A 56,350-nucleotide genomic window follows, 5' to 3' on the forward strand; every position below is an offset into this window, starting at 1 on the left:
ATTTCCTCCTGGCGCGCGATCGACACGCCATGAAGATAAGCTCGCAGGGAGACGGCAAAGGATCAATAAGGCAGTCCCGTCACTCGATAGAAATTTTCTATCGGTTCCCGTTCTCTTCTGCGAGTAATCTCGCCTCATGCAACAAGGCAGAGACGAGTGGCGTAAAGGGTTCGCGGTGGGTAGCGACCAGGCCGACAAGATGCTCGGCATCAGGTTCCGTGATCGGGATCTTATGAATATCCGCCGGAAAACCGAAGGAATCGGCAATATTCTTCGGCATAATGCTCGCCCAGCGACCGGTCTGCACATGCGAAAACAGCACGATCATCGAATTGGATTCCAGCGTCGGCTTGGCGGTCGCGCCCGCCTCGGCAAGATGCCGATTGATGATGCGCCGGTTCTGCATATCGGCAGTCAATAGACAAAGCCGAAGATCGCCGACTTCCTTCCAGGTCACCGTCTCGCGCTCGGAAAACGGGCTGCCTGCCGCGGTGATGAGGTGATAGCGCTCGGCATAGAGCGGCACGCTGGTAACACGGCCGAGCGGCTCGTTTTCCAGATAGGTGATACCGGCATCGATCTCGAGATTTTCCAGCAGGCTCAGAACCTGGAGCGAATTGCGCGATAAAATGGAGAAGGTAACGTCCGGGTGTCTTTCCTGGAAAGGCGTGGTGATTTTCTGCACCATGGCAAGTGCTGTCGGAATGGCAGCAATGCGGATATGGCCGGCAAGGCCCTTGCGCGCAGCCCGCATCTCCTCGCGCATCGTACGGCTGTCGCCGACGATGCGGCGTGCCCATTCCAGCACGCGCTGCCCCTCGGGCGTCAGACCTTGAAAGCGAGAACCACGGCTGACAAGCATCACGCCGAGCTGGTCCTCCAATTGCCGGATCGCCGCCGACAAGGTCGGCTGCGTCACCCCGCATTCCTCGGCCGCGCGCCCGAAATGCTTCTGATTCGCCAGCGCGATGAAGAATTCCAGCTTGTCGATCATCCCGCTCTCCCGAAGTGAAAGGGTTAGACCGACAGCCCAGTGAACGCAACATGCAAGGCTGCTTCGGACCTCAACATTCGCCCGGACAGAATGCTTTATGCAGGGAATCGACAACAGCGCAGATTTCCGACTTAGCGACAGCATAGTGGATGAGCCGCCCCTCGCGGCGCGTATCGACGAGTTTGTCCAGACGAAGGCGCGCCAAATGCTGCGAAACGACAGCCTGCGGCAGGTCAAGAAGAGCCTCGAGCTCCATCACCGTTTTCTCGTGCTTGGCAAGCATAAAGAGAATTGCGAGGCGTGTCTCATGCGATAGTGCTTTCAGCAGGGCGCTCGACTTTCGCGCCCTGTCGGTCATTTCCTCAACCTCACGTTCCGCTGCACCGCCCTGCGGTAGAGACGACGACATATAACAGCCTCTAGTAAGAAATCCCCGGATGTATGCTTATAATATTATCAAATCAGAAGCTGATTGAGAAAAGTCATGGAAAACCAAAAAAGGTCCGTTTTATCAGCAGATAAGCTGCCCGCCGTTGATCTCGATCACCTGCCCGGTGATGTAGCCGGAAAGCAGCGGGGCTGCGAGAAAGAGATAGGCGGGCGCGCAATCTTCGGGCGTGCCCAGGCGCTGAAGCGGGATCGATTTGCGCGTCTGCTCCAGCTTTTCTCTCGATGAATAACGCTCATGAAAATCGGTCGCTATCGTGCCGGGGGAGACGCAATTCACCCGGATGCCGTCAGGCGCCAATTCGCGCGCCAACCCTTTCGAGTAGGTCGCGACAAAGGCCTTCGAAGCGGAATAAATCGCCGATCCTGGGCTGCCGCCGGTCAGCGCCGAAATCGAAACAGTGTTGACGATTGCCGCCTGCCCGGCTCCCCGCAGCAGCGGCAACAGCCCTCTCGTCACTTCCACGACGGAAGTTTGATTGAGATGAACGATCTGCTCGTATTGCTCGTCGGTCAGTTCGCCGGCGGGAAATCGCCCGACCATGGTGCCGGCATTGTTGACCAGCACGTCGATACGGTCGAAGCGCTCCCCGGCTGCGCTGACGAAATCGCGCGTGCCGTTGCTGGCTGCGAAATCACCGGCAATCAGGAAGGCGCGACGGTCGGCCTCCGCTTCCATCAGGAAGTCAGGCAAATCGCGCCTAGTATCACGGCCGATATGGACAAGGACATGGGCGCCGCAATCGAGAAACTGCCGCGCGACCTCCAGCCCGATGCCGCGGCCGGCGCCGGTGACCACGACATTGCGATTTTCGAATAGCTTCGGATGAAACACGAAATCCTCCCAAATCGCACAATTCGCGCGTCAGTAATTGCGGAATTTTCACTTTACCATATGATGACGAAAAAACGAAAGAAAGGGAGCGAAAACCATGTTCCTATCCGGACGTCAGACCGAGATTCTCGACATCGCCAAGGCGGAAGGACGAGTACTCGTAGAGGAGCTGGCGTTGCGCTTCTCGGTCACGCCGCAAACCATCCGCAAGGATCTGAACGATCTCTGCGACGGCCGCGTTTTATCGCGCGTGCATGGCGGCGCAATCTTTCCCGGCGGAACCGAGAACGTGAAATATGAGGCGCGACGGTCTATTGCCGCACCCGAAAAGCAGGCGATCGGCCGTGCCGCAGCAAGCCTGATCCCCAACAATAGCTCGCTTTTCATCAATATTGGCACGACGACGGAAGCCGTCGGCGAAGCGCTTCTTGGCCATCACGAATTGATGGTCATTACCAATAACATCAACGTTGCCAATAAGTTGCGTATTTTCCCCTCCATCGAAGTCGTCATTTCCGGCGGCGTCGTTCGCGGTTCGGATGGTGGCATCGTCGGCGAGGCCGCCGTCGATTTCATCAAGCAGTTCAAGGTGGATTATGCCGTCATCGGCGCCTCGGCGATCGATCCCGACGGCGCACTCCTGGATTTCGACTTTCGCGAAGTGAAAGTGGCACAGGCCATCATCGCCAATGCCCGGCACGTCATTCTCGTTGCCGACAGCACCAAGTTCGAACGAACCGCCCCGGTTCGCATTGGTCATCTCTCGCAAGTCCACACCTTCGTCACCGACCAATGCAGTATCGAATCCGTGCGCTCCATCGCAGCGGAACATGACGTCCATCTCGTTGAAACCGCTCGCAGATCGGCCTGACCCGCGCACTTTCCGTCAAGAAACGTTCGTTTGACATTCGTATCTGTTTCGCTTTAGATGGATTAGTTTCGATTTTCCATCTTCAGGGGATGGCTGACCTTTGCGGAGGGGCGGGTGAGCGAGCAGGTCTACGATATTTTCGTTATCGGCGGCGGCATCAATGGCTGCGGCATCGCCCGCGACGCCACCGGGCGCGGCTACAAGGTCGCGCTTGCCGAGATGAACGACTTCGCCTCCGGCACGTCGTCAGGCGCCACAAAGCTCATTCATGGCGGCCTGCGCTACCTCGAACATTATGAATTCCGTCTCGTGCGCGAATCGCTGATGGAGCGCGAAGTGCTCTGGGCCATGGCGCCGCACATCATCTGGCCGATGCGTTTCGTCCTGCCTTACCATAAGGGCGGCATCCGCCCGGCCTGGCTGATCCGCCTCGGCCTTTTCCTCTACGATCACCTCGGCGGACGAAAGCTGCTCCCCCCGACCGCGACGCTGGACATGAAGAAGGATCCCGCGGGCAAGCCGCTGAAGGCGCTCTTCACCAAAGCCTTCGAATATTCCGACGGCTGGGTCGACGATGCCCGCATGGTCGTATTGAATGCCCGCGACGCAGCCGACCGCGGCGCGACGATCATGCCGCGGACGAAGGTGGTCTCCGCCCGGCGCGAAGGCGCAGTCTGGGCGATCGAAACGGAAAATACGATCAGCGGCGAGAAGCGTCAGTTTCGCGCCCGCATGCTGGTCAATGCAGCAGGCCCCTGGGTCGATCAGGTACTGTCCGGTACGTTCGGCAAAAACCAGGTGCACAATGTCCGTCTCGTTCAGGGCAGCCATATCGTCGTGCGCAAGAAGTTCGATGACCCGCGCGCCTATTTCTTCCAGAACCCGGACAACCGCATCATCTTCGCCATTCCCTACGAGCAGGATTTCACGCTGATCGGCACCACGGATCGCGACTACAAGGACGATCCGAAAGATGTGAAAATCACCGAGGGGGAAACCACCTATCTCTGCAATGCCGCCAGCGAATATTTCAAAGAGCCTGTCCGGCCCGAGGATATCGTCTGGACCTACTCGGCCGTGCGCCCGCTCTATGACGATGGCGCATCGAAAGCGCAGGAAGCCACGCGCGACTACGTTCTCAAGGTCGAGGGAGAAGAAGGCCAGGCGCCGCTGCTCAACGTCTTTGGCGGCAAGCTTACCACTTATCGACGCCTTGGCGAACATGCGCTGGAAAAGATCGGCGAAGCCATCGGCCTCAAGGGTAAACCCTGGACTGCCGGCAGCTCGCTCCCCGGCGGCGATTTTCCGGTTCGCGGCTATGAGGCCGAAGTCACTAAGCTCAAGTCGCGTTACCCCTTCCTTGCCGATCCGCATGCCCGCCGGCTCATCCGCCGCTACGGCACGCGCGCTGCCATGATCCTGGGCAACGCCAAGACGATCGCCGATCTCGGCCGGTGTTTCGGAAGCGATCTCTATGAGGCGGAAGTACGATATCTGATCGAACAGGAATGGGCCTATAGCGCAACAGATATCCTATGGCGCCGTTCCAAGAAGGGCCTCTACCTCTCGAAGGAAGAAGCCGCAGCGCTCGACAGCTATATGGCAGAGAACCACGTCCACGCCTGAGCGGTTCAGTTTTTCACGGAATCTCTAAGCCGCTCTATCTCTTTGTTTTCACGCAATTCCGGACGGAAAACCGCTGCGCACTTTTCCTGGAATTGCTCTAAGCGGCCAATTCACTCTCCGGGATCGAGCAGCCGCGGGCCTGCGCCTTCCTCGGAAAGCTGATCCCAGGGATTGCGCAAGGGACAGCTATCGAGCGAAAGGCAGCCGCAGCCGATACAGCTGTCCAGCTGATCGCGAAGTCCCTGCAGGCGCTTGATGCGGGCGTCGAGATCATCCTTCCATAGCTCCGAAAGCGCCTTCCAGTCCGATGCTGTTGGCGTGCGACCCTGCGGCAGCGATTGAAGAGCCGCCTGAACCTCGGCAAGCGGAATACCAACGCGTTGGGCTACCTTGATGACGGAGACTCGCCGCAGCACTTCGCGAGGATAGCGCCGCTGATTGCCGCTGCTGCGATGGCTCTCGATCAGGCCTTTCGCTTCATAGAAATGCAACGCCGATACAGCCACGCCGCTGCGTGCAGCCACCTCGCCGACCGTCAGCAGCTTCGGAAATTGAGCCGGATCGATTTTTCCCATTTTCGCTATTGACCTCAACTTTACTTGAGGTTTTATAACCCTGGCTCCGAACCGCGTAAAGCAGGAGCAAGACATGACAGAAAGAACCCGGCTGGCGATCATCTACGGCAGCACGCGTCCGGGTCGGCTATGCGACCGGGTGGTCAAATGGGTCGCCCGCGAATTGGCGCATTATCCGCTTATAGACATCGATCTGATCGATCCTCTCGAATTCGATCTGCCTTTCGCGCACAATCGCGAGCATCCCGGCGTCGGAGCTTTATCGGAGCGGCTTTCGGATGCCGATGCCTTCATTATCGTCACGCCCGAATACAATCACAGTTTCACCGCCTCACTGAAATTGGTGCTCGATCTCGTCTATGAGCCCTGGCATGGCAAACCCGTCGCCTTCGTCTCCTATGGCGGCATCTCCGGCGGCCTGCGCGCGGTGGAACAGTTGCGGCTCGTCTTTGCCGAACTGCACACGGTCACGGTGCGCGATACGGTAAGCTTCGCCAATCCCTGGGGCAGATTTGCCGAGGATGGCGCGCTTGAAAACCCGCTCGATGCCAGAAAATCCCTTGTTCTCATGATTGCGCGGCTGACATGGTGGAGCAACGCCTTAAAGCCAGCTCGCGTCACGCGCCCCTACCGCTCCGTTGCCGCCTGATCCCTATCCCAACACAGGAATCCGATCTCTCGTTTCTGGCAGGTGCGGGAGATCGGTCCGACGCTCGGACCCGGCAACGATGGGTCCGGGCGTCCTGCCTTCAAGGATCACGCTTGCCGAAACCGCCGCAATGACCTAACGCAATAGAGCGAGATTTCGGGCGGATACGGGAATGGAGAACGCCAAGCGGCTGGGAGGAGCGGATTTCATGCGCGCCGTCGCATGTCTAATGGTGCTTGTTCACCATCTCGTGCTCCGAATGAATTTCTACAAGATCCCACCAGCCCTGGATGTAACCTTCATATTGGCGCGCTTCGGCAATCACGGCGTCTCGGTCTTCTTCGTCCTCAGCGGCTTCCTTCTTGCGCGCCCCTTCTGGTTGGCGCTGGATAGAGCCCAACCCCTACCTTCGCTGAAAATCTATGCCATGCGCCGGGCAGCGCGTATTCTGCCGGGCTTCTGGTTTGCCCTGACGGTCGGCTTCCTGATCAGCTTCACCATCTATAACTTTCCGCTAGACGCGGAACTGGTCGGCCGCTACATCGCCGGTTTCTTCCTGATGAGCCAATGGCATTGGCGCACCTTTTTCCCGGTGCAGGGCGATGGGCCTTTATGGTCGATCCCCTTCGAGACGACCTGCTATGTTCTCCTGCCGATCGGCTTCCTGCTGTTGTTTCATCCAAAAATGAGATCACGCTCCATACTGGTCAGCCGCCTGCTCTGGATCGGCATCATCGCTATATCCCTGATTGGCCATTGGCTCGTAGTGACCTATCTGCCGACCGACAATGTCGGGCAAGGATGGCGATATGGCTTCCAGGGCGGCGCCAAGGAATGGATGCCGCGCTACAACCCGATCGGCTTCTTTGCCATATTCGCGATCGGCGCGCTCGCCGCCGGCATCCAGATACTCCTCCCAGCCCGCCGCTCGGCGATCTATGACATCATCGGCGCGCTCGCGATCGTCATGGGTGCGTGGCAGCTGCCGCAGTCGATCGGCGGTGCGGCGGAAGGCTATGCCTGGCTCGACATTCCCTATCAATTTCCGCTGCTGCCCCTCGCGGCCGCGATCGCGCTTTGCGCGCTTACGCAATCGCTGCTGCTGGCAAAGCTGCTCGACAATCCCGTGAGCCGTTATGTCGCCACCGTCTCCTTCGGCGTCTATATCTGGCAGGATATCGTGCTGACCTTGATGCCGCAGCTGTTCCCCTCATCCTTCGGCGCGGGTTCGGACGATGTGCTGGGCGGCTGGATCGTCTCAAGTCTCATCGCAACCGCCATCATCTTCGCCATCGGCACGTTGAGCTATGTGCTACTCGAACGGCCTGTCATTCAGTGGGCGCGAACGCGGGAAAGCAAAGTCATGCGACCCGCCACTGCGTAGTATTGGGCCGTCGCCTGTGAGACACATCGGCGCCGCGCTCCCCTTCTCCCCTCGGGGAGAAGGTGCCGTCAGGCGGATGAGGGGGCTGCCAAGAGCACGAAAATCCCCGCATTCAAATCGATTACCCCCTCATCCGACCCTTCGGGCCACCTTTTCCCCGAGGGGAGAAGGAACTTGCGGCACCTCAGCACCCCATATGCCACGGCCTTGCTGCCCAATCCCGCAGGCGCCTTTAGATGCGCGTTGCCTTCAGTCGCTCCTCATCAAGAACGATGCCGAGTCCCGGTGCGACGCCGAGATCCAGCCAGCCGGCATCGTGCTTGAGCGGCGAGGCCATCGGATAATCGCGGCGAGCTTCGCTCCACTCCGGATTGTCGTAGGGATATTCGAGCCAGGCGCTATCGGCGACACCGGCGGTCAAATGCGCGTTGGCGAGAACCCCGATACCGTTCGTCCAGGAATGCGGCGTGAACTGCACGCCCGCCTCGCGCGCCTGATAGGCCAGCCGCCGGCAACCGGTGATGCCGCCGACAAGGGCGACATCGGGTTGGATGACATCGAAGGCACGCTCTTCGATGATATCGCGAAATTCATAGAGCTCACGCGTCATCTCGCCGCCGACGATGCGGACCGACGTTGCCTCCTTCAATTCCTTCATGCCCTTGCGATCCGAGCGGTGAAGCGGCTCCTCCATCCAGTAGACGCCAAGCCGTTCCAGTTCCTTGGCAACAGCAAGCGCGTCCTTGAAGGTCCAGGGCAAGGTCGTATCCCAGGGCATGCGCCAGCCCTGATTGCAGTCGACCATCAGTTCCAGCCGGTCGCTGACGCGGGCGCGGATCGCTTCCAGCGCCTTGACGTCCTCGCGCCAGCCGCCGCGGCCGCCCGAAGAGGAGGAGAAGCGCACCTTCATGGCCGGAAAGCCTTCGTCGATATAACGCTCGGCCTGATCGGCCATCGCGGAGGGTTCGCGCAGCACGCCGGAGGATGCATAGAGCCGAACCCTGCTGGCGCGGCCACCGAGCATCCGCCAGACCGGCTCGCCAGTGATCTTGCCGGAGAGATCCCACAAAGCCAGGTCCATCGGCCAGCAGCGGCCGTAATGGAAGTTGATGTGCGAGAGGACTTCATAATGCCGTTCGACATGCCGAGGGTCCTGCCCGATGAACAGATCCTCGTGCCCTTCGAAGCCCTTCATCAGGTCGCCGGAGCCGATGCCTTCGCGGCCTTCATCGTCTCGGACGCGCACGATGGTCGCATCGAAATGCCGACGCGGACGGCCATCCCAGCTCGCCTTGAATGCCGGATCGAGCGGCAGGCGATGATGGGTGATCTCGATGGAAACGATCTTGCTCATTATGGCTCCCCTTTATCCTCCGGGCATGACCCTTAGAAAAGGATCATGCCGATATCGATCCCTCAGCCGAACTGCTGCCAGATCGTCTTGTAATCGCAGTATTTATCGATCGCATGCACCGAGCGGTCGCGTCCGAAACCGGACTGCTTGAAGCCGCCGAACGGTGTCGCGAAGTTCGACATGTCGTAGGTGTTGATCCACACCGTACCCGCATGGATAGCCTCGGAGAAACGATGAGCGCGATCCATGTCCTTGGTAAAGACGGCTCCGGCAAGCCCGTAGATCGTATCGTTGGCGATCTTCAGCGCCTCCTCTTCGGTATCGAAGGGAATGGCGGCCAGCACCGGACCAAAGATTTCCTGCCGCGCCAGGCTCATATCGTTGGTCATGTCGACGAAGACACCCGGCGAGACATAATAGCCGCCGGTTTCGCTCAAGACGCGCTCGGCGCCGAAGGCACGGCGCGCGCCTTCCTTTTCGCCGGCCGCGATCATCGCCAGCACCTTGTTCATGTGCTCTTCCTCGATCAGCGCGCCGATCTGCGCTGCGGGGTCGAGCGGATGCTTGAGCGCGATGTCGGAGCGGGTGACAGCCTCGATCTTCTCGATCAGTCTGTCCTGCACCGAACGCTGCACGATCAGACGTGTCGAGGCATGGCAGGTTTCGCCGGAATTGTAGAAACAGCCCCAGGCGGCAGCGACGGCCGCCGCATCGAGATCGGCGTCTTCAAACACGACCAGCGGCGACTTGCCGCCAAGCTCCAGCGCCACGCGCTTGACGTTCGATTGCGCCGCATAGCCCATGATCAGCTTGCCGACCTCGGTCGAGCCGGTAAAGGCGATCATGTCGACATCCATGTGCAGCGCCAACGGCTTCCCGGTCTCCTCGCCATAACCCGTGACGACGTTGAAGACGCCTGCCGGCAGGCCGGCTTCGATCGCGAGTTCGGCAAGCCGGATCGCCGAAAGCGAGGATTGTTCCGCCGGCTTCAGCACGACGGAATTGCCAGCCGCGATCGCAGGCCCGAGCTTCCAGGCGTCGATGATCATCGGATAGTTCCAGGGCGTGATCGCCCCGATGACGCCAAGCGGCACCTTGCGCACCAAGGCACGCGCATTCGGGCCGGTCGGCGCAATCTCGTCATACATCTTGTCGATCATCTCGCCGTAGAACTGGATACCTTCGGCGCAGAGACGCACATCGACGCCGAGCGACGCCATGACCGGCTTGCCGACATCGATCGTCTCAAGCATAGCCAGCTCATCGCCATTGGCGCGGATGAGATCGGCCCATTTCAGCATGATCTTCTTCTGTTCGAGCGGCTCCTTCTTGCGCCAGACGCCATTTTCGAAGGCAGCGCGGGCGGAGGCGACGGCAGCGTCGATGTCCGCCGCATTGCCACGGGCAAGCTCAGCGCCTGGCTTTCCATCCATCGGCCGGATGCGGATGAAGGTCTCGCCCGATGCGGCGGCACGGTGGGCGCCGTCGATGAAGTGACGACCTTCGGACTTGAGGCCGGAGAGGACGCTTTCCCAATAGTCGCGCGTGTAATTCTTGGTCATCTTAAATTCCTTTCGGCAGCGCCATGACGGCGGCAGCAAAGCGGTCGATGTCAGCATCCGTCACGTCGCGGATCGTAGAGCGCCGCATGGGCTGGTTTTCGGTCGCCCGCATCTCGCGGGCGAGATCGGAGGCATCGAAAGGTTTGAAGGCAGCCGGCAGCGCGCGCACGATACCGCAGCGGTCCATCCAGTTGGAAACGAAAGCGGGAAGTTCAGCAGCGCTGGCGAGGCCGCAAGCCTTGGCCGCAGCATTCAGATCTGCCGTATCCGCCTCAACCAGCCACGGAAGCGTCACTTCGAAGCCGAGAGCGGTCGCAAGCCCATGATGGACAGGACCGAGGCCCGCCAGTGCATGGCTGATATTGTGAGCGATCGCCGTGCCGCAATTGTCGATCGCAATACCGCCAAAGCAGGAGCCAAGCAATACGTCGCCGCGCGCGGTGATATCGTTGGGTTGCTTGACGGCCGTCTCCAGAGCGCCGGTGATCAGCCGCAGCGCTTGATGCGCATAAAATTGCGCGCCGCGATGCGTGTTGCGATTCGTCGCTGCCTCGAAGGCGTGGATGAAAGCATCGAAACCGCACCATGCGGTAAGGTTAGCGGGTAAGGTCTTCGTCAGCGCGGGATCGAGAATGACGAGATCGGCCTTTGTTTCCGGCCCCCAGATCCAGAGCTTCTTGCCCTCAGGCCCGGCAAAGATATTCGTGGCCGATGTTTCCGATCCCGTGCCGGCCGTGGTCGGGATCATGATCTTCTTCAGCGGGTTCTTCGGCAGCGGGTTAGCGGCCAGCGCATAATGCATCGGATCCTCGCCGGAGGCGATGCAGCAGGCGACGATCTTGCCTATATCGAGGGCCGAGCCGCCGCCGATGCCGATCACCATATCCGCCCCTTGCCCAGCTTCGATCGCTGCATGCAGATGCGCAAGCTTCGGCTCGCCGGCAAAATCGGAATAGACCTGCGTGTTCACGCCTGCTTCGGCAAGCTCGGAGCTGACCCTGGCGGCAAGGCCGGACTGCGCCAGGAAGGCATCGATGACAAGCAGAACGGCGCCGACGCCGTCGAAGGATTTGACCGCAGCGGGAAGGCCGGAGAGCGCACCCTCGCCGAAACGAATGTCTGGGATGGCGGAAATGGAGAAGGACACGCGGAGATCCCCTTGGAAAAGCGGCTGAAAATCTTGTCATAATCCTGCATCACAATTTCAGATCTTCAAATCCGGCGAATTATCGGGAATATTGATGATCTGAAGTTATGGAGAGGCGATGCTAGAGAAAATACCGCTGGAGGCCTTCCGCGTGTTTGATGCGGCCGCGCGCGCCATGAACTTCTCCCGCGCCGGCCGGGAGCTCAATATCACCCAGGCCGCCGTCAGCCGCCGCATCAAGGGGCTTGAGGATCATCTCGGCGCGACGCTCTTTACCCGCCGAGGCCGCAATCTGGCGCTGACGCCGGATGGCGAGCGGCTGTTTCAGCGCGTCCGTGCCACGCTGGAATATCTGGAGGAGAGCCTGGAACCCTTTCGCGCCGGCACGGGCGAAATCATCTCGATCGCCGCAAGCGGCTCGATCTCGCATCTCTGGCTCGGGCAGCGGCTCAGGGATTTCGGCAAGGAGAGCCCCGGCATCTCCGTGCGCCTGCTGACGACGGACGTGCATTCCGAACTTGCCTCGGAGAACCACGATCTCATCATCATCTATTCCACCGGCGAGCATCCGCGCTGGAGCCTGACGCCACTCTTGAACGAGGTGCTGGTCCCGGTTGCCTCGCCGGATTACCTGGCAGCCCGCGGTCTCAACCCGCAGGCGCTAACGGCGGTCGATATCGCCGGGCTCGATCTCATCGACTACGAACGCGCCAACGCCCATTGGATCAGCTTCCGCCAATGGTTCGGCCGCATCGGAGACCCCTTGAAGGGCAAGCCGCCGCGACCTCGCCTGTCCTTCTCCACCTATATCATGGCGGTGGAAGCAGCGCTCCGGGGCGAAGGCATAGCGCTCGGCAGCCTCGGCCTCATCGAGGAATACCTGCAATCCGGCGCGCTCGTCACCATCGGCAACGATCGCGTCGAGAGCGGCTTCGGATATTATCTTGGCGCACCGCGCTTTCGCTCGCTCTCTCCCGAGGCGGCTCAGTTGCATCGGTTTCTGTTGGCGGAAAATCGCTAGAATCTAGATCGTGAGTTTGTCGGAGAATCGCAAACATGGAAGTCGTTCGCGACTGTAACCGGTTCACATCAAAATGCCGTTCCGTTATTTCCTATGTATATTGCAAGCGGTCTCAATCTGGCTCATACAATCCAGGTTGGGCGTTACTTCTGGTGTAACAAGCAAAAGCTAATCTTCCGGTAGGTTCGCGAGAAGAGCCGAACATCGTTATTGCTGCGCTGGCGCGAGGCATTTTCATGATAGACAGTCAGCAGCGACTTGGCGCTGCGCCATATGTCATTGCTGGATTTTCATTCTTTCCGCTCCTTGGCGTACCCTTTGGTATCACAGCTATTCTTTGGGGATTGCTAACCAGAAAGAAAGGGGGACGACTGTTAGCGACGCTTGGAACGTTCGGAATACTTGTCACCGTCGTCATTTATGGAGGTCTCTATTATAAGGGGTTCGTCGAGCACGGCGGCATTGCCGATGATCTGAAGAAGCGACTCGCATCGCAGACACTCAACGCCTTGGTTCCGGCCATAGAGTTATACCGGCTGCAGCATGGATCTTATCCAAGCTCTTTGGAGGAGCTGCAAAAGGCAGCAGGACAAAACAATGTAATTTTCGTGGCCGACCCCTTCCAGCTCGGTACGCTGCCAAACCAGAAGCTCTTCTACTATCAGCGCACAGGTGCCAATCACTATTATCTTCGCAGTGTCGGGCCTGACGGCATCCCGTTCACAACCGATGACATTGTGCCTGATATTCTCAATCCTGCTGGCAACTTAGGGCTGCTCATCGACAAAACTCAGCAGCCCTTTTGAGTGCATGGTATTTCAAATGAGAGCATACGGATAACAAAAAAGCGGCCCACAGGACCGCTTTCATCTCACTTATCAATGTTTGGATCGCATCAATCCTGCGGGATCGAGCCACGCAGATGCGAGAGTTCCATGATGAAGTGCTCCAGGCGCGACTTGTGCTCATGATGCTCGGCATCTTCGAGCTCGGCCTTGGCGGCATTGATGCGGCGGTCCAGCTCGTCGCGGCTCATGTCCTCGACCGGAACGGCGGATTCGGCGAGCAGCGTGCAACCGGTCGGCAGGATGTCGGCGAAGCCGCCGAAAACGACGTAGTCCTGCTTCTTGCCCGAAGCGGAATGCACCTTGACGACGCCCGGCTTGATGGTGGTCATGGTCGGCGCATGGTTCGCCATGACGGTCATCTCGCCTTCGCTGGCGGGGATGACGACATCGATGACCTGTTCCGACAGCAGCAGGCGCTCCGGAGAAACCAGTTCGAAATTGAAATTGTCAGCCATGACCCGTCACTTCTCGATTGTCTTATTCGCAAGGCAAGGGCGCGCGGGCAAAGCCGCGCGCCGATGGATTGGCCTGATTAGGCAGCCAGCTTCTTGGCCTTTTCGATCGCTTCTTCGATCGAGCCGACCATGTAGAAGGCAGCTTCCGGCAGGTGGTCGTATTCGCCGTTGACGAGGCCCTTGAAGCCCTTGATCGTGTCTTCGAGAGCGACGAGCTTGCCCGGCGAACCGGTGAAGACTTCTGCGACGAAGAACGGCTGCGACAGGAAGCGCTCGATCTTGCGGGCGCGGGCAACAGCCAGCTTGTCGTCTTCGGACAATTCGTCCATGCCCAGGATGGCGATGATGTCCTGCAGGGCCTTGTAGCGCTGCAGCGTCGACTGGACCTTACGGGCAACTTCGTAGTGCTCTTCGCCGACGACCATCGGGTCGAGCATGCGCGAGGTGGAGTCGAGCGGGTCGACGGCCGGGTAGATGCCCTTTTCGGCGATCGAGCGCGACAGAACGGTGGTTGCGTCCAGGTGGGCGAACGAGGTTGCCGGTGCCGGGTCGGTCAAGTCGTCGGCCGGAACGTAAATGGCCTGAACCGAGGTTATCGAGCCGGTCGTCGTCGTGGTGATGCGTTCCTGCATCTGGCCCATGTCGGTTGCGAGCGTCGGCTGATAACCCACCGCCGAAGGAATACGGCCGAGCAGAGCCGACACTTCCGAACCAGCCTGCGTGAAGCGGAAGATGTTGTCGACGAAGAACAGAACGTCCTGGCCTTCATCGCGGAAGTTCTCAGCAACAGTCAGACCGGTCAGAGCGACGCGAGCGCGCGCGCCCGGCGGTTCGTTCATCTGGCCGTACACGAGCGCAGCCTTGGAGCCTTCGCCGCCGCCATGCTTGTTGACGCCCGATTCGATCATTTCGTGGTAGAGGTCGTTGCCTTCGCGGGTGCGTTCACCCACGCCTGCGAATACCGAGTAACCACCGTGCGCCTTGGCGACGTTGTTGATCAGCTCCATGATGAGAACGGTCTTGCCGACGCCGGCGCCGCCGAACAGGCCGATCTTACCGCCCTTTGCGTAAGGAGCGAGGAGATCGACGACCTTGATGCCGGTGACGAGGATCTGAGATTCCGTGGACTGCTCGACGTAGGACGGAGCATCCTGGTGGATGGCGCGCTTCTTGGAGGTGTTCAGCGGACCTGCTTCGTCGACGGGCTCGCCGATGACGTTCATGATACGGCCGAGCGTCTCATGTCCGACCGGAACCGAGATCGGTGCACCGGTGTCGTTGACACGCTGTCCACGAACCAGGCCTTCGGTCGAGTCCATGGCGATGGTGCGAACGGAATTTTCGCCGAGGTGCTGTGCGACTTCGAGAACCAGACGATTACCGTTATTGTCGGTTTCAAGCGCGTTCAGGATCGCCGGGAGCTCGCCGTCGAAAGCAACGTCCACAACGGCGCCGATAACCTGAGTAACCTTACCGACAGAACCTGCGGGGGTAGCTGCGTCAGCCATTTTCTTACCCTCTTTCCCTAACCTCAGAGCGCTTCCGCGCCCGAAATGATTTCAATCAATTCCTTGGTGATCTGTGCCTGACGCTGACGGTTGTAGTTCAGCGTCAGCTTGTTGATCATCTCACCAGCGTTGCGCGTCGCATTGTCCATCGCACTCATCTTGGCGCCCATCTCGCCGGCGACGTTTTCGAGCAACGCGCGGAAGATCTGGACGGAGATGTTGCGCGGGATCAGGTCCGCGAGGATCGAAGCCGCATCCGGCTCGTATTCGTAGACGGCACCCTTGTGGGCTGCGTCTTGTTCGACGACGGCCGGAGCCGAAGCCGGGATGAGCTGCTGTGCCGTCGGCACCTGGCTGATCACCGACTTGAATTCGGAGTAGAACAGCGTGCAAACGTCGAATTCGCCGGCTTCGAACATATCGATGATACGCTTGCCGATGGCGTCGGCATTGTCGAAGCCGATGCGCTTGACGTCGCGCAGTTCCTTGCGCTCGACGATCAGCGATGCATATTCGCGGCGAAGGACGTCATAGCCCTTCTTGCCGACGGTGAAGATCTTCACCGTCTTGCCTTCGGCCAGAAGCTTGCGGGCATGGTCGCGGGCGAAGCGCGAAATCTGCGAATTGAAGCCGCCGCAAAGGCCACGCTCGGCCGTGCAAACGACGAGCAGATGCACATCGCTCTTGCCGGTTCCGGTCATCAGCAGCGGCGCACCGTCAGCATCGCTGACGGCAGCCGAGATATTGGCCAGAACAGCGGCCATGCGCTGCGAATAAGGCCGGGCGGCCTCGGCCGCCTCCTGCGCACGCCGAAGCTTCGCCGCGGCGACCATTTTCATCGCCTTGGTGATCTTCTGCGTCGCCTTGACGGAGGCGATCCGGTTTTTCAGATCCTTGAGTGAAGGCATCCTTGGTCCGTCCTAGAGCTTGGGCCCGATTACGCGAAAGACTTGGCGAAGCTGTCGAGAGCAGCGGTGAGCTTACCCTTCGTCGCGTCGCTGATGGCCTTTTCGGTACGGATGGCGTCGAGGATTTCCTTGCCTTCCGAGCGGAGGTAGGACAGCAGGCCCTGCTCGAACTTGCCGACCTGAGCAACAGGCAGCTTGTCGAGGTAGCCGTTGACGCCGGCGAAGATCACCGCAACCTGCTCTTCCGTCTTCAGCGGCGAGAATTGCGGCTGCTTCAGGAGCTCGGTCAGGCGGGCACCGCGGTTCAGCAGGCGCTGCGTTGCCGCATCGAGGTCGGAACCGAACTGGGCGAAGGCGGCCATTTCGCGATACTGGGCGAGTTCGCCCTTGATCGAGCCGGCAACCTGCTTCATCGCCTTGATCTGAGCGGACGAACCGACGCGCGAAACCGAGAGACCGACGTTAACGGCCGGACGGATACCCTGATAGAACAGGTCGGTTTCGAGGAAGATCTGGCCGTCGGTGATCGAGATCACGTTGGTCGGAATGAAGGCCGAAACGTCGTTACCCTGCGTTTCGATGACCGGGAGAGCGGTGAGCGAGCCAGCGCCCTTCTCGTCGTTCATCTTTGCGGCGCGCTCAAGGAGACGCGAGTGCAGGTAGAAAACGTCGCCCGGATAGGCTTCGCGGCCCGGCGGGCGGCGCAGCAGCAGCGACATCTGACGGTAAGCAACGGCCTGCTTGGACAGGTCGTCATAGCCGATCAGCGCGTGCTGGGCGTTGTCACGGAAGTATTCGCCCATGGCGCAACCGGCAAACGGAGCGAGGAACTGCATCGGAGCCGGGTCGGAAGCGGTCGCGGCAACGATGATCGAATACTTCAGCGCGCCGCGCTCTTCGAGCACCTTGACGAACTGGGCAACGGTCGAACGCTTCTGGCCGACGGCGACGTAGACGCAGTACAGCTTTTCGCTGTCCGGGCCGGCATCGTGGATGGCCTTCTGGTTCAGGATCGTGTCGAGAATGATGGCGGTCTTGCCGGTCTGGCGGTCGCCGATGACGAGCTCGCGCTGGCCGCGGCCAACCGGGATCAGAGCGTCGATGGCCTTGAGGCCGGTCGACATCGGCTCATGAACCGACTTGCGCGGAATGATACCCGGAGCCTTGACGTCGACGCGCGAACGGCGGGTCGCATTGATCGGGCCCTTGCCGTCGATCGGATTGCCGAGCGCGTCGACAACGCGGCCGAGCAGTTCCGGACCGACCGGAACGTCAACGATCGCGCCCGTGCGCTTGACGGTGTCGCCTTCCTTGATGTCGCGGTCGGAGCCGAAGATAACCACGCCGACATTGTCGGCTTCGAGGTTCAGGGCCATGCCGCGGATACCGCCGGGGAATTCGACCATTTCGCCGGCCTGGACGTTGTCCAGACCGTAGACGCGGGCGATACCGTCACCGACGGAGAGAACCTGGCCGACTTCGGAGACTTCAGCTTCCTTGCCGAAGTTTTTGATCTGATCTTTCAGAATTGCGGAAATTTCCGCGGCGCGGATATCCATCAGCCGACCTCTTTCAATGCAAGCTTAAGGGTGGAGAGTTTGGTGCGAAGGGACGTATCGATCTGACGCGAACCGACCTTGACGATCAGGCCGCCAAGGATCGACGGATCGACGGTGACGACAATCGTCACGTCCTTGCCGGTGACGCCCTTCAGCGCCGCCTTCAATTCATCTTCCTGCGCCGGAGTCAGCGCATGGGCCGAGGTGACCTCGGCGGAAATCTCGCCGCGATGCTGGGCGGCGATGATGCGGAAAGCCTTGATCATGCCCGGCAGCGCAAAAAGGCGCCGATTGCTGGCCACAAGCTTCAGAAAATTGGTGACGTAAGCGCCGAAGCCGGCCTTCGTTGCCAGCGCCTGGATCGCGCCGACCTGCTCTTCAGCCGAAAAGACCGGGCTGAGGACGAAGCGCTTCAGATCTTCGCTTTCGTCGAGCATGGCTTGGAACCGATCGAGATCGGCGGCCACTGCCGGTACGGCACCCTCTTCAAGAGCCAATTCGAACAGCGACGAGGCATATCGTTCTGCGACACCAGAAACATGCTGGGATGTGTCTGCCACGGGCACAAAATTCCCTGATTTCAACCCAAGAACCAAACTTCCGAGTGACGGAAGCGATATGCCCTTGAATTCGTTTTGATTTCCCCCAGAAATCAGCAGGAGCGCGCTCCTGCCTCATCCGAAATTCGGGGTTCGTCTAACATAGGATATTGAGACTCGCAACACGCGTATTCGACGAATACGCCATTCGGGCGAATTTATGATGGCAAAATTCGAAAAGCATGGGGATAGCGCAGGCAAAAATGGCCGCGCCGGAGCCGTTTTCGGGTCAAATATAGCCAAGACCATAGAGAAAAGGTAGCGCAGCAAGAATCGCCTGCACAACCAGAAGAAGAAGACTTAGAAATATACTGCCACGATCGGACATAAGCGACAGAATGCGACCGAACGCCGCGACGCCGAAGGCGGCACCGAGCGCGAGATAGATCATCGGCTGCGCCAGCAGGATTGCCACCAAACCGAAACCCACCATGAAGCCGCCGGCCGAGCGAGCCTCGGCATAGGCTTCCGAACGGCCTTCCTTCACCTGCAGCTTGAGGAAGCGATAGGTGTAACCCGGCGCGAACATCAGGAAAAGGCCGATCAGCGCCGTAATGGCAGCCGAACAGTAGGCAAGCCGCTCGCCGAATTCGGTCGGAAAATAAAGCTCCATCGATCGCCCTCAAAATCAGCCGCGCACAAATCAGGTCAAGTGAGACGGCCGACTTATGGCATGATCCGCATTACAAGGGAAAGGTGCGGCCAGGATATCTGCCGCGCCAATCACAGAAAGCTTTGCGGATCGATATCGAGCTGCACCTGCACGGAGCCGCGCTCCTTTGGGGATTGCGCCAGCATGGCTCGCAGAAAGCCTTGCATGTCGGAATTCCGCCTGCCGTGCACGAGCAGACGGAAACGATGGCGGCCGCGCACCAGCGCGATCGGCGCTTCGGCCGGACCCAGTACCGATATGCCCGAGACCTGCGGCGCCGCATTGCGCATGCCGCGGGCATGGGTTTCGGCATCCTGCCTGCTGTCGGCCGAGACGATGATCGAGGCAAGCCGGCCGAAGGGCGGCAAGATGGCCCTCTCCCGCTCCGAGATCTCGCGCTCGTAAAAGGCACTGGCGTCGCCGGATACGATCGCCTGCATGACGGGATGCTGCGGCTGGTAGGTCTGCAGCAGTCCGTGGCTCTTCAAGCCAGTTCGGCCGGCGCGTCCTGTCACCTGCGACAGGAGCTGGAATGTCCGCTCGGCAGCGCGCGGATCGCCATTCGCCAGGCCAAGATCCGCATCGACGATACCGACCAGCGTCATCAGCGGGAAATTATGCCCCTTGGCGACGAGCTGCGTACCGATGACGATGTCAGCCTCGCCCTTGGCGATGGCCTCCAGCTCCAGCCGCAAGCGCTTGACGCCGCCCATGATGTCCGAGGAGAGCACGATCGTCCGCGCCTCGGGGAAATGCCGCTCCACCTCCTCTGCAATGCGCTCGACGCCCGGCCCGCAGGCGACGAGGTGGTCGAGCGTGCCGCATTCGGGGCAGGCCTCCGGCGTGCGCTCGGCATAGCCGCATTGATGACATTGGATCTGGTTGCGGAAACGGTGCTCCACCAGCCAGCTCGAACATTGAGGGCATTGAAACCGGTGGCCGCAGACCCGGCAGAGCGTCAGCGGCGCATAGCCGCGCCTATTGAGGAACAAGAGCGCCTGCTCGCCCTTGGCAACCGTCTTGCCGATCGCGCGGATCATGACCGGCGAAAGAAAGCCGCCGCGCTCGGGCGCATGCCGGCGCATATCGATCAGATGCAGATCCGGAAGCGCCGCATCGCCGAAGCGAGTCGGCAGATGGATTGTCGTGTAGCGCCCGCTCTGGCCGTTAACCTGGCTCTCGACCGAAGGCGTCGCCGACACCAGCACGACGGGAAAATCACCGATGCGGCCGCGCACCACGGCCATATCGCGCGCATTATAATAAACGCGATCCTCCTGCTTGTAGGCGGGATCATGCTCTTCATCGACGATGATCAGCCCGAGATCCTCGAAGGGCAGGAAGAGCGCCGAACGCGCCCCGGCCACGACCCGAACCTCGCCGGTCACAGCCTGACGCCAGACCTTTTCCCGCATCTTCGGCGCGAGATCGGAATGCCATTCGGCCGGCTTGGCGCCGAAGCGATCCTGAAAGCGTTCCAGGAAGCTGGCCGTCAATGCGATCTCCGGCAGCAGGATCAACACTTGTTTGCCGCGCCGGAGCGTTTCAGCAATGGCCTCGAAATAGACCTCCGTCTTGCCGGAACCGGTGACACCGTCGATCAGCGAAACCGCGAACTCGCCCTTGCGCACGTCGGCCAGGATTTCGTCGGCCGCATCCTTTTGCGGCCCCTGCAGCCGCGACGCGGTGAATTCCGGATCAGGCTTGGCGACGACAGGCGGCGGCGGCAGGAAGATGGTTTCGAAAATGCCCTGCGAGATCAATCCGTCGACGACGCTGGTGGACACACCCGCCGCATGCGCAAGGCCAAGCCGTGTCCACGAAAGCCCATCGGCGGCGATCTCCATCACCTTGGCGCGAGCCGGCGTCATCCGTTCCGGCTGGCCGCCGATAAAGCGCAAGCCCTCGATCATCGGCTCGGGATCAAAGGCAGCCGGCGCTCGAAGCGCCATGCGCGCCACAAGCCCCGGCGGCGAGAGCGTATAGGCGGCAACCCAATCGATGAAATCGCGCATGTGCTTACCGAGCGGCGGGCAATCGAACACATGGCTGATCGGCCGAAGCTTCTTCGGATCGACACCACCGTCATCCTCGCCATCCCAGACGACGCCGATGACCTGGCGTGGCCCAAGCGGCACCTGCACGACCGAACCCGGTTCCACCGCCATGCCCTCAGGCACGGCATAGGAATAGGCCCGCGGCGCCGGCATCGGCACGAGAACGGGCACGGTACGGCTCATCACAGGCTTTGCGGGCGCCGCCTCGAAAAGCGCACCGAACAGATCGGAAGAATCTTTGCTCATTGCGCCAGACCATGCCCCGGACGGACGCAAAAGAAAACCCGGGAGCAGCGCACGATGGCTCGCAAAATGCGGATGGCTTGCGGCTGTCGGAAATATTCGTCCTTTGCGACAGCGTCATCAATGATCGCTATCGGCCCAGCGGACCCGGTGCGTCCTAACCGCAGATAATCATGGATCATGAGGCAAGCTGCCCGTAGCGGCCTACGAGCCCGTTAAAAAGTCTGCCATGATGGTTTCTCATGCGGTCGCGCGTCATATTCCTCACGCGATTTTCGAAACTGATCCGAGTTTTCAACGACCCATGTCCAAAGCGGGATCATGCGGATCAGGAGCCCCATTCCCAACTCGGTAAGCTCGTATTCCACGCGTGGCGGCATCTCCACCAGGTCATGGCGTGTGACCAGCCCATCTCTCTCAAGTTGTCGTAGCGTGCGTGTCAGCATCCTCTGGGTAACACCATGCATTCTTCGTCCGATATCCGCATGGCGCAGTCTACCATAGACGCCCAAGGTATGGATGACGCCCAGCGACCATCTATTCCCTGCATGGGTCAGAACTTCGCGTCTTACCCCGTCATCATCCTCGCGAAGACCATCGCAGACCGCTTGAGAATAGCTCAGGATTTCGTCTCTCGTCATCTTTCTGCCCTACGGTATCACGCGTGTACCTTCTTACGATCCTTTCTGAGAGATGCCATTTACCCGTTCCCACGAACGGTGAGAGTAGAAAGGATTTCCAAAATGAACTCCACGCAAACAACAGAAGGACAGTCGATCCTGGTCATTGGTGCCGGAGAGCTTGGTATGCCTGTACTACGCGATCTGGCGCGTAAGGCCAAGGATCATTCGGGTACAGCCGTCAGCGTCCTCTTGCGGGCGGCGACCGTTGAGTCGACCGACCCGGCAAAGCAGCGTGATGTCTCCGAGATACGCGAACTGGGGATCGAGATCGTCCCTGGCGACATCCTTAGCGCAACAATAAGTGAACTCGCAGCGATCTTCGCACGTTTTGATACCGTGATCGGTTGTGCGGGCTTTTCCGCTGGTCAAAACACACCAATGAAACTTGCGAAAGCTGCACTTGAAGCGAACCTGAAGCGCTATTTTCCGTGGCAGTTTGGCGTCGACTTCGACGTCATCGGTCGTGGCAGCCCGCAGGACCTGTTCGATGCCCAGATCGACGTGCGTGACCTTCTGCGCGCGCAAGACAAGACCGACTGGGTGGTGATCTCTACGGGAATGTTCACCAGCTTCTTATTTGAACCGATCTTCGAGGTCGTCGATCTCGAAAAGAACGTCGTCAACGCGCTGGGCAGCCTGGATACGGAAGTTACGCTGACGACTCCTGACGATATTGGTGCGTTGACCGCCGAGGTGGTCTTCGCTCGGCCAATGATCCGCAACGAGATTGTCTATCTTGCTGGCGACAGCGTGACCTACGGCCAGGTTGCCGACACACTTCAGACCGTGCTTGGGCGGCCGTTTACGAAAGCGGAATGGACAGTGCCTCAGCTCAAGTCGGAACTTGCACAGGACCCAGATAACCATATCAAGAAATATCGGGCGGTCTTTGCCGAGGGCAAAGGCGTGGCATGGCCGAAGCGCGGCAGCTTCAATGAGCGACATGGCATAAAGGTTACGACCGCTGAAGAGTGGATCAGAGAAAACCTTCGCTCCTAAGAGCAATTCCAGGAAAAGTGCGCAGCGGTTTTCCGTCCGGAATTGCGAGACAATAAAGAGATGGAGCGGCTCAGAGATTCCGTGAAAAGTGAACCGCTCTAGAACGATGCGGCCCGGCGAGGTATATGACCACGCCGGGCTGTTCATATGAATATGCCGTCGCCGCTTGCCGATATGATCGCTGCGGACGCATAAGTTTGGAAGGGGACGAAATCGGATCGCCGCTATTCATCCTCATCATCAATCTCGCCGGTTAGCCGCATGCCGTCGATCCAGGTGGAGCCATCCTCACGGATCACCCGGCGCGGCCGGGCGCCGCAGCGCTCGCGAACGGCCTCCGCCAGACGTTCTGAATGGGTGACGATCCAGATCTGGCTGGTCTTTGCGGCCTCAGCAATCATGTCTGCCAGCGGCGGCAGCATATCCGGATGCAGGCTCGCCTCCGGCTCGTTCAGCGCGATCAGCGGCGGCAGGCGGTAGGACATCAAGGCGGCGGCGAGACCGAGGAACCGGATCTGGCCATCGGAAAGCTCGCGCGGCTGGAAAACACGGTTGGGAAACTCGGGCAGCATCAGGCCGAAATCCGCCGTTTCCTGTGGCTCCGGCACCACGAGCCGGGCACCGCCGAGCGCTGCGGCAAGAACCCGGTCCAGCTCGACGGTATCTTCGCGCGTATGGACAAGGGTCGCGAAAACGGCGGCGATGTTGGCGCCGTCCTCATCCAGCATAGGAGAGGTGACGGCAAGGCAAGGCGCGCGCAGCGGCGAGCCGCGATCGGTGCGGAAGCCGTGGTAGAATCGCCAGGCATCGATGGCGCGCCGAAAAGTGCCGATCTCCGGAAAATGACCGGCATCACTCAAAAGCGCGATCGCCGTTTCGGAGGTCAGGGCGTTTTCGGGATGCGCCTGCATGCGACCGCTCTCGCCGCGCACGGAAATGCCTGGTCCCTTGCGCTTCATCATCGTCACCGGCCGCCGCCCGGTCTCGACGGAAAGCTCCTCGGCCTTGACTTGCGGCTCCAACGGAAATCCGGCGGAGGCACAGGGTGGTCGCATGCCCGCTTCGATCCAGTAGCGAAAGGTCGCCGCCCGTTCCATATCGAGCAGCTCGACATCGAAGCGGATGCGGGCGGACTCATGCGAACGCCGCTTGCCCGACCACATAGCCGAGAACATGCCGCCTTCACTGGAAATCTCATGCGCCAGCCTGCCGCGAACGGCAGCCTGCACGAGTTGCAGAGAGCGATAGAGATTGGACTTGCCCACCCCATTCTCGCCGATGAACAGATTGACATCGGAAAGATCCATGCGGATCGAGCGCAGGGAGCGATAATTCCGGGCAAACATCGAGCGAAGCTGCATGCCCGAGGGTTTAGCCGATTCCTATATTAAAGAGAATGCGAAAGCAGGGTCTCATCCTCGTTCGGAGGAACAAGCGGCGCGAAGGTTGCATTGCCATCAGCCGCAAGGTCGAAGACGGTGTGCCTCTCCAGTGCCTTCGTCACTTCGTTGACGTCGCCGTCCAGATGCTCGACCGGGATGAGATTGCCGACGAGGAAATCAAACCGGTCGCCGCGCTTGTTGAGCAGCTCGTGGAAGACCGTCATGTCGCGCAGCTCGGTCGACCATTTGGCGAACCAGTAGAACAGGCCGGAATTGCGGGCCGTCAGATGCACCGGCAGGATCGGCAGATTGTATTTGCGCGCCAAGCCCACGGCCGAGGTCTTCCATGGACGCTCGTTCAGCTTGCCGTTCCCCCAGTAGGCGATGCGGCCGGACGGAAAGAGCACCGTCACCTTGCCATCGGCAACGGCGCGGTTGGTCAGCTGCAGCGTCTCGCGCGTCTTTAGCTTGCTCTTATATTCCTCGCGCCACTCCACCGGAATGATCATTTCGGCGAAGCGCGGGTTGACCCGCACCGCATCGCGATTGGCAAAGATCATCATGTCCGGCCGGCGCGACTTCAGAAGATCGAAGACGGCGACGCCGTCGGCAATGCCTGTGGGATGATTGCTGACGAGAATGAAGCCGCCCTTAGCCGGAATGCGGTCGGCATGGGTGACGCCGATATCGAGCCGCAGCAGATCGCTCATATATTCGAAGCACTGGAAGCCCGAAAGCTTGGCGACATCATCGGCGAATTCGATTGCCTTGTTGTAGCGCAGCAGCGTGTAGAGAAAGGGGCGCATGAGTGGCCAGAGCGGGTTTCGGACGATCTTCTGCCCGCGCTCTGCGATCAACGTATCGACGATATGTCCTGGCTGTCCCTGGGACACCAAAGCGATTGCTTCCGCAATCTGCCCGAGTGCAGTTATCGAACCGCGGCGTGCCATGAAGTATCCTGAATGGTTGGGATATATTCTATCGCAATCGAATATGATCGAAGCATGACAAGCGCCTCGCATATGGAAGGTGAACCATCCGAGATCCGGACCGAGCCATATGCAGTTTCATTGAAGTCCAGATGCGCCCCGCGGCACGAAGGGAAAACGCACCGGAAGCAGCGGGAAAATTAGCGATTCCATAACCTTCCTTCCTTCAAAGTGGCAGATGCGATCTGAATTTCAAGGGGTTTTCCACTGAACGAATTGCTTGTTATCGCCGACTCCAGGTTGATGGCGGAACGCAACCGCTGGCTCGAAGCACTTGGCCAGGAGCGGCGGCTCGCCGCCCATACGCTGAATGCCTATGAACGCGATACGCGGCAATTCCTGACCTTCCTCACCGGCCATCTCGGCGGTCCGGCGACGATCGAGGATATTCATGCGCTCCGCCCCGCCGATTTTCGCGCGTTCCTTGCCGCCCGCCGCAAGGACGGCGCGGGCGCGCGTTCGCTCGGGCGCAATCTTGCCGGGCTTCGCTCGCTCTTGCGCTATCTCGAAAAGAAGGGCCTAGTGAATGCCGCGGGGGCTGCCGCCGTGCGCTCGCCGAAACAGCCGAAATCGCTTCCGAAGCCGCTTTCCGACAAGCAGGCGATTACCGTCGTCAGTGACGAGGCGCAGCTGCACGAGGAACCCTGGATCGCCGCGCGCGATGCCGCCGTGCTGACCTTGCTCTATGGCTGCGGGCTACGCATTTCCGAGGCGCTGGATCTGAAGCCGCAGGATTTTCCGCCGGGCGCAACCTCGCTGCGCATTACCGGTAAGGGCAACAAGACCCGGCTGGTGCCGCTGCTGCTGATCGTCACGCAAGCGGTCGATCAATATCGCAAGCTCTGTCCCTATCATCTCGAAGCCGATGACGCCCTCTTTCGCGGCGCGCGCGGCGGCAAGCTGCAGCCGGGCATCATCCAGCACGGCATGCAAAAACTGCGCAGCGCCTTCGGGCTGCCGGATACGGCAACACCGCACGCACTTCGCCATTCGTTTGCGACCCATCTCCTGGCCGGCGGCGGTGATCTGCGCACCATTCAGGAACTGCTCGGTCACGCCAGCCTTTCGACGACGCAGGTCTATACCGGCGTCGATTCCTCACGCCTGCTCGAGGTCTACGACCGCGCCCACCCGCGCGCATAAGGAAAGATTAACCTCTCGCGTTAAGGGAATTTCCGTCTCGTTCGCGTAAAGCAGGACCATGTCTCGGCATGCCCCCTGAAAACCGCTTTCGGGCGTTAGCGGTCATGCTCTCTGCGAACGGAAGATTTTGATGATTTCTGCCCTTGCGTCCAAGACGATGCGGTCGATGAAGCCGACGCTCGGCGATATACTGCTTTGGCTTGCCACTGCCGTTCCTCTCGCGTTGGCGATCCTTCTGATCGCAACCATGCTGGCGCTGCAGCCTGCCCATGCCAACCAGACGGCGTCTGATAGCGGTGGCGACAAGAATCCTTTGGCGCATCTCAAGAAGGACGACGTTGGCAAAATCGCAGCCCTACTTGCCAGTGAGACAGCTTCCGACAGCTGCGGCGGCAAGGATCTCATGGCCGAACTTCAAAAGAATGATCCGGCAAAATACGCCTCCATCATCGCCGCTGGCGACAAGGTGGAGAACGGCAAGGGTATCTTCTGGAAGATCGAAAAGCCCGGCTTGAAGCCATCATGGCTGCTCGGCACCATGCATGTCTCGGATACACGCGTGCTCACCATGCCCAAGGGCGCTGCAGACGCCGTTGCATCAGCCGATACGATCGTTGTCGAATCGGATGAGATCCTCGACGACAAGAAAGCCGCAGCTGCCCTCTTCGCCAATCCTTCGCTCACCATGCTCACCGACGGCTCGACCATCAGCCAGCACCTGTCGCCCGAAGACAACGCCCGGCTGGAAGCTGGTCTGAAACAGCGCGGCATTGCGCTCGCTGCTGTCTCCCGCATGCAGCCCTGGCTGATCTCGAGCTCCTTCGAGATGACGGGCTGCGAGGTTCGTCGCAAGACGGCCGGCGCGAAATTCCTTGACCAAAAATTGGCGAGCGACGCCGCCGCCGAGGGTAAGAAGGTCGTCGGTCTCGAAACGCTGGCCGAGCAAGCCAAGGCCATGAGTGATCTGCCGGTGGCGCTGCATCTGAAGTCACTGATGCAGACGCTCGAACTGGGCGACAAGATCAACGACGTCAACGAAACGATGACGGAGCTCTATATCGCCGGCAATATCGGCGCGATGATTCCGATGCTGAAGGTGATCGAACCGGACCAGAAGATCACCGACGACGACACGGCCGCCTTCGAGCAGCGCATCATCCTCGACCGCAACAAGGTCATGGCCGAGCGTGCCGCCCCCGTTCTCGACAAGGGCAATGCTTTCATCGCAGTCGGTGCGCTTCACCTCGTCGGCGACAAGGGTCTCGTGGCGCTGCTGCGCAAGCAGGGCTTTACAGTGACGGCGATGAACTGATCGCTCGCATCCGCTTACCCAAATTGGCAAGCATCGTTGCGACGATCAACCGGTGGAATGGCGTAATGATTGCGAGATAGATCCGGCCAAGCAATATGTTCCGCCGGACAAGCGTCGTCGCATCGACCAGCCGACGCCCCTGATCGTCGTTCCGAACGTCGATGACGACCCGAAAATCGAGATGCCGATCGTCGAACCCGAGTACGACCTGATTGTCGGACTTGCTGACGACGGGAAAGAAGCCGATCTTCTCCCACTCCTCCGCCCGAAGGTCGCTGCTGGATCTCAAACCGAACAAGCCGGTTACCACATCGCGCACCCGTATCAGCAGCCGCACCCAAAACGGAAAGCGGCTGAGCATCGTTCGGGCGGCGGCAATCGCCGTCAGATCCGAGTTCGGAATCTTCAGTTGGTAGCAGTCAGCCCAATCGGCATCCGGCAACGCCGGATGCGGCATAAGGGGCTTCACCATTAAAGGCCTTGCAGACATGGCTTCATCCGTCTTTATTCGACGTCCGCAGGCTACCACACATTGCGACGCCACCCGATCGGCAAATGCCGGCTGCGGCAATTTGGCCGGCAGATAATGGATTAGCGCACGGCCGATCCATCCGCCGGCAATATCTTCAGCCGCCAGGATGTGCCCGGCTTCAGATAGGTCGCGGCAATGGCGCGGACATCCTCGGCGGTCACAGCCTCGTAGCCGCTGATGCTCCTGCGAATACGGTCGAGGCGCCGGGGATCGGCCTGGGCATCGCGAAGGTTCTGGACCCAATAGCCGTTGGTCTGCTGCGAGCGCTTCACCGCCTCGATGATCGGAACCTTGGCCCGCGTCAGTTCATCGGGCGAAACGTCTCCATTGCCGAGATCGGCGGCTATCTTGTCCACCAGCTCGAAGAAATGATCCACCTTGGCGGGCGTGGTCTCGACATAAAGATAGGCAAAACCATAGCCAGGTATCGATCTCGATAGATCGACTTCGCCCTGAGGGCTGTAGGTGGCGCCCTCAGCGATGCGGAACTGGTCGACCACGCGGTTCTGCAGGATCGCGCCGGCGACATTGGCCGCGGCCGCTCGCGGCAGATCGGAAAGGAAATCGCCGATCGGCATGGCGACGGCGGCGCCGGCGCTGTCGCTGCGCCCGTCATGAAGCCGAACGACCGAATCGATCGTCGGCGCGGGAAAATGCACACCGGAACCGTTGCTCAGTTTCTCTCCGTCGCTGCGAACCGGCAAGGCGCCGAAAGTTTGCGCCGTCAAGCGAATGGCATCATCGACCCCGACGTCGCCGGCGATGATAACTTCAATCTGCCCCTTCGAAAGAGCGGGCTGCAGGAGGCTTTCGAAATCTTCCGGCTTGGTATCCGTCAGTTGTGTCCGGTCCGGGAACGTCCAGCGCGGATCACCGGAATGCAAGAGGCCGGAAAGATCGCGCCCGACCACGCTGCCCGGCGTCGCCTGAAGCTGGGGAAGCATGTTCAGATAGGCTTGCTGGACGCGTTTGAAGACATCGGGGCGATAGGCCGGATCGGAGACATAGGCGGTCAGCAGCTGCAATTGCGTCTGCAGGTCGCGCGGCTGCGTGGCGCCTTCGAACTTGAAGGCGGCATCCTGAATGGCGAAATCGATGCTCACGACCTTCGCGGCAAAGACCTTCTGGATATCGTCATAGCTGATGGCTTTCAGGCCGGATAGCGGCAGCGCCGGCGCCGCCCAGATCGGCAGCGCGCGATCATTGGGCAGATCCAGCCGACCGTGGCCGACTTCGGCGTGCACCAAAACCTCATCGGCACGATACTTCGTCGGCTTGACGGTCAGGCGAACGCCATTGGCGAAACGCACCATGGTCACGCCGAGATCATCGATCGTACGGCGCTCGACGACATCGCCCGGCTTGCCGAAATCGGTATAGGGCCATGCGACCGAAGCCGTCTGTTCCGGCGCCTTTACCGCCACGGCGCGCGAATCGGCATAGGCCTTCTCGATAGCGGCATCGCCGCCCTCGGGCATTTGCGGGATCTGCAGCACCAGCTGCGGACCATTGCCGGCAAAGACGCGCTGAAGGGCCTGGTTGACCTCCTCTGCACGCAGGTCTTTCATCGCGGCATCAAATAGCGCCAGATCGTCCGCAGGCGAGGTGAAGACCATATTTTCACCGACGCTCCAGCTGAGCGAACCGGCAATATCCGGGCTCGCGCGCGTCCCAGCTCCGTTCGCGGCAGCCTGGAGCGTGGAGCGATACTCGGCAATTTCGCGGTCGATCTCGCTTTGGTCGGCACCAAACTGCGCTATGCGGCGTTGTTCCTGATCGATGGCCGCCAGGGCGGCCTGCCACTTCGCAGGATCGCTATCGGCGGCAATCATCGCGACATGGGCTGATTTCAGCAGATCCTGCGCACCGGCCTGCGCGCTGACGAAGGGCGGATTGGGCTGCTGCGCCAGAACGGACAGGCGCCGGTTGAGAACGGCCAGGCCGATATCCTCGACCAGCTGCGCGCGGCGCTTGGCCACCAAGTCGGGCGAAGCGTCGTAAGTGCGCGTCCAGGCAAGCTGCACACGGGTTGCACCACCCTGCACAATGACCGTGCCGACGCGCTCGCCATGGCTTTTGAGAGTGCCGAGGTCAGGGTCTGATGGTGCAGGTGCGGCGGCGGTCCAATTGCCGAAGCGCGTGCGGATATCGGCTTCGATGGCGGCCGCATCGATATCGCCGACGACGATCAGGCTGGCGCGATCGGGGCGATAATAGGTGCGATAGAAGTCCCGCAGCAGATCGACCGGGGCGTTGCTGATGATATCGGTCTTGCCGATCGGCGGGCGCTGCGGCACGCGCTGCCCTGGCAGCAGTTGAGCGAGGAGACCAGTCCCGCCACGATATTGCGGCGTGTCGCGCAGTTTCTCTTCCGAAAGGATGACGCCGCGCTCGCGGTCGAAGGCGCCGGCATCGAGCGTCAGCTCGCTCGCCGTCTCGCGCATCAGCATCAGGCCGGTCGAAACCGTCTCCGGTTTGGCTTCCGGCAAATCCAGCGCATAAACAGTTTCGCCGTAGCTCGTCGACGCATTGGTATCCGCGCCGAAAGCCAGGCCAAGACGCTGAAGGGTGCGCACCATCTCGCCTTCGGGAACATGCGTCGAACCTTTGAAGGCCATGTGCTCGAGGAAATGCGCCAGACCTTGCTGGTCATCACGCTCCTGCAACGAGCCGGCACCGATACGGAAGCGGATCGCCACCTGCCCGGCCGGGGTCGCATTGTGCATGACGGCATAGCGCATACCGTTCGGCAGGGTCCCAAAGCGGATTCCCTGCTCCACCGGGAGATCGCTTGCCGCCTGAGGCCAGCTGGCGACGGGCGTTTCCGCATGGGCGGGGGCCGCAACGGTAACGAGGAGTGCGAGCGTTGTCGCAACGAAAAGTTTCAGGGATAGACGACCGGCTGGGTTTTGACGTGACATGCTTGCTTTGTTGGTGAAAACGATTGGACGATGCGATGCACGGGAGCCCGTACATCGCATCATCGGGCAAGCATTGCAATCCCGGCGTTTGTCTCGCCGGGACGGTTCGATCTTACATATGGATCGGCTTGAAGAAGGTCGCGAGTGCTGCTTCCTTCACGGCTTCCGACATTGTCGGATGCGCATGGCAGGTGCGGCCGAGATCTTCCGACGAACCGCCGAATTCCATCAGCACGGCGATCTCGTGGATCATCTCGCCGGCGCCGAAGCCGACGATATGGCCGCCGAGAACGCGGTCCGTTTCCTTGTCGGCGAGGATCTTCACGAAACCGTCCGTTGCCAGCATGGCGCGGGCGCGGCCGTTGGCGGAGAACGGGAACTTGCCGACCTTATAGGCGATGCCTGCGGCCTTCAGCTCTTCCTCAGTCTTGCCGACGGAGGCGACTTCCGGCTGCGTATAGACGACGCTTGGAATGACATCGTAATTGACGTGACCAGCCTGGCCCGCGAGGATCTCGGCAAGCGCCACGCCCTCGTCTTCCGCCTTGTGCGCGAGCATCGGCCCTTTCACCACGTCACCGATGGCATAGATGCCGGCAACATTGGTCTTGAAGTGACCGTCGATCTCGACGCGGCCGCGATTGTCAAGCGTAACGCCAGCTTCTTCGAGGCCGAGGCCTGCCGTGTACGGCTTGCGGCCCGTGGCAACGAGAACGACATCGGCATCGAGCACGACCTTGTCGCCGCCCTTGACCGGCTCGAAGGTAACCTTCGCGCCATTGCCGGACTTTTCGACGCCGACAACCTTGGCGCCGAGATGGAATTCGATGCCCTGCTTGGCGAGCATACGCTGGAACTGCTTGGAGACTTCGCCGTCCATGCCGCCGAGGATGGTGTCGAGATATTCGACGACGGTGACCTTGGCGCCGAGGCGCGACCAGACCGAGCCGAGCTCGAGGCCGATGACGCCGCCGCCGACCACGATCATCTTGCCCGGCACCTTGTCGAGCGCGATGCCGCCGGTCGAGGAGATGATGACCTTCTCGTCGATTTCGAGCGGCACGCCCGGGATGCCTGCAACGTCGGAACCGGTGGCGATGACGATGTTCTTGCCTTCGATCTCGGTGACCTTACCGTCATCGGCCGTGACGGAAACCTTGCCGGCGGCAACGATCTTGCCGGTGCCCTGGAAGGCATCGATCTTGTTCTTCTTGAAAAGGAAGGCGACGCCGTCGACGTTCGACTTCACGGTCGCGTCCTTGTGCGCCAGCATCTTTTCGAGATTGAGCTTCGGTGCTGCGACTTCAACGCCGAGCGCATCCATGCCATGACCGGCATGATGGAACACTTCGGAAGCGTGCAGCAGCGCCTTGGACGGGATGCAGCCGACGTTGAGGCAGGTGCCGCCATAGGTCGCGCGCTTTTCGACGACTGCGACCTTCAGGCCGAGCTGCGCTGCCTTGACTGCGCAGACATAGCCGCCGGGGCCGGTTCCGATAATGATTACATCGTAGGACATGCCTTAATTTCCTTGTTTAGTATCTTTGTTAGTCGGTCGCCCGTGCCAAGGCGAGGCGGATGCCGAAGCCGACGAGCGCCGCTCCGGTGATGCGGTTGAACCATTTGCCCGACGCGATGAAACGATCGCGCACCGGCTTGACGGTGAAGAAGGTGGAAACGCCGGCAAACCAGGCGACAAGCGCCCCCGCCATGCCGATGCCGTAGCTGAATTGGATGAGCGCCGGCGTATCGTGATGAACGAGCGTCGAAAACAGCGACAGGAAGAACAGCACCGGCTTCGGGTTGAGCGCATTGGTGACGAAGCCCGTCGCCAGGCAGCGCCACACGGAAACCGGCTTGCGGTCTTCCTCGGTGATCTCGACATCCTTCACCTGGAAGCCTGCCTGACGGAAGGACTTGACACCGAGATAGACGAGATAGAGAACGCCGGCCCATTTGATCATGCTGAACAAGACAAGCGACTGCGAGACGACCAGCCCGAGGCCGAGAATGGTGTAGCTGATGTGAAAGAGCAGCGAGAAGCCCATGCCGAGCCCGGTCATCATGGCGGCGCGGCGGCCATGCACGATGCTCTGGCGCAGGATCACGGCGAAATCGGCGCCGGGCACGACGATAAAGATCGAGAACACTGCCATCAGGCCGAGGAATTCGAGAATATATTGCATCTATCGACCCTTTCCGATCAGCGACCGCCGCTCACGTTGAGCACGGCACCCGTTATATAGGATGCGTGCGGGCTCAAAAGGTAGAGGATGGCGTCAGCGACCTCGTCGGCCGTTCCCGCTCGTTTCATCGGCAGCTGCGGTGCGATATCACGAGCTCGGTCCGGTAGCCCAGCGGCAGCGTGGATATCGGTATCGATGATTCCCGGTCGGACGGCATTGACCCGAATACCTTCCGCCGCCACCTCGCGTGCAAGCCCCACAGTGAACGTATCGATCGCGCCCTTGGAGGCGGCATAATCGACATATTGTCCGCCGCCGCCGAGCGTGGCGGCCATGGAGGAGACGTTGACGATCACCCCGCCCTTGCCGCCATGCCGGGTCGACATGCGGCGCACGGCTTCAGCCGCCGCCAGCATCGAACCCGTGACGTTGATGCGGAACATGCGATCGATCCGTTCTGGCGTCATCTCATCCAGGCGCTGGATGACATCGACGATGCCGGCATTGTTGACGAGCCCGTCGATGCGGCCGAAATGCGCGTCGACCTTGGCGAAAATGGCTTTGATATCCTCAGGCTTGCCGACATCTCCAGGGATCGCGGTCGCCGCGCCGCCGGCGTCAACGATCGTCCCAACCACCGCTTCGGCCGCATCCTTGTTGGACGCGTAATTGACCGCCACGGCCCAGCCATGCTGAACGGCTGCCAGGCAAATCGCGGCGCCGATGCCACGGCTGCCGCCGGTCACAAGAAGAACAGGTGCGTCGTCGGTCATTGATTGCATCCTTTCAGACTAAGGACATCCCAGGGTGCGACTGTCGCCTTGCCCTTGCCCCAAAGGGACGATTTCTGGATCGAGGGACCGAGCGCGGGCAGAAAAAGCCGGTCAGCCGCGCCCTCACCTTCCGCCGGCAGCGCGCGGATATGCCCCTTTAGATCCGAGGCATAGACCATGCCCTGCCACACGGTGCAGGCTCTGAGATCGGCCCCGGTTACATCCCCTTCAGGGCATGCGAACATGATCCGTCCATCGGCGCGCAGCTGATCGTCGCTGCGCATCACGATCCCATCGGCCACGATATTGGTGTTGCGCACTGTGAGCTTGAACCTGTTGCTGACGGACGACTCCGTTTCCATGGGTTCGAAGCGCAGCTCATAGGCATTGTCCATATCGACATAGACAGCCTTTTCCTGCACGCACTCTTCCGCCTGCGCAGCGACGGGAGCGACCGCCCAAGCGAACGTTACCAAGGGCATCGAAGCCAGTTTTGTCATCATGGTCCGAGCCGGCATCATCATTGCCCTCCCGGCTCGCGCCGGCCGTCGGCATTTTCCATGACGCCGAAATCGGTGAACAGAACCAGCGGCTTGCCGGCGGCATCCAGCCCCCAGAACACCGGATAGAAGCCATCGCCCCAGCCGCTCGAGAAGATGGCGACGTTGCCGCGCTTGCCCGATATCGGTCGGTGCATGGCGTAATCGTCCTTATTGGGCTGCAGCTCGGATGCCAGAACATCATCGTAATAATTGATATCCGACGTCGCCTTCTCCGCCTGGACCTGTTTTTCGCGCTCCTGGATCAGCGCGTAGGTCTCGGCATCCATGTAGCAGCCAAGACCGGCATCGACCGGATACCCGAAGAATTCATCATTCTTCAGCGAATTGATATCCTGGCCCGGGACCACGGCCAGCTCCCAGCGCACCGGCTTGCCCTCGGCAAAACGCATGCTGGCCGCAGCGATGCGGCCGAAGGCTTGATATAAGGTGACGGGATAGTCGCCGGGAGAAACCGTGCGAGTAAATGCCGCGCGGTCAGGCCCGACGAGCGGGTCGCTTGCGACGATGCGCCCGGAGGTCAGCTCCACCTTGCCGATGCGCAGGACCTTGATCGAGCGGGCGGCAAGATCGGCGTCGACAAGCGACGCCAGATCGAGATTGCTGCTGAACTTGGAAATGTCGAGTTCGCCCGCGCCGGCGGAGGATGGCACCCATGCGGCGACGGCGCACAACAATCCGCGCAGCGTCCGCATGGGCCATGTCGACATGATCCAACGCTCCCCTCAGAGATCGAGAACGAGACGTTCCGGATCTTCCAGGCTTTCCTTGACACGCACGAGGAAGGTCACCGCTTCCTTGCCGTCGACGATGCGGTGATCGTAGGAGAGCGCCAGATACATCATCGGGCGGATGACGACCTGGCCGCCGATGGCGACGGGACGCTCCTGGATCTTGTGCATGCCAAGAATGCCCGACTGCGGCGCATTCAGGATCGGCGAGGACATGAGCGAACCGTAGACGCCGCCATTGGTGATGGTGAAGGTGCCGCCCTGCATATCGGCCATCGCCAATGTGCCGTCGCGAGCAGCCTTCGCCAGACGGCCAAGCTCCTTCTCGACTTCCGCGATCGACATCTGGTCGGCATCGCGGATCACAGGAACGACAAGACCCTTGTCGGTGCCGACAGCCATGCCGACGTGGCAGTAGTTCTTGTAGATGATGTCGGTGCCGTCGATCTCGGCGTTGACAGCCGGCAGTTCCTTCAGCGCGTGGGTGACGGCCTTGGTGAAGAAGCCCATGAAGCCGAGCTTCACGCCATGCTTCTTCTCGAAGATGTCCTTGTACTTGTTGCGCAGGTCCATGACGGCCTTCATGTCCACCTCATTGTAGGTGGTGAGCATGGCGGCGGTATTCTGTGCATCCTTGAGGCGCTTGGCGATCGTCTGGCGCAGGCGTGTCATCTTGACGCGCTCTTCGCGGCTGACGTCCTCGACGGCGGTCGGGGCGCGAGCGGCAACGGGTGCTGCCGGTGCAGGGGCGGGAGCCGAAGCAGCCTTGGCGACAGCAGCGATGACATCGCCCTTCAGGACCTGGCCGCGCTTGCCGCTGCCTTCGACCTGATCGGCAGAGAGATTGTTTTCAGCAAGCAGCTTACCGGCAGCCGGTGCCGGCGGCATGGAAGAAGCCGGAGCGGAAACGGCGGGGGCGGCAACCGGTGCAGCAGCGGCAGGGGCCGGAGCAGCGGCGGCGGGTGCAGCAGCCTGTGCCGGAGCGGCTGCAGCGCCGTTGCCGGCGGAGATCTGGCCGAGCAGCGCGCCGAGACCTACGGTTTCGCCGGCCTGGGCAACGATTTCGGAAAGCGTACCGGCGGAGGGCGCCGGAACTTCGATCGTCACCTTGTCGGTTTCGAGTTCGAGAAGCGGCTCATCGGCCTTGATGGCATCGCCGACCTTCTTGAACCAGGTGCCGACGGTCGCCTCGCTGACGGATTCGCCGAGGGTAGGAACGCGGATTTCAGTGGCCATTGTTCAAATCCTGATTTTTCGTCTTTATGAGTTGGATGGAATTCCGGCGACAGAGGACCGGAGAATGAGTGAGGGCATCGGCGAGATTTCGATACGGAAACCGAGCCCGGCGAGAAGAACGGGATCGGCATCACCAAGCGACTTGGCCGCATCGGCATGCTCGACGTCGACGATAGCCACGCCGAAAGCACCACCGGGCGCGAAGACCGGGCCGACGACAATTGCCGTCCCGGCATTCGCATGTTCTCGCCAATAGGCGGCGTGCTGCTGCATGGCGGCCATCTCCTCCTCCGTGGCGTCATGCGGGAAGCTGGGGCGCGGCGGCACAAGTTTCAGATGAAAATAGGCCATCGCGCAACCCCTCAACCGCCGAGCGCGTCCTCGAGGAACGCCGCAAGCTGCGACAGATGCTTGGACATCAGGCCCGTCGCCGGGGAGGCGGCGGCCGGACGGCCGGTGTAGCGAACGCGCTGGTACTTGGCATCGATATGGGCAAGCACCCATTCCAGATAGGGATCGATGAAGGACCATGCGCCCATGTTCTTCGGCTCTTCCTGGCACCAGACCATTTCCGCATTGCGGAAGCGGCTGAGCTCGTTGATGAGCGCCTTGGCCGGGAACGGATAGAGCTGTTCGATACGCAGGAGGTAGATATCGTCGATGCCGCGCTTCTCGCGCTCTTCCAGCAGATCGTAGTAGACCTTGCCCGAGCAGATGACGACGCGACGGATCTTGTTGTCCTTCTGCAGCTTGATCGGGCCATCCTTGATCACTTCCGCATCGTCCCACAGCAGGCGGTGGAAGGAGCTTTCGCCCGCCATTTCCGCAAGCGTCGACACGGCGCGCTTATGGCGCAGCAGCGACTTCGGCGTCATCAGGATCAGCGGCTTGCGGAAGTCGCGCTTCAGCTGCCGACGCAGGATATGGAAGTAGTTCGCCGGCGTCGTGACGTTGGCGACCTGCATGTTGTCTTCGGCGCAGAGCTGCAGATAACGTTCCAGACGAGCCGAAGAGTGTTCCGGACCCTGGCCTTCATAGCCATGCGGCAGCAGGCAGACGAGACCGGACATGCGCAGCCATTTGCGTTCGCCCGACGAGATGAACTGATCGAAGATGACCTGCGCGCCGTTGGCGAAATCGCCGAACTGGGCTTCCCAGAGGGTCAGCGCGTTCGGACGGGCAAGCGAGTAGCCATATTCGAAGCCGAGAACCGCTTCTTCCGAGAGCATCGAGTTGATGACTTCGTAGCGGGCCTGCGTCGGCGAGAGATTGGCCAGCGGAATGTAGCGCTCTTCGGTCTCCTGATCGTAAAGAACCGAATGACGCTGCGAGAAGGTGCCGCGTTCGCAATCCTGACCGGACAGACGGATCTTGTGGCCTTCGACGACGAGCGAACCGAATGCCAGGGCTTCCGCCATGGCCCAGTCGATGCCCTCGCCCGTCTGCACCATGTTGGCGCGGTTTTCCATGAAGCGCTGGATGGTGCGGTGCGCGTGGAAGCCGGCCGGGATTTCCGACAGCTTGCGGCCGATTTCCTTCAGCGACTTCATCGGCACGGCGGTCTTGCCGCGGCGCTGCTCGTCGGCATTGTCGGCCGTGTGCAGGCCGGACCACTCGCCGTCGAGCCAGTCGGCCTTGTTCGGCTTGTAGGATTGGCCGGCCTCGAACTCCTGCTCGAGATGGGCGCGCCAGTCGGCCTTCATCTTCTCGACTTCGCCTTCGGTCAGCACGCCTTCGCTGATGAGCCGCTGCGAGTAGAGCTGCAGCACCGTCTTATGGGCGCGGATGACCTTGTACATGTTCGGCTGCGTGAAGGACGGCTCATCGCCTTCATTGTGGCCGTAACGGCGATAGCAGAACATGTCGACCACAACAGGCTTGTGGAACTTCATGCGGAATTCAGTCGCGATCTTCGCGGCATAGACAACCGCTTCCGGATCGTCGCCGTTGACGTGGAAGATCGGCGCTTCGATCATCTTGGCGACGTCGGACGGATAGGGCGACGAGCGCGAGAAGGCCGGATTGGTGGTGAAACCGATCTGGTTGTTGATGATGACGTGCATCGTGCCGGCAACGCGATGGCCGCGCAAACCGGAGAGACCGAGGATTTCAGCAACGACACCCTGCCCGGCGAAAGCCGCGTCACCATGGATGAGCAGCGGCACGACCTTGGCACGCTCAGACAGCGGGATGATGTCGCCATCCCACTGGGTGGCACCCATGTCCTGCTTGGCGCGAGCCTTGCCCATGACGACCGGGTTGACGATTTCAAGGTGCGATGGGTTCGCCGTCAGCGACACGTGTACCTTGGCACCATCGAAATCGCGGTCCGAGGACGCGCCGAGATGGTACTTCACGTCGCCCGAACCTTCGACTTCGTCCGGCGCATAGGAGCCGCCCTTGAACTCGTGGAATATGGCGCGATGCGGCTTGCCCATGACCTGGGACAGCACGTTCAGACGGCCGCGGTGAGCCATGCCGAAGACGGCTTCGCGAAGACCGAGCTGGCTACCGCTCTTGAGGATCTGCTCAAGCGCCGGGATCAGCGATTCGCCGCCGTCGAGACCGAAGCGCTTGGTGCCCTTGAACTTGACGTCGAGGAACTGCTCGTAGCCTTCGGCTTCGATGATCTTCTGCAGGATGGCCTTCTTGCGCTCCGGATTGAACGCAATGCCCTTGTCCGGCCCTTCGATGCGCTCCTGAATCCATGCTTTTTCCTCCGGATTGGAGATGTGCATAAACTCGACGCCGAGGGTTGAGCAATAGGTGCGCTCGAGGATCTCGATCATCTCGCGAATGGTTGCGAATTCGAGGCCGAGCACGTTGTCGATAAAGATCTTGCGGTCGAAGTCGGCCTCGGTGAAACCGTAGGCTTCCGGCGACAGCTCCTTGTAATCTTCGACCGGAGCGGCGATGCCGAGCGGATCCAGCTTGGCGTGCAAATGGCCGCGCATGCGATAGGCGCGGATCATCATGATGGCGCGAACGCTGTCGCGCGTCGCCTGCAGCACGTCGGTTGCGCTCGCCGGCGTACCGGCGGTTTCCGCCTTCGCCTTCAGCTTGGTTTCGATGACCTTTTCGACAACGCCCCAGTCGCCATCGAGCGCGGAAACCAGATCGCCCTTTGCCGGGATCGGCCAGTTCTTGCGCTGCCAGGAGGCGCCCTTGGCCGCCTTCTTCACATCGTCGGGGCTATCCTCGAGCGCCTTGAAGAACGACCGCCACTCGTCGGATACCGATGAAGGATCGTCCTCGTAGCGCGCGTAGAGCTGCTCGATATAGGCAGCATTGGCGCCATCCAGGAACGAGGTGATCTGAAATTGCTCGTTGGCTTCTTGCCTTGCCATGGTGAATCTGCGGGCGCTCTCGCCCGTCTCCCAACTTGTTTGCATTGCCGGTTTTCGGGTCCCCGGCGACCGTATTTCGTTCACAGCCATGAAGGCCGCAGCTATGCACTTGCGAATGTCGAAACCGGACGGGACAAGGCGACTGCCGCCCCGTCCGGCCTTGCTATAGGTAGGCTCAGCCCTTCAGGACTTCCACCAGCGTCTTGCCGAGACGCGCCGGCGATGGCGACACGCGGATGCCTGCCGCTTCCATCGCTGCGATCTTGTCTTCCGCGCCGCCCTTGCCGCCGGAAATCACGGCGCCGGCATGGCCCATCGTGCGGCCGGGAGGTGCCGTGCGGCCGGCGATGAAACCGACCATCGGCTTCTTGCGGCCCTTCTTGGCTTCGTCCTTGAGGAACTGCGCGGCTTCTTCTTCAGCCGAACCGCCGATTTCACCGATCATGATGATCGACTTGGTTTCGTCGTCCGCGAGGAACATCTCGAGAATGTCGATGAATTCGGTGCCCTTGACCGGGTCGCCGCCGATGCCGACAGCCGTCGTCTGGCCAAGACCTTCATTGGTGGTCTGGAACACGGCTTCGTAGGTGAGCGTGCCTGAACGCGAGAGAACGCCGACCGAGCCCTTCTTGAAGATGGAGCCCGGCATGATGCCGATCTTGCATTCGTTCGGGGTGAGAACGCCCGGGCAGTTCGGTCCGATCAGGCGCGACTTGGACTTGATCAGGCGATCCTTGACCTTGACCATGTCGGCAACCGGAATGCCTTCCGTGATGCAGACGATCAGCGGGATCTCGGCTTCGATCGCTTCGAGGATCGCAGCCGCAGCGCCTGCAGGCGGTACGTAGATGACCGAGGCATTGGCGCCGGTCGCGTCCTTGCCTTCGGCGACGGACTTGAAGATCGGCAGCTTTTCGCCGTCCTTGCCGGTCCAGGTTTCACCGCCCTTGGAAGGGTGGATACCGCCGACCATCTTCGTGCCGTGATAGGCAAGCGCCTGTTCGGTGTGGAAGGTACCGGTCTTGCCGGTCAGGCCCTGAACCAGAACCTTGGTGTCTTTGTTGATGAGAATAGACATGCGAGGCCTTTGTTACGAGAGGTTGGAAGACGCGGAGGCAACGCGGCGATATAAGCCGCTGACGACCTCCTGCCATGTATCGCTGCCGGCGGGCGAGAACGTGACGCCCATGCGGTAGCAGTCTTCATTTTCGAACTGGAAGAGAGTGCGTTGCTGACCGCGCGGCGAGACTTTGGTCAGGACAAGCTTGTCGTCGATCCACTCGCCGGAAGCCGGCGCTGCGGGCACGAAACCCACCGTATCGAACTGATAGAGCTTATATGACTGGTCAGCAGCGTCGAAGCCGAGAATATTCCGGGCTTCGAACGACGTGCTGCCGTCCCGCGTCTGCACGTAGCGCTGCTCGACGAAAAATCCGCCGAACAGACACTCAGCCGTGACGCGCGCGGTTGCCGTACCTTCCTTCGTCCAGGCCGAAGCCGCGACACGCTCTTCCCCTTCCCAGGTGCCGGCAAAGGCACCGAGGCGAAGATGAGCAGCCGTTGGAGCGAAGGAAGCAGCCATCCCGATCAGCCCTTGACTGCCTTCACGATCTTCTGGGCGGCATCGTCCAGGTCATCTGCGGAGATGACGTTGAGACCGGATTCGTTGATGATCTTCTTGCCGAGCTCGACATTCGTGCCTTCGAGGCGAACGACGAGCGGAACCTTCAGACCGACTTCCTTGACGGCTGCGAGCACGCCTTCGGCAATGACGTCGCACTTCATGATGCCGCCGAAGATGTTGACCAGAATGCCCTGGACAGCCGGATCGGCAGTGATGATCTTGAAGGCGGCCGTGACCTTTTCCTTGGTGGCGCCACCGCCGACATCGAGGAAGTTCGCCGGCTCGGCGCCGTAAAGCTTGATGATGTCCATGGTTGCCATGGCAAGACCGGCGCCGTTGACCATGCAGCCGATGTTGCCGTCGAGGGCGACATAGGCGAGGTCGTATTCATGCGCCTGGATTTCCTTCTCGTCTTCTTCCGACGTGTCGCGGAGCGCGCGGACGTCTTCATGACGGAAGAGAGCGTTGCCGTCGAAGGAAACCTTGGCGTCGAGAACGCGCAGGCGGCCGTTGGTCATGACGATCAGCGGGTTGACTTCGAGGAGCGCCATATCCTTCTCGACGAAGGCCTTGTAGAGGATCGGGAAGAGCTTGGCGGCATCTTCGCGGGCAGCACCCTCGAGCTTCAGCGCGTCGGAAAGAGCAGCCGTATTGGCAGCCGTCACGCCCGTCGACGGGTCGATGGCGACGGTGATGATCTTTTCCGGCGTGTCGTGCGCAACGGTCTCGATGTCCATGCCGCCTTCAGTCGAAACGACGAAAGCGACCTGGCCGACGGAGCGGTCGACCAGGATCGAGAGGTAGAGTTCGCGGTCGATGTCCGCGCCGTCTTCGATGTAGAGGCGGTTGACCTGCTTGCCGGCCGGGCCGGTCTGCTTGGTCACCAGCGTGTTGCCGAGCATGTCCTTGGCGTTGGCGACGACGTCGTCAACGGACTTGGCGAGACGAACGCCGCCCTTGGCGTCGGGGCCGAGTTCCTTGAACTTGCCCTTGCCGCGGCCGCCAGCATGGATCTGGCTCTTGACGACGTAGAGCGGGCCTGGGAGCTGCTTGGCAGCGGCGGCGGCTTCATCGGCGGAGAAGATGGCAACGCCGTCCGCGACGGGCGCACCATAGCTCTTCAACAGCGCCTTGGCCTGGTATTCATGAATGTTCATGGGTCTATCCCTGTTGGAACGGCTAGATTATTTCAGCGACGGCGCGATCGTGGCGCAGGCTTCGCAAAGACCCGCAACAGCTGCGACCGACTTGTCGAAGGCTTCCTTTTCGGCCTTGTTCAGGTCGATCTCGATCACGCGCTCGATGCCGCCGGCACCGATGACGGTGGGAACGCCGACATACATGTCCTTGACGCCGTACTGGCCGTCGAGATGAGCGGCGCAGGGCAGGACGCGCTTCTTGTCCTTGAGGTAGGATTCGGCCATCGCGATGGCGGAAGCAGCCGGGGCGTAATAGGCAGAGCCGGTCTTGAGCAGGCCAACGATCTCGGCGCCGCCGTCACGGGTGCGCTGGATGATTTCCTCGAGGCGCTCGGCAGTGAGCCAGCCCATGGTGACGAGGTCCGTCAGCGGGATGCCGGCAACGGTGGAGTAGCGGGCGAGCGGAACCATCGAGTCGCCGTGACCGCCGAGAACGAAAGCCGTGACGTCTTCGACCGATACGTTGAATTCCTTGGCGAGGAACAGGCGGAAGCGCGAGCTATCGAGCACGCCGGCCATGCCGACAACCTTGTTGGTCGGCAGGCCCGAGAACTTCTGCAGCGCCCAGACCATCGCGTCGAGCGGATTGGTGATGCAGATCACGAAAGCGTTCGGAGCATACTTCTTGATGCCGGCGCCGACCTGTTCCATGACCTTGAGGTTGATGCCGAGAAGATCGTCGCGGCTCATGCCCGGCTTGCGGGGAACGCCAGCGGTGACGATGCAGACGTCAGCGCCTTCGATCGCAGAATAGTCGCTGGCGCCGGTGAGGTTGGCGTCGAAGCCTTCGACGGGAGAGGACTGGGCAATATCGAGGCCCTTGCCCTGAGGAATGCCGTCCGCGATGTCGAACAGGACGATGTCGCCCAGTTCCTTCAGGCCGGCGAGATGCGCCAGCGTGCCACCAATCATGCCAGAACCAATAAGTGCGATCTTGTTGCGCGCCATTTCGGTGTATCCTTTGCGATCAAAATCCGTGGCGGGACACCTGCAAGGCATCCACCTATGCCGCCACTCGCATAGACCCAAAGGCCGAAATTGGCAATTGATTATTTTGAGATCAGGAATTTCAATCGGTTAGATCGAAAAATTCTTACGTAAACGTAAGTCAATCCGTCACCGATTTGTTACTCGGCGGCGCGCCTTGCCGGAGTCTGGGCGAGATATTCGGCGCTGCGCATCTCGAAAAGCCGGGATGCGGTCCGGTCGAATTCGAAGCCTTCGGTGCCCCGGCGCTCCTCGAGCAGATCTTCCGGCATCGCGGCTGCGGAGACGTAAAGCCGAATATTATGATCGTAGAGCGTATCGATCAAAATGATAAAACGCTTCGTTTGGTTCCGCTTGTCCGGACCAAGCTTCGGCACGTGATCGAGAAAGATCGTATCGAAACGCTCGGCGATGGCGAGAAAATCGGCAGGCCCGAGCGGCGCGTCGCAAAGATCGGCGAAGGAAAAACGCGCCATGCGATCGACGGCGAGCGGGACATGGATGGAGCGCCCCTTCATCGGGATCTCCGTCGGCTGTGCCTTGCGTCCATGCAGCCCCTGCATCCAGGAGGCGTCCATCGCCATGTCGGTGCGCTGGTCGAGCGGAGTGAGATAGACCGGCTGGCTGTTCAGCTTCTCCATGCGGTAATCGGTCGGCGAATCCAGCGTCACGATATCGACATGCTTCTTCAAGAGATCGATGAAGGGCAGGAAAAGGCCACGATTGAGCCCGTCACGATAGAGATTGTCCGGCTCGACATTCGAGGTGGCGATCAGCACGCAGCCGAGCGAAAACAGCTCGGAAAACAGCCGCGAGAGGATCATCGCGTCGGCAATGTCGGTGACCGTAAATTCATCGAAGCACAGCAATTCGGCTTCGGCGTAGAGATCGGCGGCAACTGGCGGTATGGGGTCGGTCTGCTTTGTCTCGCCGTTCTTGAATTTCAGCCGCTGCGCCGCAATCCGGTTGTGCACATCGGTCATGAACTCGAAAAAATGCGCCCGGCGCTTTTTCGGGCAGGGCGCCATTGCGAAGAACATGTCCATCAACATGGTCTTGCCGCGGCCGACGCTGCCGTGAATATAGAGGCCCTTGATCGTCTCGGCCGATTTCTTGCGCGCGGCAAACATCCACCCCAGCGCGCTGGACTTTGCCGCGGGCCGTTTCCGCTTGAGATCGGCAAGCACGCGGTCCAGCTTTTTCGCCACATCCATCTGCGCCGAATCCACCTGAAGGGATCCGGACGCCGTCAGCGCCTTCAGCTGTTCGCAGACGCTGATCGAGTAATCTGGCATGGGCTGCATGGGGAAATATCCGCCTGTGCAAATGGGGGCGCATCCAGAGGATGCCACCCCTTTCAAATAAGCTTATCGGCTGAGGCTGAGCGGTTGACCGGAGGCGGTCGAACCGTCAAAGCGCGAAGCGGCAGTCTTGTAGACCGTGCCGATCGTCGAGCCGTCACGATTCTTCAACAGGACCTGCTTGCCGGAAACCTCCCACGAACCCATCGAGGTCAGCTCGCCAGCGCAACCGCGCGTGCCGCCACGCGAGCCGCTGCCGAGGTTCGTCAGCGTCAGGAACATGTCGCAGCTCGATCCGCCGTTGCTGACCTTCCAGCTGCCGACCATCGATTCCTTCGTGACATCCATGGCGGACGCCGCCATCGCCTGCTGCTGTGCTGGATTGGCTGCATTCGGCGCGCTCGCAGGAGCGGCCGGGAACTGCGAACCGTTGCCGGCGCCTGCGGGCGGAAGCTGGCTGGATTGTACGGAAGGAACAGGCTGGGCCTGCAGTGGCGGCGGAGAAGAATAACTGTCGTTGTTGTATGCCGTGCGCTGGCAACCGGCAAGCGACAGGCCAATCGCCGCAGCCGTCACTGCATATCTAAACTGCATCATCACACTCCTAAATGATTGTCCACCGCTGACATCTGCAAAGTGATATTTAATGATGTCCGAATTATCGTATTTCACTTTGGTTAATCAAGTCGATACCGCTACAAATTGTCGTAGGCGATAGCTGAACAAGAATCGGGTGGTTTCAAGGCTTAACCGGCTGTAACTCATCCCAAATGACTGCGAGCGGTCAATTCGGTTGCTTCTCCGACGCCCGCCTGTGCTCGTATGTCCTCGCAACGGCAGCATATCGCGAACCATCTGCAGGACATGCGGGCGCTTCGGCGAGTTTGCCGAAGCATTTTGATTTTGCGGTTAAACGGCCGAAAGCGGCGGCTTAAACCCGCCGCTCGACCATCATCTTCTTGATTTCGGCGATCGCCTTGGCCGGGTTCAGACCCTTCGGGCAGGTCTGGGCGCAGTTCATGATCGTGTGGCAGCGATAGAGGCGGAACGGATCCTCGAGATTGTCGAGACGCTCGCCCTTGGCTTCGTCTCTGGAATCGATCAGCCAACGATAGGCCTGTAGCAGAACGGCCGGACCGAGGTAACGGTCGCCGTTCCACCAATAGCTCGGACAGGAGGTCGAGCAGCAGGCGCAGAGAATGCACTCGTAGAGGCCGTCGAGCTTCAGGCGGTCCTCATGGCTCTGCTTCCATTCCTTGGCCGGCGGCGGCGATACCGTCTTCAGCCAGGGTTCGATCGAGCGATGCTGCGCGTAAAAGTTCGTCAGATCCGGCACGAGGTCCTTGACGACGGGCATGTGCGGCAGTGGGTAGACCTTCACCGTGCCCTTGATCTCGTCCAGACCCTTGGTGCAGGCGAGCGTGTTGGTGCCGTCGATGTTCATCGCGCAGGAGCCGCAAATGCCTTCGCGGCAGGAGCGGCGCAATGTCAGCGTCGGGTCGATGTTGTTCTTGATGTAGAGCAGACCATCGAGCACCATCGGGCCGCAATCATCGATATCGATATAGTAGGTATCGATGCTCGGGTTCTGGCCGTCATCCGGGCTCCAGCGATAGACGCGGAATTCGCGCGTGTTCTTGGCACCGACCGGCTTCGGCCAGACCTTGCCTTCGCGCATCTGAGAGTTCTTGGGGAGAGCGAGTTCAACCATGGTCAGTTCCTCTCAGATCAGTACACGCGTGCCTTCGGCTCGATCTTGTGCGGATCGATGCCTTCGGCGATCAGGTCGGTGTGAACCGGACGATAGTCGAGCTTCACGTCGCCTGCCTCGTTAACCCAGGCAAGCGTATGCTTGCGCCAGTTTTCGTCGTCGCGGCCGGCGAACTTACCTTCGGTATAGTCTTCGCGAGCATGCGAGCCGCGGCTTTCCTTGCGGGCCTCGGCGCCGTAGATCGTCGTGATGGCGTTGGCCATCAGATTGTGGAGTTCCAGCGTTTCGACGAGATCGGAATTCCAGATCAGCGAACGGTCGGTGACCTTGATGTCGGACATTTCACCCCAGATTTCCGAAAGACGGCGGCAGCCGGATTCCAGCGATTCCTGGGTGCGGAACACGGCCGCATCTTCCTGCATGGCGCGCTGCATTTTTTCGCGCAGCGCTGCCGTCGGCGTCGAGCCGCTGGCATGGCGCAGGCGATCGAAGCGCTCCATGATCTTGTCGCAGGCCGCGACATTGACCGGAGGAACCGGGCCGACGCGGTCGATGACCTGGCCGGCGCGGATGGCGGCGGCGCGGCCGAAGACCACAAGGTCGATCAGCGAATTCGAGCCGAGGCGGTTGGCGCCATGCACCGACGCGCAGCCGGCTTCGCCGACGGCCATCAGGCCCGGCAGCACGCGCTCGGGATTGTTGCTGTCGGCATTCAGCACTTCGCCCCAATAGTTCGTGGGAATCCCGCCCATGTTGTAGTGAACGGTCGGCAGGACGGGGATCGGGTCACGGGTCACATCGACGCCGGCGAAGATGCGGGCACTTTCGGAAATGCCCGGGAGGCGCTCATGCAGCACGGCCGGATCGAGATGGTCGAGATGCAGGAAGATGTGATCCTTGTTCTTGCCAACGCCGCGACCCTCACGGATCTCAAGCGTCATGCAGCGCGAGACGACGTCACGCGAAGCAAGGTCCTTCGCCGAAGGAGCATAGCGCTCCATGAAACGCTCGCCCTCGGAATTGACAAGATAGCCGCCTTCGCCGCGCGCACCTTCGGTGATGAGACATCCCGAACCGTAGATGCCGGTCGGATGGAACTGCACGAATTCCATGTCCTGCAACGGCAGGCCGGCGCGGGCTACCATGCCGCCGCCGTCGCCGGTGCAGGTATGGGCAGATGTCGCCGAGAAATAGGCGCGGCCGTAGCCACCGGTCGCCAGCACCACCATCTTGGCGGCGAAGCGATGGATCGTGCCGTCATCCAGGCACCAGGCGACAACGCCGGTGCAGCGGCTGCCATCGTCGGACATGATAAGGTCGAGCGCGAAATATTCGATGAAGAATTCAGCGTTGTTGCGCAGCGACTGCCCGTAGAGCGTATGTAGGATGGCGTGGCCCGTACGGTCGGCGGCGGCACAGGTGCGCTGCACCGGCGGTCCCTCGCCGAAATTCTGCATGTGGCCGCCGAACGGGCGCTGGTAGATCTTGCCTTCTTCATTGCGCGAGAAAGGCACGCCGTAATGCTCAAGCTCGTAAACGGCCTTCGGCGCCTCCATGACCATATACTGCATGGCGTCGACGTCGCCGAGCCAGTCCGAGCCCTTGACGGTGTCGTAGAGGTGCCACTGCCAGCTGTCCGGCGTCATGTTCTGCAGCGAGGCCGCAATGCCGCCCTGCGCCGCGACGGTGTGCGAGCGCGTCGGAAAGACCTTGGTGATGCAGGCGGTGCGGAAGCCCTGCTCGGCCATGCCGAGCGTGGCGCGCAGGCCGGCGCCGCCGGCGCCGACGACGATCACATCATAGGAGTGATCGATGTATTTATAGGCTTTCCCGTTCTGGGCAGCCCCGTTCTGAGCGGATGAGTTCGGTGCCATGATGCAATTATCCTACGAACGCGATCTTCAGAATGGCGAAGAGACAGAGCCCCGCCACGACGACCGCGAAGAACGTGTTGAGCATGAGAAGAACGATCTTGCCGAATTCGCCGTGGACATAGTCCTCGATGATGACCTGCATGCCGAGCTTCATGTGAATGACGCCGGAGATCACCATCAGGCCGAAGATCACGGCAACGATCGGGTTCGAGATCGCGTGCACGACTTCCGCGTAGGGCGCGCCGGCATAGATGATCAGGAAGATGACGAAGAAGAGAAAGAGGGGAACGTTGGCAACGGCGGTCAGGCGCTGACGCCAGAAATGATCGGTGCCTTCCTTGGCGGAACCGAGACCGCGGACTTTGCCCAGAGGAGTGCGCATATCCATGAGAAATATCCTTTAAAGCATGATCCCGAAAGGCGCCTGAGCGCCTCCGGGAGCGATCATGCCAATCAACCCAGGCGGATGGCGATGCCGATGATCCAGACCAGCGCGGTCAGACAGATCGAGGCGATGAGCGTGAACTTGGCCATCTTCGTCGAGACGGCGGGATCGAAACCATGTCCGAGATCCCACACGAAGTGGCGCAGGCCGCCGATCAAATGGTGCAGCAGAGCCCACGTGTAGCCGAGCAGGATGATGCGGCCGATGATCGTGCCCATGATCCAGTTGACCAGATCGAAATAGCCCTGACCGGTCGCCGCGGCGATCAGCCACCAGGCGACCAGCAGCGTGCCGAAATAGAGCGCGCCCCCGGTGATGCGGTGGAGGATCGACATGACCATGGTGGGAATGGGTTTGTAGATTTGCAGATGCGGCGACAGAGGCCGGTTTTGTGTGACGTTCGCCATCAGAACCTCGCGGCGTTACGATACGCTTAGAACCCGGTTATCCGGGGCAACGCGCGCAGAGACGTGCAGTGTGCGTTGCATCATTGCGACCAATAATCACAGAGACGCCCATCCACAAGCACAATTGATGCCTGCATCGAATTTAATCGATTCGGGTCGGGCTGCACTTTAGCGAGCATGCAATGACGGGCTTCCCATTCCGGGCCGTTTACCATTTCGGCAACCCTGACGTGGACTTCGCGCGGCTCTTGAGGCAATCTGCCGTTAAGATTTCATTAACCGATCGAAGCGAGTCGAATCATGAAGCCGCATCTTTTCAAGGCAGCAGCGCTCATCGTGGCGGCGGCAACATTTTCCTTCGCACCGGCATCGGCGGGCGACTACCGCCACTGGCATCATCACGATCGCTCCGGCCTTGTGCGCCTGAACCAGATATCGAAGCCCCAGGCTCGCGAGCAGCAACCTGCCCGGATCGTCATCATGGAACGGCGTGACGCCGCAAACGCCGGCAGCTATGCCGGCTCGGCCGATGTCTATCGGGCTGATGGCGGCACCTATGTTATCGGCTATGGCGGCTACAATCCCTATGCTCCACCTGCCACAGTGCAGTTGAGGCCCAAGGCGAAGGTCATCGATGTCCGCTATGCCGGCAATCCCTGCTCGTATGAAGCAGGCGTCTGCGTCATCAGGCACTGACCTTTCTCAATCGGCGGCAAAACGCCAGACTGTCGTCTTCTTGATCTCGCTGTCCTCGAGTGCCCGCGTCACCGGCACTTGATAGGTGGCCTGATCTTCCAGACGATCCTTGGGAAGATAGGCCCTGCCGGGATCGCCGACCAGAACCGTCTTCCCGTCGCCCGCCAAACGTCTTAGCCAGGGAACGAGACTCGCGGAAAAATCGCGATCATAGAAGACATCGCCGGCAAGAATGACGCCCGCATCCACGGCCTGCCCGATAATGTCATCGCTAGAGAAATCGACGGTGACGCCATTTTCAACGGCATTGAGCCGGATCGCCGTGCCCGCCCATGGATCGATATCGACGGCAAGCACATGAGTAGCACCCGCACGCTTGGCAGCAATCGCGACAAGCCCGGAGCCGCTTGCAAAATCCAGCACCGTTTTGCCGGCAACGATCTCCGGATGATCGAGGATATAGCGCGCCAGACCCTGCCCGCCCGCCCAGGCAAAGGCCCAGAACGGCGGCGGAAGGCCGATCTCTTCCAGCTCTTCTTCCGTCTTCAGCCACAATTCATGCGCCTCGCTTGCCAGGTGCAGCCGGATTTCCGGCACATGCGGCGACGCCATGAGGCTGGTATTGGCACGGATGAAGCTTTCCGGATCGGTTTTCAATGAATCTCCCACCTACCGAACAAGGCCGGATCAGACCGGCGGATTGTCCAGACCGCCCATGCGGCAGACTTCGAGCCATTCATCATCCGTCACCGGCTGCACCGAAAGCCGCATGGAGGTGACGAGCGCCATCTGCGAAAGCTTCGGATTGGCCTTGATGTCCTTGAGGGTCACCGGATTCGGCATATCGCGAACGGCGCGGATGTCGACACATTCCCAGCGCGGATCGTCCTTGGCGGTCGAATCCGGATGCGCCAGCGCGCAGACCTCGACGATGCCGACGACCTCCAGCCCGTCATTGGAGTGATAGAAGAAACCCTTGTCGCCGATCTGCATGGCCCGCATGTTGTTGCGGGCGAGATAGTTGCGCACGCCGGTCCATTCCGTTCCCTTTTCGCCGGCATCCTTCTGCTGCTGCCAGGACCAGGAGGACGGCTCGGATTTATAAAGCCAGTGCGCCATCTCTCATGCCTCCGGATTGTTGAAGACCCAGTTGAACGGCTTGATCTCGACGCTCTCGAACAGACCGGCCTTCGTATAGGGATCGGCATCGGCAATCGCCTTGGCAGCCTCGGCGTTCTCGGCCTTGACGACAACGAGACTACCGTTCGGCTTGCCGTCCGCATCCAGGAACGGACCGGCCATCTTCAACGTGCCTTCAGCATTGAGCTTGTTCAGATGCTCCAGATGCGCCGGGCGCGTCTCCATGCGAACATTCAGGTGACCGGGCTTGTCTTTGCAGACAAAGGCGAAAAGCATGATTTAATTCTCCCAAGAAAATCAAAAACGATTGATGATGACGGATAAAGCTTCAATCACGAGAGGTCATCATATTTCTGCGCGAAGGGGATTGATGATATCAAGACCCCAGAAATCGGCTTCGTTATGTGTGGCGATGACGCATTCATTCGCAACTGCGACGGAAGCGATCAACATGTCCATCGGGTCACGCTGTCGTCCCATCGTCCGGCCATCGGCCATGAGTTGCGCCCATATCAGAGCAGCATTCTCGTCAAAGGAAAGAATGCGTCCCGCAAAATATGTCAGCGGTCCCTGACCGCCGAGAAACCATGCTTCGAGATCATCACGCTTGCGTCCCGTCGGCATGATCAGGATGCCACGCTGAATTTCAGCGATTGTGGACGCTGCGATAAAGAGATCACCATCCACCTGATCGCCCAACCAGCGTGCAAGATGGGGCGACGGCTCAGGTTTGATTGTATTGCTGATGATGTTCGTGTCGAGCAAATAGCGAGTCACAGATCAATCTCGCGCACTTCGCCCTTCACCCTTTCAAGATCGAGGTCCGCACCGACGAGAGGAGAATTCCGCAACCAGGCGTAAACCCCACCTTTTTTGGGCGGCTCTCCCGAAATAGTCTTGGTGACAACATCGCGAATACGGGCAGATTCGGGACCATCCTCCGCCAAACGCCGCGCCACCTCTCTGATGAGAGCCTTGTCGCCATCGAGCCCCAGCACTTCGAAACGAGCTAGACCACGCTCGCCAAGGCGGGAACGATAGTTCTTAATTGCGCGTTTCTGCGAGCTGCTCATCGTGGTCTCCGGCTATATCCAGTAATATATCCAGAGCACGACCACTATTCAAGTTATTCCGTGGTGATCGGCCGCGTCATCAGTTGTCCGATGGCTGTTGCTATGTCGAGCTTGCCGTCGATGATGGCGGACACCGCGTCGGTGATCGGCATGTCGACGCCGAGTTTGTGGGCGAGCCGCGCGGCGATGGAAGCGGCATAGGCGCCCTCGACCAGCGTGCCATGCGTTGGATCAACGGTCTCTCCCTGCCCAAGCGCGATACCGAACCTGAGATTACGGGATTGATGGCTGGTCGCCGTCAGCACGAGGTCGCCAAGACCCGATAGGCCGCGCACGGTTTCGGCCTTGCCCCCCTTGGCTGCAACGAAGCGCGACATCTCGGCAAGACCACGGCTGATCAGCGCCGCACGTGCGGAATCGCCTATACCCCGGCCCTCGACGATGCCGCAGGCAATCGCGAGAACATTCTTCAAGGCGCCGCCGAGCTGCACGCCGATGCGGTCATCCGAGGCGTAGAGGCGAAACGTCGGGCCGGAAATCGCCTGGGCTAGCCTTTCGGCGACAGTCATGTCGGCGGCGGCGATCGCCATGGCCGTCGGCAGTCCCTTGGCAATGTCGGCGGCAAAGCCCGGGCCTGAGAGCACAGCGATCGCATGCTGCGGCAACTCCCGCTCCAGCATATCGGTCAGCAGATCGCCGGAGACCTTGTCGATACCTTTCGCGCACGTAACGACGACCGCATCCTTGGCGAGATAAGGGCCATAATGACGGGCAGCATCGGCCTGCGCCTGTGAGGGCATGGCAAAAAGAACGATGCCGGCATTGGAAATTGCATCCGGCACGGCCGAAAACTGCAGCGAATCCGGAAGGTCGATGCCGGGCAGGACGGCATCATGCATGCGGTCGGCGGCAAGGTCAGTCATCAGCCCTGCGTTGCGTCCGACGAGCACCACATCGGCACGACCGGTCAGCGCGATAACGGCGGCAAGCGCCGTGCCGAAAGCGCCGGCTCCGATGACTGCGATCCGCTCCTTGTCGCTCATGCCTTCGCTCCTCGTTTACCATGTCCGAGCAGAGTTTCCGCCTTCTGATCCAACGGCCAGCGCGAGCGCGGCTGCACATCGAGATCGTCAGGTGCGGCCCCCGTCGCCATGCGTTCCAGTCCAGCCCAGGCGATCATGACGGCATTATCCGTACACAATCTCAATGGCGGCGCGATGAAGCGGAAACCATTGGCGTCGCAAAGCTCCTGCAGCGTGCGGCGCAGCTCGAGATTGGCGGCAACGCCTCCGGCCACCACAAGCGACGGCTTTTCCTCAGTCTTCGGAAACTCCGTCTTGAAGCGCTGCAGGCCGCGGCCGATACGATCCTTCAGCGTGCGCGAGATCGCCTTCTGGAAGGAGGCGCAGATATCGGCGATATCCTGCTGCGTAACAGGCGCAATCGCCATCGCAGCCTGTCGTACCGCCGTTTTCAGGCCGGAAAAGGAAAAATCGAGGCGCGTTTCGCCGACCAGCGGTCGCGGCAGATCGAAGCGGTCCGGATCGCCGTTTTTGGCGGCTGCCTCCACAGCAGGGCCGCCGGGATAGGGCAGTCCCAGAAGCTTGGCCGTCTTGTCGAAGGCTTCGCCGAGCGCATCGTCGATAGTGGTGCCCCAGCGCTCATATTGGCCGACGCCGCGCACCAGGATCAGCTGGGTGTGGCCGCCGGAAACGAGCAGCATGAGGTAAGGAAAGGCAAGACCGTCCGTCAGTCGCGCCGTCAGGGCATGGCCTTCCAGATGGTTGATGGCGTATAGTGGCTTGCCGGTGGCACGCGAAATTGCCTTGCCTGTCATCAGGCCGACGAGCAACCCGCCGATAAGGCCCGGTCCGGATGTAGCGGCAATGGCATCGACGTCCGAGAGCGACACATTGGCGCGTTTCAATGCCTCGTCGATCAGCATATCGAGCGCTTCGACGTGTGCCCGCGCAGCAATTTCCGGCACGACGCCGCCATAGGCGCTGTGCTCGTCCAGCTGGCTGAGGACGACATCGGAACAGACAGTGGGCGTGCCGTCATCCCGGCGCTCGACAATGGCTGCAGCGGTTTCGTCGCAGCTTGTTTCGATGCCGAGAATACGAAGAACGGATGTCATGGAGAAAGTTCGTTGCCTACAGGTCGATTGCGATAAAGCGGAAATATGGTTACGGGAACTGTCGGTAACAACGGATCAAAGCGGATGCAAACAAAACCTTTCCGGATCGGCACGCGCGGCAGCCCGCTGGCGCTCGCCCAGGCGCGAGAAGCACGCGACCGCCTGATGGCGGCCCATGGTCTTCCGGAGGAGATGTTCGAAATCGTCGTTCTCACCACCAAGGGCGACCGCATCACCGACCGCTCGCTCGCGGCAATCGGCGGCAAGGGCCTGTTCACGGAAGAGCTGGAAGAGAAGCTGACCTCAGGCGAACTCGACTTCGCCGTGCATTCGGCCAAGGATATGGCGACGAAGCTGCCCCAGGGCCTGGCGCTCACAACTTATCTGCCGCGCGAGGACATTCGTGATTCCGTCATCGGCCGCACCGCACCGAAACTGATCGAGCTGCCGCATGGCGCCACCGTCGGCTCGGCGTCGCTCCGCCGCCAGGCGCTGATCCGGCGCCTGCGCCCTGATATCAACGTTATTACCTTCCGCGGTTCGGTTCAGACCCGCCTGCGCAAGCTGGAAGAGGGGCAAGCCGACGCCACCTTGCTGGCGCTTGCAGGCCTGAAGCGGCTTGGCATGGTCGAGGTCATCACCGATATTCTCGACCCGGATGAATTCCCTCCGGCGCCCGCGCAAGGCGCCATAGCGATCGAAAGCCGCATCGATGACGCGCGGATGAACGATCTGCTCGCTGCCGTCAATGATGCGCCGACTTTCGACGCGGTATCCTGCGAACGCGCTTTCCTGGCGGCACTCGACGGGTCCTGCCGCACGCCGATAGCCGGCTACGCAATTTGCGAAGGCGATCATCTGCGTTTCTTCGGCATGATCCTCACCCCGGATGGCCGCCAAGTGCACACGACGACCATCGAAGGCCACCGGCGCGATGCCGAGGCGCTGGGGATCAATGCCGGTCAGGCGATCCGCGCCGAGGCCGGCAGCACCTTCTTCGAAGACTGGACCTGACAAAGGATGCGCGTCGTCGTCACCCGCCCTCGGCGTTCGGGTGAACGCACCATCCGGCGGCTGACGCAAATGGGGCACGAACCCCTGCTGCTGCCGCTGGCCGAACCCGTCCATCATGTCGAGGACGCAAGACGAGCGCTCCTGACCACGCAGGGCGCCGTCGCCGTCACCAGCGCCGAGGCGATCCGGGCGCTTTCGCTACTAGGTTCCGATCTTACCCCTCATCTTGGTCGTCGCCTCTTTGCCGTCGGAAAGGCGACGGCCAAAGAAGCGGCGGATCTCGGATTCAGCGATATCGCCATATCCGAAGGCGGCGGCACAGAGCTTGCCGCCATGATCGCCAGCCATCCTTCAGGCCTGAACGACGGCGCGCTCCTCTATCTCGCAGGCTTTCCGCGCGCGGCCGGTTTCGAAGCCGGATTGGCGGAGCTGCACCTGCCTTTCCTGACCGTCGAATGCTACCGAATGCAGGATATCATCCCCGACGACGTCACTCTTCGCCGGTTTTTTTCCGACGCTCGCGCGGATGCCGTGCTGCTTTATTCTCACGAAACCGCCAGGCGCTTTTTCAGCCTTTCATTCGTCGGCCACAATATGGAGTTTTTTGCCGAAACGCGGTTTCTTTGTTTGAGCGAAGCCGTGGCGGGCGCGGTT

General features: G+C 60.6%; 56 protein-coding genes (1 of these 56 running past the window's edge). 12 read left to right on the forward strand and 44 right to left on the reverse strand.

Going from position 1 to position 56,350, the window contains the following annotated elements; genetic code table 11:
• Window positions 1–97: 97 nt before the first annotated feature.
• From FHX05_RS22345 to FHX05_RS22355, 3 genes are all read right to left on the reverse strand, one after another.
• On the reverse strand, window positions 98–994 hold the full coding sequence (locus tag FHX05_RS22345) for a LysR family transcriptional regulator (RefSeq protein ID WP_112336398.1): 897 nt from the start codon (window positions 992–994) through the stop codon (window positions 98–100).
• Between the two features lie 70 nt (window positions 995–1,064).
• Window positions 1,065–1,403, reverse strand: a complete 339-nt coding sequence (locus FHX05_RS22350) for a metalloregulator ArsR/SmtB family transcription factor (protein ID WP_183874622.1) — start codon at window positions 1,401–1,403, stop codon at window positions 1,065–1,067.
• 102 nt (window positions 1,404–1,505) lie between these two features.
• Complete coding sequence (locus tag FHX05_RS22355; RefSeq protein ID WP_183874624.1) at window positions 1,506–2,276, reverse strand: SDR family oxidoreductase; 771 nt, start codon at window positions 2,274–2,276, stop codon at window positions 1,506–1,508.
• Between the two features lie 97 nt (window positions 2,277–2,373).
• On the opposite strand from FHX05_RS22355, the gene FHX05_RS22360 reads away from it, so the two are divergent.
• Complete coding sequence (locus tag FHX05_RS22360; protein WP_183874626.1) at window positions 2,374–3,147, forward strand: DeoR/GlpR family DNA-binding transcription regulator; 774 nt, start codon at window positions 2,374–2,376, stop codon at window positions 3,145–3,147.
• 114 nt (window positions 3,148–3,261) lie between these two features.
• Window positions 3,262–4,773, forward strand: coding sequence for a glycerol-3-phosphate dehydrogenase (gene glpD / locus FHX05_RS22365; RefSeq protein WP_183874628.1), 1,512 nt, complete (start codon window positions 3,262–3,264; stop codon window positions 4,771–4,773).
• Window positions 4,774–4,883: 110 nt separating this feature from the next.
• On the opposite strand, the gene soxR is transcribed toward glpD, so the two are convergent.
• Window positions 4,884–5,348 (reverse strand): redox-sensitive transcriptional activator SoxR, encoded by a 465-nt coding sequence (gene soxR, locus FHX05_RS22370; RefSeq protein WP_112400517.1) that lies wholly within the window; start codon window positions 5,346–5,348, stop codon window positions 4,884–4,886.
• 73 nt (window positions 5,349–5,421) lie between these two features.
• Here soxR and FHX05_RS22375 point away from each other — a divergent pair, with 73 nt between their 5' ends.
• Both FHX05_RS22375 and FHX05_RS22380 read left to right on the forward strand, forming a co-directional pair.
• The gene (locus FHX05_RS22375) at window positions 5,422–5,997 is read left to right on the forward strand and encodes an NAD(P)H-dependent oxidoreductase (protein WP_112607777.1); all 576 of its coding nucleotides are present in this window, start codon (window positions 5,422–5,424) and stop codon (window positions 5,995–5,997) included.
• A 172-nt stretch (window positions 5,998–6,169) separates the two neighbouring features.
• Window positions 6,170–7,381, forward strand: coding sequence for an acyltransferase (locus FHX05_RS22380; RefSeq protein ID WP_183874630.1), 1,212 nt, complete (start codon window positions 6,170–6,172; stop codon window positions 7,379–7,381).
• A gap of 232 nt (window positions 7,382–7,613) precedes the next feature.
• Here FHX05_RS22380 and FHX05_RS22385 read toward each other — a convergent pair whose 3' ends face one another.
• The 3 genes from FHX05_RS22385 to FHX05_RS22395 form a co-directional block, all read right to left on the reverse strand.
• Window positions 7,614–8,735: a mandelate racemase/muconate lactonizing enzyme family protein gene (locus FHX05_RS22385; RefSeq protein WP_183874632.1), complete on the reverse strand. Its 1,122-nt coding sequence runs from the start codon at window positions 8,733–8,735 to the stop codon at window positions 7,614–7,616.
• Window positions 8,736–8,797: 62 nt separating this feature from the next.
• Window positions 8,798–10,297 carry an aldehyde dehydrogenase gene (locus tag FHX05_RS22390; RefSeq protein ID WP_183874634.1) on the reverse strand — a complete coding sequence of 500 codons (1,500 nt, stop codon included), beginning with the start codon at window positions 10,295–10,297 and terminating at the stop codon, window positions 8,798–8,800.
• Between the two features lies 1 nt (window position 10,298).
• Window positions 10,299–11,444, reverse strand: a complete 1,146-nt coding sequence (locus tag FHX05_RS22395) for an iron-containing alcohol dehydrogenase (RefSeq protein WP_183874636.1) — start codon at window positions 11,442–11,444, stop codon at window positions 10,299–10,301.
• 118 nt (window positions 11,445–11,562) lie between these two features.
• On the opposite strand from FHX05_RS22395, the gene FHX05_RS22400 reads away from it, so the two are divergent.
• On the forward strand, window positions 11,563–12,465 hold the full coding sequence (locus tag FHX05_RS22400) for a LysR substrate-binding domain-containing protein (RefSeq protein WP_183874638.1): 903 nt from the start codon (window positions 11,563–11,565) through the stop codon (window positions 12,463–12,465).
• Window positions 12,466–12,701: 236 nt separating this feature from the next.
• Window positions 12,702–13,271, forward strand: coding sequence for a type II secretion system protein GspG (locus tag FHX05_RS22405; RefSeq protein ID WP_183874640.1), 570 nt, complete (start codon window positions 12,702–12,704; stop codon window positions 13,269–13,271).
• Window positions 13,272–13,360: 89 nt separating this feature from the next.
• On the opposite strand, the gene FHX05_RS22410 is transcribed toward FHX05_RS22405, so the two are convergent.
• The 8 genes from FHX05_RS22410 to FHX05_RS22445 form a co-directional block, all read right to left on the reverse strand.
• On the reverse strand, window positions 13,361–13,768 hold the full coding sequence (locus FHX05_RS22410; RefSeq protein ID WP_095436050.1) for a F0F1 ATP synthase subunit epsilon: 408 nt from the start codon (window positions 13,766–13,768) through the stop codon (window positions 13,361–13,363).
• 77 nt (window positions 13,769–13,845) lie between these two features.
• Entirely contained in the window at window positions 13,846–15,276 is a 1,431-nt protein-coding gene (gene atpD, locus FHX05_RS22415) for a F0F1 ATP synthase subunit beta (protein WP_112336386.1), read from the reverse strand.
• A gap of 23 nt (window positions 15,277–15,299) precedes the next feature.
• Window positions 15,300–16,184, reverse strand: coding sequence for a F0F1 ATP synthase subunit gamma (locus tag FHX05_RS22420; protein WP_112336385.1), 885 nt, complete (start codon window positions 16,182–16,184; stop codon window positions 15,300–15,302).
• Window positions 16,185–16,213: 29 nt separating this feature from the next.
• Window positions 16,214–17,743: a F0F1 ATP synthase subunit alpha gene (gene atpA, locus FHX05_RS22425; protein ID WP_183714906.1), complete on the reverse strand. Its 1,530-nt coding sequence runs from the start codon at window positions 17,741–17,743 to the stop codon at window positions 16,214–16,216.
• Window positions 17,743–18,309 carry a F0F1 ATP synthase subunit delta gene (locus FHX05_RS22430; RefSeq protein WP_112607791.1) on the reverse strand — a complete coding sequence of 189 codons (567 nt, stop codon included), beginning with the start codon at window positions 18,307–18,309 and terminating at the stop codon, window positions 17,743–17,745. Before FHX05_RS22430 ends, atpA begins: the two co-directional genes overlap by 1 nt.
• 262 nt (window positions 18,310–18,571) lie before the next feature.
• Window positions 18,572–18,955, reverse strand: coding sequence for a DUF4345 domain-containing protein (locus FHX05_RS22435; protein WP_112607793.1), 384 nt, complete (start codon window positions 18,953–18,955; stop codon window positions 18,572–18,574).
• A 110-nt stretch (window positions 18,956–19,065) separates the two neighbouring features.
• Entirely contained in the window at window positions 19,066–21,297 is a 2,232-nt protein-coding gene (locus FHX05_RS22440; RefSeq protein ID WP_183874642.1) for a primosomal protein N', read from the reverse strand.
• 212 nt (window positions 21,298–21,509) lie between these two features.
• Window positions 21,510–21,935, reverse strand: coding sequence for a helix-turn-helix domain-containing protein (locus FHX05_RS22445; RefSeq protein ID WP_112413870.1), 426 nt, complete (start codon window positions 21,933–21,935; stop codon window positions 21,510–21,512).
• 102 nt (window positions 21,936–22,037) lie between these two features.
• On the opposite strand from FHX05_RS22445, the gene FHX05_RS22450 reads away from it, so the two are divergent.
• A complete protein-coding gene (locus FHX05_RS22450; protein ID WP_183874644.1) occupies window positions 22,038–22,976 on the forward strand; it encodes an aromatic alcohol reductase in 939 nt (312 codons plus the stop codon).
• Between the two features lie 224 nt (window positions 22,977–23,200).
• Here the strand turns inward: FHX05_RS22450 and FHX05_RS22455 are convergent, their stop codons facing one another.
• Together FHX05_RS22455 and FHX05_RS22460 are read right to left on the reverse strand one after the other, a co-directional pair.
• Complete coding sequence (locus tag FHX05_RS22455; protein ID WP_183874646.1) at window positions 23,201–24,337, reverse strand: AAA family ATPase; 1,137 nt, start codon at window positions 24,335–24,337, stop codon at window positions 23,201–23,203.
• Window positions 24,338–24,363: 26 nt separating this feature from the next.
• Window positions 24,364–25,308, reverse strand: a complete 945-nt coding sequence (locus FHX05_RS22460; RefSeq protein WP_183874649.1) for a 1-acyl-sn-glycerol-3-phosphate acyltransferase — start codon at window positions 25,306–25,308, stop codon at window positions 24,364–24,366.
• A gap of 246 nt (window positions 25,309–25,554) precedes the next feature.
• Here FHX05_RS22460 and FHX05_RS22465 point away from each other — a divergent pair, with 246 nt between their 5' ends.
• Together FHX05_RS22465 and FHX05_RS22470 are read left to right on the forward strand one after the other, a co-directional pair.
• Window positions 25,555–26,490, forward strand: a complete 936-nt coding sequence (locus tag FHX05_RS22465; protein WP_183874926.1) for a tyrosine recombinase XerC — start codon at window positions 25,555–25,557, stop codon at window positions 26,488–26,490.
• Between the two features lie 130 nt (window positions 26,491–26,620).
• Entirely contained in the window at window positions 26,621–27,802 is a 1,182-nt protein-coding gene (locus FHX05_RS22470) for a TraB/GumN family protein (protein ID WP_246699049.1), read from the forward strand.
• Here the strand turns inward: FHX05_RS22470 and FHX05_RS22475 are convergent.
• From FHX05_RS22475 to sdhC, 20 genes are all read right to left on the reverse strand, one after another.
• The gene (locus FHX05_RS22475; protein WP_183874651.1) at window positions 27,780–28,292 is read right to left on the reverse strand and encodes a DUF2867 domain-containing protein; all 513 of its coding nucleotides are present in this window, start codon (window positions 28,290–28,292) and stop codon (window positions 27,780–27,782) included. The genes FHX05_RS22470 and FHX05_RS22475 overlap by 23 nt on opposite strands.
• Before the next feature lie 101 nt (window positions 28,293–28,393).
• Window positions 28,394–31,255, reverse strand: a complete 2,862-nt coding sequence (locus FHX05_RS22480; RefSeq protein WP_183874653.1) for a M16 family metallopeptidase — start codon at window positions 31,253–31,255, stop codon at window positions 28,394–28,396.
• 112 nt (window positions 31,256–31,367) lie between these two features.
• Entirely contained in the window at window positions 31,368–32,774 is a 1,407-nt protein-coding gene (gene lpdA, locus FHX05_RS22485; RefSeq protein WP_112412633.1) for a dihydrolipoyl dehydrogenase, read from the reverse strand.
• A 28-nt stretch (window positions 32,775–32,802) separates the two neighbouring features.
• Window positions 32,803–33,441: a LysE family transporter gene (locus FHX05_RS22490; RefSeq protein WP_183874655.1), complete on the reverse strand. Its 639-nt coding sequence runs from the start codon at window positions 33,439–33,441 to the stop codon at window positions 32,803–32,805.
• A gap of 17 nt (window positions 33,442–33,458) precedes the next feature.
• A complete protein-coding gene (locus tag FHX05_RS22495) occupies window positions 33,459–34,214 on the reverse strand; it encodes an SDR family oxidoreductase (RefSeq protein ID WP_183874657.1) in 756 nt (251 codons plus the stop codon).
• On the reverse strand, window positions 34,211–34,717 hold the full coding sequence (locus FHX05_RS22500) for a hypothetical protein (RefSeq protein ID WP_246699050.1): 507 nt from the start codon (window positions 34,715–34,717) through the stop codon (window positions 34,211–34,213). Before FHX05_RS22500 ends, FHX05_RS22495 begins: the two co-directional genes overlap by 4 nt.
• A 17-nt stretch (window positions 34,718–34,734) precedes the next feature.
• Window positions 34,735–35,484 carry a DUF4241 domain-containing protein gene (locus tag FHX05_RS22505; RefSeq protein WP_183874659.1) on the reverse strand — a complete coding sequence of 250 codons (750 nt, stop codon included), beginning with the start codon at window positions 35,482–35,484 and terminating at the stop codon, window positions 34,735–34,737.
• A 15-nt stretch (window positions 35,485–35,499) separates the two neighbouring features.
• Entirely contained in the window at window positions 35,500–36,741 is a 1,242-nt protein-coding gene (gene odhB, locus FHX05_RS22510) for a 2-oxoglutarate dehydrogenase complex dihydrolipoyllysine-residue succinyltransferase (protein ID WP_112336367.1), read from the reverse strand.
• A 24-nt stretch (window positions 36,742–36,765) separates the two neighbouring features.
• Window positions 36,766–37,092, reverse strand: coding sequence for a YciI family protein (locus FHX05_RS22515; RefSeq protein WP_113241256.1), 327 nt, complete (start codon window positions 37,090–37,092; stop codon window positions 36,766–36,768).
• An 11-nt stretch (window positions 37,093–37,103) separates the two neighbouring features.
• The gene (locus FHX05_RS22520; RefSeq protein ID WP_183714930.1) at window positions 37,104–40,088 is read right to left on the reverse strand and encodes a 2-oxoglutarate dehydrogenase E1 component; all 2,985 of its coding nucleotides are present in this window, start codon (window positions 40,086–40,088) and stop codon (window positions 37,104–37,106) included.
• Between the two features lie 175 nt (window positions 40,089–40,263).
• Window positions 40,264–41,166 carry a succinate--CoA ligase subunit alpha gene (gene sucD, locus FHX05_RS22525; RefSeq protein ID WP_068388874.1) on the reverse strand — a complete coding sequence of 301 codons (903 nt, stop codon included), beginning with the start codon at window positions 41,164–41,166 and terminating at the stop codon, window positions 40,264–40,266.
• Window positions 41,167–41,178: 12 nt separating this feature from the next.
• Window positions 41,179–41,670 carry a DUF1579 family protein gene (locus FHX05_RS22530; RefSeq protein WP_183714932.1) on the reverse strand — a complete coding sequence of 164 codons (492 nt, stop codon included), beginning with the start codon at window positions 41,668–41,670 and terminating at the stop codon, window positions 41,179–41,181.
• Window positions 41,671–41,675: 5 nt separating this feature from the next.
• A complete protein-coding gene (gene sucC, locus FHX05_RS22535; protein ID WP_112400497.1) occupies window positions 41,676–42,869 on the reverse strand; it encodes an ADP-forming succinate--CoA ligase subunit beta in 1,194 nt (397 codons plus the stop codon).
• 27 nt (window positions 42,870–42,896) lie between these two features.
• Window positions 42,897–43,859 carry a malate dehydrogenase gene (gene mdh, locus FHX05_RS22540; RefSeq protein ID WP_015341411.1) on the reverse strand — a complete coding sequence of 321 codons (963 nt, stop codon included), beginning with the start codon at window positions 43,857–43,859 and terminating at the stop codon, window positions 42,897–42,899.
• Between the two features lie 179 nt (window positions 43,860–44,038).
• Window positions 44,039–45,202, reverse strand: a complete 1,164-nt coding sequence (zapE, locus tag FHX05_RS22545) for a cell division protein ZapE (protein WP_183874661.1) — start codon at window positions 45,200–45,202, stop codon at window positions 44,039–44,041.
• Between the two features lie 63 nt (window positions 45,203–45,265).
• Complete coding sequence (locus tag FHX05_RS22550) at window positions 45,266–45,793, reverse strand: protease inhibitor Inh/omp19 family protein (protein WP_015341413.1); 528 nt, start codon at window positions 45,791–45,793, stop codon at window positions 45,266–45,268.
• A gap of 337 nt (window positions 45,794–46,130) precedes the next feature.
• Entirely contained in the window at window positions 46,131–46,910 is a 780-nt protein-coding gene (locus FHX05_RS22555) for a succinate dehydrogenase iron-sulfur subunit (protein ID WP_015341415.1), read from the reverse strand.
• A 17-nt stretch (window positions 46,911–46,927) separates the two neighbouring features.
• Window positions 46,928–48,784 (reverse strand): succinate dehydrogenase flavoprotein subunit, encoded by a 1,857-nt coding sequence (gene sdhA / locus FHX05_RS22560; RefSeq protein WP_015341416.1) that lies wholly within the window; start codon window positions 48,782–48,784, stop codon window positions 46,928–46,930.
• A 7-nt stretch (window positions 48,785–48,791) separates the two neighbouring features.
• Window positions 48,792–49,172 (reverse strand): succinate dehydrogenase, hydrophobic membrane anchor protein, encoded by a 381-nt coding sequence (gene sdhD / locus FHX05_RS22565; protein ID WP_112336360.1) that lies wholly within the window; start codon window positions 49,170–49,172, stop codon window positions 48,792–48,794.
• 65 nt (window positions 49,173–49,237) lie between these two features.
• The gene (gene sdhC / locus FHX05_RS22570; RefSeq protein WP_112336359.1) at window positions 49,238–49,636 is read right to left on the reverse strand and encodes a succinate dehydrogenase, cytochrome b556 subunit; all 399 of its coding nucleotides are present in this window, start codon (window positions 49,634–49,636) and stop codon (window positions 49,238–49,240) included.
• Window positions 49,637–49,936: 300 nt separating this feature from the next.
• On the opposite strand from sdhC, the gene FHX05_RS22575 reads away from it, so the two are divergent.
• Window positions 49,937–50,332: a hypothetical protein gene (locus FHX05_RS22575; protein WP_183874662.1), complete on the forward strand. Its 396-nt coding sequence runs from the start codon at window positions 49,937–49,939 to the stop codon at window positions 50,330–50,332.
• A gap of 6 nt (window positions 50,333–50,338) precedes the next feature.
• On the opposite strand, the gene FHX05_RS22580 is transcribed toward FHX05_RS22575, so the two are convergent.
• From FHX05_RS22580 to tsaD, 7 genes are all read right to left on the reverse strand, one after another.
• Complete coding sequence (locus FHX05_RS22580; protein ID WP_183874664.1) at window positions 50,339–50,989, reverse strand: methyltransferase; 651 nt, start codon at window positions 50,987–50,989, stop codon at window positions 50,339–50,341.
• Window positions 50,990–51,019: 30 nt separating this feature from the next.
• Window positions 51,020–51,451 carry an EVE domain-containing protein gene (locus FHX05_RS22585; protein ID WP_075853666.1) on the reverse strand — a complete coding sequence of 144 codons (432 nt, stop codon included), beginning with the start codon at window positions 51,449–51,451 and terminating at the stop codon, window positions 51,020–51,022.
• A gap of 3 nt (window positions 51,452–51,454) precedes the next feature.
• Window positions 51,455–51,748, reverse strand: coding sequence for a YciI-like protein (locus tag FHX05_RS22590; protein WP_112607831.1), 294 nt, complete (start codon window positions 51,746–51,748; stop codon window positions 51,455–51,457).
• Between the two features lie 69 nt (window positions 51,749–51,817).
• Window positions 51,818–52,249 (reverse strand): PIN domain-containing protein, encoded by a 432-nt coding sequence (locus tag FHX05_RS22595; protein ID WP_112336354.1) that lies wholly within the window; start codon window positions 52,247–52,249, stop codon window positions 51,818–51,820.
• Window positions 52,246–52,545 (reverse strand): hypothetical protein, encoded by a 300-nt coding sequence (locus tag FHX05_RS22600; protein ID WP_069613374.1) that lies wholly within the window; start codon window positions 52,543–52,545, stop codon window positions 52,246–52,248. The genes FHX05_RS22595 and FHX05_RS22600 overlap by 4 nt, the downstream gene beginning before the upstream one ends.
• A gap of 53 nt (window positions 52,546–52,598) precedes the next feature.
• Window positions 52,599–53,588 carry an NAD(P)H-dependent glycerol-3-phosphate dehydrogenase gene (locus FHX05_RS22605; protein WP_112336352.1) on the reverse strand — a complete coding sequence of 330 codons (990 nt, stop codon included), beginning with the start codon at window positions 53,586–53,588 and terminating at the stop codon, window positions 52,599–52,601.
• Window positions 53,585–54,682, reverse strand: a complete 1,098-nt coding sequence (gene tsaD, locus FHX05_RS22610) for a tRNA (adenosine(37)-N6)-threonylcarbamoyltransferase complex transferase subunit TsaD (RefSeq protein WP_183874666.1) — start codon at window positions 54,680–54,682, stop codon at window positions 53,585–53,587. Before tsaD ends, FHX05_RS22605 begins: the two co-directional genes overlap by 4 nt.
• A gap of 84 nt (window positions 54,683–54,766) precedes the next feature.
• On the opposite strand from tsaD, the gene hemC reads away from it, so the two are divergent.
• Window positions 54,767–55,696: a hydroxymethylbilane synthase gene (gene hemC / locus FHX05_RS22615; protein ID WP_112607837.1), complete on the forward strand. Its 930-nt coding sequence runs from the start codon at window positions 54,767–54,769 to the stop codon at window positions 55,694–55,696.
• 6 nt (window positions 55,697–55,702) lie between these two features.
• Window positions 55,703–56,350: the 5' portion of a uroporphyrinogen-III synthase gene (locus tag FHX05_RS22620; protein ID WP_183874668.1), read on the forward strand. 81 nt of this gene lie beyond the right edge of the window; the window shows 648 of its 729 coding nt (coding positions 1–648); the start codon lies at window positions 55,703–55,705; the stop codon falls past the right edge of the window.

This window comes from Rhizobium sp. BK491, from assembly GCF_014194925.1.
In the GTDB taxonomy this organism is placed as follows: Bacteria; Pseudomonadota; Alphaproteobacteria; order Rhizobiales; family Rhizobiaceae; genus Rhizobium.

What these genes read in the sequence shown, in the direction of transcription:
- FHX05_RS22375 (WP_112607777.1), top strand. Translation starts at nt 5,422, where the DNA reads ATGACAGAAAGAACCCGGCTGGCGATCATCTACGGCAGCACGCGTCCG.
- FHX05_RS22515 (WP_113241256.1), bottom strand. Translation starts at nt 37,092, where the DNA reads ATGGCCTATTTTCATCTGAAACTTGTGCCGCCGCGCCCCAGCTTCCCG.
- FHX05_RS22410 (WP_095436050.1), bottom strand. Translation starts at nt 13,768, where the DNA reads ATGGCTGACAATTTCAATTTCGAACTGGTTTCTCCGGAGCGCCTGCTG.
- FHX05_RS22590 (WP_112607831.1), bottom strand. Translation starts at nt 51,748, where the DNA reads ATGCTTTTCGCCTTTGTCTGCAAAGACAAGCCCGGTCACCTGAATGTT.
- FHX05_RS22350 (WP_183874622.1), bottom strand. Translation starts at nt 1,403, where the DNA reads ATGTCGTCGTCTCTACCGCAGGGCGGTGCAGCGGAACGTGAGGTTGAG.
- FHX05_RS22585 (WP_075853666.1), bottom strand. Translation starts at nt 51,451, where the DNA reads ATGGCGCACTGGCTTTATAAATCCGAGCCGTCCTCCTGGTCCTGGCAG.
- FHX05_RS22390 (WP_183874634.1), bottom strand. Translation starts at nt 10,297, where the DNA reads ATGACCAAGAATTACACGCGCGACTATTGGGAAAGCGTCCTCTCCGGC.
- FHX05_RS22405 (WP_183874640.1), top strand. Translation starts at nt 12,702, where the DNA reads ATGATAGACAGTCAGCAGCGACTTGGCGCTGCGCCATATGTCATTGCT.
- FHX05_RS22385 (WP_183874632.1), bottom strand. Translation starts at nt 8,735, where the DNA reads ATGAGCAAGATCGTTTCCATCGAGATCACCCATCATCGCCTGCCGCTC.
- FHX05_RS22460 (WP_183874649.1), bottom strand. Translation starts at nt 25,308, where the DNA reads ATGGCACGCCGCGGTTCGATAACTGCACTCGGGCAGATTGCGGAAGCA.
- FHX05_RS22380 (WP_183874630.1), top strand. Translation starts at nt 6,170, where the DNA reads ATGGAGAACGCCAAGCGGCTGGGAGGAGCGGATTTCATGCGCGCCGTC.
- FHX05_RS22360 (WP_183874626.1), top strand. Translation starts at nt 2,374, where the DNA reads ATGTTCCTATCCGGACGTCAGACCGAGATTCTCGACATCGCCAAGGCG.
- sdhD (WP_112336360.1), bottom strand. Translation starts at nt 49,172, where the DNA reads ATGGATATGCGCACTCCTCTGGGCAAAGTCCGCGGTCTCGGTTCCGCC.
- sucC (WP_112400497.1), bottom strand. Translation starts at nt 42,869, where the DNA reads ATGAACATTCATGAATACCAGGCCAAGGCGCTGTTGAAGAGCTATGGT.
- odhB (WP_112336367.1), bottom strand. Translation starts at nt 36,741, where the DNA reads ATGGCCACTGAAATCCGCGTTCCTACCCTCGGCGAATCCGTCAGCGAG.
- sdhC (WP_112336359.1), bottom strand. Translation starts at nt 49,636, where the DNA reads ATGGCGAACGTCACACAAAACCGGCCTCTGTCGCCGCATCTGCAAATC.
- tsaD (WP_183874666.1), bottom strand. Translation starts at nt 54,682, where the DNA reads ATGACATCCGTTCTTCGTATTCTCGGCATCGAAACAAGCTGCGACGAA.
- FHX05_RS22555 (WP_015341415.1), bottom strand. Translation starts at nt 46,910, where the DNA reads ATGGTTGAACTCGCTCTCCCCAAGAACTCTCAGATGCGCGAAGGCAAG.
- FHX05_RS22475 (WP_183874651.1), bottom strand. Translation starts at nt 28,292, where the DNA reads ATGTCTGCAAGGCCTTTAATGGTGAAGCCCCTTATGCCGCATCCGGCG.
- FHX05_RS22490 (WP_183874655.1), bottom strand. Translation starts at nt 33,441, where the DNA reads ATGCAATATATTCTCGAATTCCTCGGCCTGATGGCAGTGTTCTCGATC.
- soxR (WP_112400517.1), bottom strand. Translation starts at nt 5,348, where the DNA reads ATGGGAAAAATCGATCCGGCTCAATTTCCGAAGCTGCTGACGGTCGGC.
- FHX05_RS22530 (WP_183714932.1), bottom strand. Translation starts at nt 41,670, where the DNA reads ATGGCTGCTTCCTTCGCTCCAACGGCTGCTCATCTTCGCCTCGGTGCC.
- FHX05_RS22550 (WP_015341413.1), bottom strand. Translation starts at nt 45,793, where the DNA reads ATGCAGTTTAGATATGCAGTGACGGCTGCGGCGATTGGCCTGTCGCTT.
- FHX05_RS22605 (WP_112336352.1), bottom strand. Translation starts at nt 53,588, where the DNA reads ATGAGCGACAAGGAGCGGATCGCAGTCATCGGAGCCGGCGCTTTCGGC.
- FHX05_RS22455 (WP_183874646.1), bottom strand. Translation starts at nt 24,337, where the DNA reads ATGCAGCTTCGCTCGATGTTTGCCCGGAATTATCGCTCCCTGCGCTCG.
- zapE (WP_183874661.1), bottom strand. Translation starts at nt 45,202, where the DNA reads ATGCAGCCCATGCCAGATTACTCGATCAGCGTCTGCGAACAGCTGAAG.
- atpA (WP_183714906.1), bottom strand. Translation starts at nt 17,743, where the DNA reads ATGGATATCCGCGCCGCGGAAATTTCCGCAATTCTGAAAGATCAGATC.
- FHX05_RS22435 (WP_112607793.1), bottom strand. Translation starts at nt 18,955, where the DNA reads ATGGAGCTTTATTTTCCGACCGAATTCGGCGAGCGGCTTGCCTACTGT.
- FHX05_RS22500 (WP_246699050.1), bottom strand. Translation starts at nt 34,717, where the DNA reads ATGATGACAAAACTGGCTTCGATGCCCTTGGTAACGTTCGCTTGGGCG.
- FHX05_RS22505 (WP_183874659.1), bottom strand. Translation starts at nt 35,484, where the DNA reads ATGTCGACATGGCCCATGCGGACGCTGCGCGGATTGTTGTGCGCCGTC.
- FHX05_RS22345 (WP_112336398.1), bottom strand. Translation starts at nt 994, where the DNA reads ATGATCGACAAGCTGGAATTCTTCATCGCGCTGGCGAATCAGAAGCAT.
- mdh (WP_015341411.1), bottom strand. Translation starts at nt 43,859, where the DNA reads ATGGCGCGCAACAAGATCGCACTTATTGGTTCTGGCATGATTGGTGGC.
- FHX05_RS22600 (WP_069613374.1), bottom strand. Translation starts at nt 52,545, where the DNA reads ATGAGCAGCTCGCAGAAACGCGCAATTAAGAACTATCGTTCCCGCCTT.
- FHX05_RS22445 (WP_112413870.1), bottom strand. Translation starts at nt 21,935, where the DNA reads ATGACGAGAGACGAAATCCTGAGCTATTCTCAAGCGGTCTGCGATGGT.
- atpD (WP_112336386.1), bottom strand. Translation starts at nt 15,276, where the DNA reads ATGGCTGACGCAGCTACCCCCGCAGGTTCTGTCGGTAAGGTTACTCAG.
- FHX05_RS22420 (WP_112336385.1), bottom strand. Translation starts at nt 16,184, where the DNA reads ATGCCTTCACTCAAGGATCTGAAAAACCGGATCGCCTCCGTCAAGGCG.
- FHX05_RS22520 (WP_183714930.1), bottom strand. Translation starts at nt 40,088, where the DNA reads ATGGCAAGGCAAGAAGCCAACGAGCAATTTCAGATCACCTCGTTCCTG.
- FHX05_RS22400 (WP_183874638.1), top strand. Translation starts at nt 11,563, where the DNA reads ATGCTAGAGAAAATACCGCTGGAGGCCTTCCGCGTGTTTGATGCGGCC.
- FHX05_RS22575 (WP_183874662.1), top strand. Translation starts at nt 49,937, where the DNA reads ATGAAGCCGCATCTTTTCAAGGCAGCAGCGCTCATCGTGGCGGCGGCA.
- FHX05_RS22440 (WP_183874642.1), bottom strand. Translation starts at nt 21,297, where the DNA reads ATGAGCAAAGATTCTTCCGATCTGTTCGGTGCGCTTTTCGAGGCGGCG.
- sucD (WP_068388874.1), bottom strand. Translation starts at nt 41,166, where the DNA reads ATGTCTATTCTCATCAACAAAGACACCAAGGTTCTGGTTCAGGGCCTG.
- lpdA (WP_112412633.1), bottom strand. Translation starts at nt 32,774, where the DNA reads ATGTCCTACGATGTAATCATTATCGGAACCGGCCCCGGCGGCTATGTC.
- FHX05_RS22495 (WP_183874657.1), bottom strand. Translation starts at nt 34,214, where the DNA reads ATGACCGACGACGCACCTGTTCTTCTTGTGACCGGCGGCAGCCGTGGC.
- sdhA (WP_015341416.1), bottom strand. Translation starts at nt 48,784, where the DNA reads ATGGCACCGAACTCATCCGCTCAGAACGGGGCTGCCCAGAACGGGAAA.
- FHX05_RS22450 (WP_183874644.1), top strand. Translation starts at nt 22,038, where the DNA reads ATGAACTCCACGCAAACAACAGAAGGACAGTCGATCCTGGTCATTGGT.
- FHX05_RS22470 (WP_246699049.1), top strand. Translation starts at nt 26,621, where the DNA reads ATGATTTCTGCCCTTGCGTCCAAGACGATGCGGTCGATGAAGCCGACG.
- FHX05_RS22480 (WP_183874653.1), bottom strand. Translation starts at nt 31,255, where the DNA reads ATGTCACGTCAAAACCCAGCCGGTCGTCTATCCCTGAAACTTTTCGTT.
- hemC (WP_112607837.1), top strand. Translation starts at nt 54,767, where the DNA reads ATGCAAACAAAACCTTTCCGGATCGGCACGCGCGGCAGCCCGCTGGCG.